This is a genomic window from Novosphingobium sp. DS6-6 (genome assembly GCF_057784975.1).
Window position 1 is genome coordinate 1 of record NZ_JBYNTS010000008.1, and the last position, 57,671, is coordinate 57,671.

The window sequence follows — 57,671 nt, forward strand, 5'->3', positions numbered from 1 at the left end:
GACTGTCCCCGAACTCTGGGATGCCATTCGCGATGCGCTGCCACGCTTCACACCCCACGAATGCACAAATTACTTTATCGCAGCAGGTTATGAGCCAGAGTGATCGGAATCTGCTCTAGTTGCTCGGTTACGGAGCCAACGCACGTCGACCAGTGCCGATCTGCCCTTAAGAACAGGGCAAACGACCCGGGGGTACGACGCTCCGCATGCTGCGCATTCATATTGCCATAGCGACTGTGGGCCGGGCGACAATGGCCCGCCAGATGGTCGATCTGCTATTGGGGCAATCCCGTCGTCCCGATGGAATCCTTGTCGTAGGTGCGGCCGAGGATGACGTTGCCAATGTGGCCGACAGCCCTTTGCGGCCGGAGATCGTCCTGGCGGAACGTGGCTTGTGTCGACAGCGCAATCGCGCGCTCGAACTGCTGGCGGGGCGCGCCGACGTGGTGGTCTTTTTCGACGATGATTTCATCCCGGCGCCCGATTATCTTGCGGCCGTGGAACGCCTTTTCATGGCCCATCCCGATGTCGCCGGCATCACGGGCAATCTGGTCGGGGATGGCGTGCGGCATGGCGGCTTTGACATTGCCCAGGCCCAGGCGCTTATCGCCGCGCGGACGCTGCTGCTCGATCCGGCGATCATCCCGCGCGAGGCGCTTTATGGCTGCAACATGGCGGTGCGCATGCGCGATGTGGGCACTCTGCGCTTTGACGAAGCGCTGCCGCTATATGGCTGGCAGGAAGACATCGATTTCACGATGCGTCTGGCCCGCCGCGGCCGGCTGATTTCCACGGGCCTGGTCTCGGGCGTTCACCTGGGTGTGAAAGGCGGGCGTACGTCGGGGCGTCGGCTCGGTTATTCGCAAATCGCCAACATCGTCTATCTGCGGCGCAAGGGTACGATGCCCAAGGCCCTGGCGCGCAAGCTCCTGTGGCGCAATGTGAGCGCCAACATGCTGCGCGCCGCTTTCCCCGAGCCGCACGTGGACAGGATCGGCCGCCTGGGCGGCAATGCTCTGGCCGTTGTCGATCTGCTGCGCGGCCGGATCGATCCGCGCAAGATCGAAAGCATGTGAGGGCCGTGCGCAGCATTGCTTTCAATGGCAAGTTCCGTGCTGGCAAGCGCAACGGGGTGTGGCGGGTTTCCGACCGGTTGATCCGCGAAGTGGACGGCCTGCTGGCGGCCATGCCCGCCCAGGACAGGCCTGATGTGCGCGTGATCGTACCGGCGGGATGCCCGGCTGGCGAACCTTATCGTGTCATCGGCGTACAGGAGGATGCGCATGGCCCCAGCCAGCGGTGGGAACAACGCCGCCTGCCGGTGCTGGCCCGGGGCAGCCTGCTCGTCAACCTCGCCAATCTGGCGCCCGTCCTGCATCGCCCCAAGATCACCATGCTGCACGATGCGCAGTTCTGCCGGCCCGATTGCTCCTACCCCTGGCGCCAGCGCATGGGCTATCGGTTGCTGGCCCCGCTGATGGCGCGAACGAGCAAGCTGGTGCTTACCGTGTCGGACTATTCGCGCCAGCATCTGGGCCGTCATGGCGTGATCGGTGGCGGACGGGCGGAAATCCTGCACAACGGCGCGGACCATATTCTCGACGGCGCGGCCGATGCCGCTGCCCTGTCGCGCCTCGGCCTGGCGAAGGGCAGCTACCTGATGCTGTTTGGCAGCGTCAAGGACTACAAGAACAACAAGGTGGTGTTCGATGCGCTGGCATTGGCCGCACAGGGCGGGGCTGCCCGGCCGGGCCTGGTGCCGCGCCGCCTGGTTATCGTCGGGCCCGACCGGGCGGCGTTGGAATGCGCCGGGTTGCGGCCGCCGGCCAATGCCGTGTTTGCCGGCACGTGTGACGACGGCGCGCTGCGCGCGCTTTACGAAGGGGCACAGGCGCTGTTGTTTCCGTCCCGAACCGAAGGCTTCGGCCTGCCTCCGGTCGAAGCGATGCTGTGCCGTTGCCCGGTGATCGCCGCGCCCCGCGGCGCCATTCCGGAAGTCTGCGGCGCCGCGGCGCTGATGGCCGATCCCGACGATCCCGCGGCCTGGCTGAAGCAGATCGCCGCGCTCGACGATCCGGCCATCCGCAACACCATGATCGCCGCCGGCCTGGCCCGCGCCCGCCGCTATACCTGGGCCGGGGCCGGGCGCGTGCTATTCGATCTCTTGATGGAATGCGCGGCGTGAAAGCACCCTGCGGCGGCACCATGCCGGCGGCGCCCGGCGGGGGCATGCCGGCGCGTGGGCGCGGCTGGTGGCGCGGCGGCAGCTTCACCGCAGTGATCGCCATGGCCGCGCGCGCCAGCAGCCAGCTTGCGCTGCTGGTCGTGACCCTGGTGGCTACGCGCACGTTGGCGCCGGCTGATTTCGGCATCTTTGCCATTGCCGCCGCCTTGCTCACGCTTGCGCGCACCATGCTTTACGTCGGCCCTTTCGAATATGTGCTCAAAGCGCCTCAGGCCGATGAAGCGACCGCGGCGGGCGCCGGTCTCGTGGCCAATCTATTGGTCGCGCTGGGCTGGATCGTGCTGTTGTGCATTGCCGGGCTGATTGCGCCTTTCGTGTTCCGCGGCAGTGGCGTGGCGCTTCTTCTGTTCTGCCTCGCTCCGTCCAATCTTCTTGCCGCTTTTGCCGGGTGGGAAGAAGCGATGGTGCTGCGCGGCCAGCAGGTCCGCCGCTATTATGCCATCACCGTCGCAACCGAAATGGCCGCCGCACTTGGCGCGGCGCTACTCCTCGTGCTGGGCTGGGGCCTGTGGGCGCTGGTGGCGCAGATCTATGTCCGCCTGGCGATTTTCGTCGTGGCATACCGTGCGGTGCTGGTGCTGCCGCGGCTGCAACGCCCGTCCCTGCGCGAAACGTACAGGATACTTGCCTGGTCGTGGAGCCGCTATGGCTCGGTGTTCGTGGGATTTCTGGCCAACTACAGTGGCGATCTGCTGCTGGGTGCAGCGTTTTCGCCGTCGGCTTCGGGCCTTTATCGCGCCGGCAACCGCATCGTTTCCGCGCTGGCAGACATGTTCGTGCAGCCAGCTGGCCTTTTCGTTACCACCGGGCTTGCGGCCGAGCGCGCGCACGGGGCGGTGGGCCAAGGCACATGGCTGCGGCTGTCGGGGCTGTTCGGTGCTTTGTGCTGGCCGGCCCTTGCCGGCTTGGCAGTCGTTTCGGACGAGATCGCGCCCCTGCTGCTGGGGCCGGCCTGGGCAGCCGCCGGTCCGATCATCGCGGTGTTCTGTCTGGCACGCATGGCGGCGCTGCCCATTGCTGTCGCATCGGCCGTGCTCGTGATCGAAAACCGGCAAAGCCGCGTCCTGTGGGTCCAGACTCTGGCCGCCATCGCCACGGCGGCCCTGACCCTGCTCCTTGCCCGCCACGGCGCGGTCGCCGCGGCGCTCGCCACTACGGTGGTGGCAGCGGTTTGGGCTATTGCTCTGGCCATTGCCGCCTGGCGGACGAGCGGCGCCGACAGGTCCGCGCCCGGGGCGACCGCGGCGCTTGTCCTGTGGCCGACGGCCGTCACGTTCGGCCTGGCTGCGGGCGGGCGCCTGCTAGCGGTGGAATGGCACATGGCGCCAGGATCGACGCTCGCGCTGGTGATGCCGCTGGGCCTGGCTGGCTGGGGGCTTTCGCTTCTTGCCCTGCGCGGTCCGTTGCGGGCGGGGCTGGCGGCGCTGGGGCGATAGGCGGACGTCAGCTTTCGACCCGTTCGCTTAAGGCCAGCCACTGCGCCTCCGCCACGTCGAGTTGCGCGCCGAGGTCGTCGCGCAGCTTGCCCAGCGCGCCAAGGTTCATGCCCTGATAGGGGCTGCCCGCCCGGGCCGGATCCACCAGCGCTGCCTCCACCTCCGCAATGCGGGCCTGCAGCCGGGCCATGTCCTTTTCAGCCTTCGCGATCTGTTTGCCGAGTTCGCGGCGGGCCTGCCAGGCGGCCTGGTTCGCGGCATGGTTTGCCCCCGGGTTGGCGGACCTGTCCGCCGCTCCCATAGCGACAGCCGGGGCCGTGCGGGCCGGGGCGTCGGCCTTTGGCTGGTTCCGGCCCAGCACGAAGTCGATATAGTCCTCCATGCTGCCGTCATAGGGAACGGCGGCGCCTTCATCGACGAGCACCAGCCGGTCTGCGGTCAGTTCCACCATGTGGCGATCGTGGCTGATCAGAATGACCGCACCCTGATAGGCGTTCAGCGCCTGGACCAGCGCTTCGCGCGCATCCACGTCAAGATGGTTCGTCGGCTCGTCGAGGATCAGCAGATGCGGGGCATCGCGTGTAACCAGCGCCAGCGCGAGCCGCGCACGCTCGCCGCCCGAAAGGCGCGAAACCTCGGTCATGGCCTTGTCACCGGAAAATCCGAACCGCCCAAGCTGCGCGCGCACGGCGGCAGGGGTCTTTCCGTTCATCGCGCGGGTCATGTGCAGCAGCGGCGTATCGCCGCCAGCCAGTTCTTCGACCTGGTACTGCGTAAAATAGCCGATGGAAAGCTTGCCCGCAGTGGTCATGCCGCCTTCCATCGCCGGCAACTGCCCGGCCAGGAGGCGTGCCAGCGTGGTCTTGCCATTGCCGTTGCGGCCCAGCAGGGCAATGCGATCGTCGGGATCGATGCGCAGGTTCAGCCGCCGCAGGATCGGCTGCCCCGGCGCATAGCCCACGGCAGCCTGGTCCAGCGTGATAAGCGGCGGCCGCAATTCGCCGGGGCTGGGGAAATCGAACGTCAGGCTGGGGTCTTCCAGCATGGCCACCACCGGCTGCATCCGGGCCAGCATCTTGGCGCGCGATTGCGCCTGTTTGGCGGTTGACGCGCGCGCGCTGTTGCGGCGGACATAGTCCTGCAGCTTGGCCCGCTGCGCGTCCTGCGAAGCCTTGGCCGCGGCGGCCTGTGCCGCGCGCTCGGCGCGCTGGCGCTCGAAGCTGTCATAGCCGCCGGGATAGAGAGTGACTTTCCCGCCCTGCAGGTGAAGGATATTGTCCACCACGTTGTTGAGCAGATCCCGCTCGTGGCTGATCACGATCAGCGTGCCGGGATAGCTGCGCAGGAAATTCTCCAGCCATAGCGTCGCTTCGAGATCGAGGTGATTCGATGGTTCGTCGAGCAGCAGCACGTCGGGTTGGGAGAACAGCAGCGCGGCCAGCGCCACGCGCATTTTCCAGCCGCCCGAAAAACTGTCGAGCGGCTGCGCCTGCATCGCCTCGTCAAAGCCCAGGCCGATCAGGATCCGCGCGGCGCGCGCCGGGGCCGTATAGGCATCGATGGCGATCAGCCGCTCGTGCACGTCGGCCAGGCGATCGGGATCGGTGCAGGTATCCGCCTCGATCAGCAGCGCCGCGCGCTCCGTATCGGCGGCCAGCACTGTTTCGAACGGGCTTGCCGTGCCGGTGGGCGCGTCCTGTGCGATATAGCCCAGGCGCGCGCGACGGGGCATGTCCACGCTGCCGTCGTCGGGCTCGATCTGCCCGATCAGCACTTTCATCAGAGTCGATTTGCCCGCCCCGTTGCGCCCGATCAGCCCCACACGCGCGCCAGTCGGTACCGTGGCCGAGGCGCGATCAATGATGGTGCGGCCACCCAGCCGCACAGTGATGCCGGAAATCGTGAGCATGCCCGTGCGCCTAGCCGCCCCGCTGCGCCAGAACAAGCGCGTGGTTTTCCGGCCTCATTTTCGCAGCAGGGTTTTCGCGGCAGGATTGTCGCAGCAGGATTGTGGCAGCAAGATTGTGGCCTGGCGTCCATCCGTTGCCTTTTGCCACCTGTGCGGGGAACAAGCCGCCCCCATGGCGCGTTCGCCTGGTGCCAAAACGCCCCGTCGATGCGTCGAACCGCAAGGCAAAGCGTCCAGGCCGCCCGCCTCTCGATTGCCACACGGTGATATTTTGCTAATCGCCAGCCCGTGCTCCGCGTAACCCCCTCCAAGCTTGCGGGCAGGGTGACAGCCATCGTGCTGGCACTCTGCTGTGCCGCCTGCGCCGTGCCCGCCGCCCGCGTGGCCGAGCCGGACATCGCCCCGGTGGAAGGCATGGAGCCTAGCGCCGCGCCCTGGTGGCAGAATGCCGGCGATCCGGTGCTGGCGCAGATCATTGCCAGGGGGCTCGCGCACGACCCGGTACTGGCGTGCAGTGCCTGGCAATTGCGGGAGGCTGCGGCAAAGGCGGCTGCCCGTCGCCGCCGCCTGGTCGGCCGGCTGGCCGGGCTGGTCAGCAAGGATCGCGTGGCGCAAGGGCCGGAGGCGGCGGCCTATGTTCACGCCGCGCTGGTAAACCGCCGCGCCGCCGTGATGACCGAAGCCTATCTGGCCGTGCGCCTCGCTCTAGCGCGCCTGGCGGCCCGCCGTGCCGCTATCGTTCCGTGGCAGGACAATGCCGAAATCGCCCGCTTTCGGCGCGACGCAGGACTGGTATCGGCAATCGATGGTGCGCTGGGCGGCGTCATGGTCGATCTCGATACCGATGCCGTGGTCGAGGCGGAAAGCGAGGTGATGCAGGCCACGGCCCGCCTTGCCGAGGAAACCGGCCTGACACCCGATGCGCTGCCGGCCATCGCGGAAGAGCCTGCCGCATCGCCGGTCCTCGCCGATTCACCCGGCGCCGCGCCGCGCCGTGCCGCGCTGATGGCCGTACGCCAGCAGCAGGTGCGGGCGGTGGTCAATGGCGAGACCACGCTCGACCAGGCGCAGGCCGCGCTGGCCAGCGCGACAGCCGCCAGCGCGGCGGAGATCGAGAGCGCCACCAAAGCGCTGGCCGCGGCCCATGCCCTGGCCCGCGCCAGTGCGGAAACGCTGGGCCAGGCTGATCGCACCGTGCGGGACGCGCGGGCGGGCTATCGCGCCGGGGCAGAACTCTTCGCCACGCTGTACGTGGCCGAAGCATCGGCCCTCGCCGCGGCAGAGGCCGCCGCCGCCGCGCGCATGGCCGTTGCTCGCGCGCAGGTGCGATTGTGGACGGCGCAAGGGCTCGGCTGGACGCAGGCCGATCTGGCGCCAGCGGCTCCGCAGGCGCCGCCCGCGCGCTGCGCGGCGCAGCTATGACCGATGGCGATCTCGATGCCTTTCTGGGCGCCCGTCCACGCCGCGGCCTGGCGTTCTGGGGCATGGTTGCCGCGCTGCTGCTGGCGGTGGCGGCCGCGTTCTGGTTGCTGCTGCGCTTTGTCGACGGGCCGGATCTGCCCTATTACAGCGTGCCGCTCGAACGCGGCAGCCTGACCCCGGTGTTGAGCGGGCAGGGCACCCTGCATGCGGAGGACGAGGTTATCCTGCGCGCGCCACAGATCGGCGTGCTGCATAGCCTGCTGGGCCCGGGCGACGGGGCCGTACGGGCCGGCCAACCGATCGCCATGCTCGATGCGACCCCGTTCGAGGTGGAACTGGCCAGCGCCGAAGCAGTCCGCGCGGCTGCCGAAGGCGTGCTAGCCGCCACGCAGGCACAGGTCGACGGCGCCCGCGCCCGCATGGATCGCTATGACGGCGTCTGGCGCCGATCGGGCGGGCGCGTGCCCTCGCTTAACGAAATGGACGGTGCGCGGGCGGAATTGGCACGGGCCGCGGCGGCGCTTGGCGGTGCCACGGCCGCGCTGGCAAAAGCGCGCAACGATGAATTGCTGGCACGCCGCCGCCTGGCGGATGCAACGATCCGCGCGCCGTTCGACGGTTTTGTCGTTTCGCACGTGGCCACGCAGGGCCAGATGGTTCAGCCCGGCGCGCCGCTGCTCGTGCTCGCCACTATGCTCGATCGGCTGGTGGTCACCGTTCCGCTGGCCGCCGCCGATGCGCAGCGCCTTGCCCCCAGCGCGCGGGCGCGCGTTCTTTTGACGGGCATGGCCGATCGGGTACGCAATGCCCGCCTGGTGCGGATCGACTCTGCCGACGATCCGCGCGGCCGCGATCGTGTGGGCGTCTTTGCGCTCGATCCCCTCCCGGCCGGCGATGGCCCCGCGGTGCAATTGCGTCCCGGCATGGCCGCCTCGGTGGAAATCGATCTGCCCGCGCGCCAGAATGTGTTGCTGGTGCCCAACGCCGCGCTCGGCTTCACGCCCGAAGGCGTGCCCGCGCGTGCGGGAACGATCTATGTCCTGTCCGACGATAACGAGCCGCGGCAGGTGTCCGTGGGCGTGGGTGCCAGCGATGGCAAGCGCACCGAAGTGCTGGCCAGCGGCCTGGAGCCGGGCATTCAGGTGATCATCGGGCGTCGCGCATCGGGCACCGGGGGTAACACGGCGGCGTCGCTCCGGCTCGTGACGCCGGGATCGGGGCGATGAACGCGAAACCATCCCCCCCGCACGGCGTTAGGGCAAGCATGACCGATCCCGCCGATTTTCCCTTGCAGCACGCGTTTGGCGGGGGCGTGTCCCGCCGCGCGCTGGGCACTCTGGCGTTGGCGTTGGCATTGGCCGGATGGGCGGCGGCGCCGAGCGACCTGTTCGCGCAGGAAGTCAGCAATCTTGGCCCGCCCAGGCCTTTTTCCTGGAACGGTCTGGTGTCGCGGGCGCAGGAATCGGCGCGGCGCCCGTTCGCCCCGCGCCCCGTATCCAGGCATGCCGCCCCCACGTTCGATGATGCCGCCCGGCTCACCTATGGCCCTGCGCAAAGCCTGCCCGGCCATGTCAGGCTGTTTCCCACGCGGCTGGAAACCGCGCCTTTCGCCGTGGCGATCAACGTGGTCGTTCAGGGGCAGGCCCGCGCCGTGGTGAACGCCAAAGGCCTGTTCGGCGCGGCTCAGAATGTCGATCCGGCCGGTTTCCGCGTCATGCATGCCGATGGCCATGCCGATTGGCTGGCGTTTCTGGGCGCATCCTATTTTCGCGCGGCAGGCGAAAAGGATCAGTTCGGCCTGTCTGCGCGCGGGATCGCCGTGGATACCGGCACGATGCCCGGTGCCGAGGAATTTCCCGAGTTCACCGAATTCTGGATCGAGAACCTAGGCGGGGCATCGGGTCAGCAGCGCGTGATCATCCATGCCCTGCTCGAAGGCCCCTCGCTTACCGGCGCTTATGCGTTCGATACCCGGCAGACCGAAATCGGCCCGGTGCAGGAGGTCAGGCTCGCCCTGTTCCTGCGCAAGGACGTGGCGCGACTGGGCATCGCGCCGATGACCAGCATGTTCTGCTTTGACGAGGCGACCACGATCGATCGGCGCGACTGGCGGCCCGAAGTGCACGATTCCGACGGGCTCGCGATTCTGATGGCCGATGGCGAGCGCATCTGGCGTCCGCTGGAAAATCCGCCGGAGCCGCGCACCAACACGTTCCGGGCAGACGGCGTGCGTGGTTTCGGGCTGATGCAGCGTGACCAGGTTTTCGATCACTATCAGGACGATCTCAATTTCTACGATCGCCGGCCTTCGCTGTGGGTGGAGCCGCAGGGGGATTGGGGGCCTGGCGCCGTGGTGCTCTATGCCTTTCCCACGATTTCCGAAACGGTGGACAATGTCGCCGCCTTCTGGCTGAGCGATCGGCCAGCCAGGGCAGGGCAGCGGCTGGATTATGCCTATCGCCTGACCTGGACCAGCCGCGACCCGGCGGCCAACGCCAACGCCCGCTGCGTCAAGGTATTCGTCGGGCCTGGCGGTGTTCCGGGCGGAGATCCGATTGCCGGCGCGACGCGTTATGTTCTCGATTTCGAAGGCAGTTCCCTGGCCGGCCTCAATCGTGGCAGCGGGGTGAGCGCCGAGGTGGATCTGCCCCAGGCAGCCGTGCTGCACAAGGCCGTGGGGCCGATTGCCGGCCGTGATCGCCAGTGGCGCGTGACGCTGGACGTGAGGACGCAAGGGCTTGGCCCCCGCGAGTTCCGCCTGTTCCTCAAGCGCGGTGGTGGAGCGCTTAGCGAAACGGTGATCAAGGCCATTCAGCCATGATCGGCACGCTGCCGCCGCTGCTGCCGCCCGAAGCGCCGCTTGCCATGCCGGAGCAGCGCCTGTTCGGCAATGCGCCCGCCCGGCGCGAGGTCGAGACCCGCCCTGACGGGCTGTTGGTGAAGCGCTGGCTGCTGATCACGCTGACCGCCGTATTGGGGCTGGCCGCGTCTAGCGAAGTGCGCGTGGCGTTTTCGCGTGACGGTCTCGATCTTATCGAGGGCGTGCTGCTGTTGTTCTTCGTGCCCTTGTTCAGCTGGGTGGCCTTCGGCTTCGTCAGTTCGGCCATCGGTTTCGTCCAGTTGATCAGCGGCTCGCATCCCGGCTTCGTGCCCGTGCCTTCGCCGGGCGCCAGCCTTGCCCATCGCACAGCCGTGCTGATGCCGGTCTACAACGAAGATGTCGATGCGGTGTTCGCCCGGGTGGAAGCCATGGTCCATGCCATCGATCGGGCCGGCGGAGCCGCGTGGATAGATTTCTTCGTGCTCAGCGATTCCAGCGCACTACATGGCAAGCGCGAGGAAGCGGCCTGGGCGGCGCTTGCCGCGCGCGCGCCGATCAGGATCTATTACCGGCGGCGGGAGCAGAACATCGCGCGCAAGCCCGGCAACATTGCCGAATGGGTCCGCCGCTTTGGCGGCGCATACGAAAACATGCTCGTACTCGATGCCGACAGCGTGATGACCGGCACGGCGATCGTCGGCCTGGCGTCGATCATGGAAGCGCGCCCTTCGATCGGCCTGCTTCAGACCGTGCCGATGATCACCAATGCCCGCACTCTCTTTCAACGCTGGATGCAGTTCGCGAGCGAGGCCTATGGCCCGATCGCATCGGCCGGGCTGCTGTGGTGGAGCGGCACGGAAGCGAATTTCTGGGGCCACAATGCCATCGTGCGCACCCGCGCGTTTGCCGAAAGCTGCGGCTTGCCCGATCTGCCCGGCAAGCCGCCGTTCGGTGGCCATATCCTGAGCCACGACATGATCGAATCCGCGTTGCTGCGGCGGCGTGGCTGGGCCGTGCACATGGTGATGATCGGCGGCAGCTACGAAGAGTATCCACCGACGATCATCGACCACGCGTTGCGCGATCGGCGCTGGATGCAGGGCAATCTCCAGCATCTTCGCCTGCTCGGCGCGTCGGGCCTGGCTGCCACGAGCCGCCTGCACCTGCTGATCGGCGCATCGGCTTATCTCACTTCGCCCGGCTGGTTGCTGCTCTTGCTGGCGACGATCGCCCAGGCCGCCATGGCCAAGGCGGGCGGCGGCGTGGAAGGGAGCGTGGTGATGACCATGCCGGCGGGCGTCCTTGCGCTCACCGTGCTGTTGCTGTTCGGGCCAAAGCTGATGGGGCTGGTCTGGATACTGGCGGATCGGCGCCGCTGCGCCGCGTTCGGCGGGCCGTGGCGGGCGCTCCGGTCCGTGCTGGCCGAAATGGTGCTGTCGATGCTGTTCGCGCCGGTTGCGATGGTCCTGCAGGTCAAGGCGCTGCTCGGCCTGCTGCTGGGCATTCCGTCGCATTGGAGCGCGCAGAACCGGGATGCGCAGACGATCGCGCTGCGTGCCATCTTGCCGGCCATGCGCGACCATATCCTGTTGGGGCTGGGCTTTGCCGCCACGTTCTGGATCGACACGGTCACCGCGTTGTGGCTCTTGCCGATCACGGCAGGGCTGTTTACCGCGCCCTGGCTGGTCAGCCTGACCTCGCGCGAGGATCTGGGGGAAAGCGCAGCGCGGCGCGGACTGTTCCGCGTGCCGGCGCGCACCATGCGCGTTGGGCGGGCCGAAGTGCCCGATCCCGACGCGGAGAACGAGGCCATCGCCGCCTTGCCGCATCGCGAAGCGGCCATGGCGCGAACGCACGGCTAGGGCACGGCATTCCCCACGGTTGGGGAGGTAGCGGCGGTCATGGCCCCACGGCGCCCGCTTGTGGAACAAGCGGGCGCTGCCGCCACGGCCGCTCCGGCCCCCATCGCGCGCGAACGCGGGGCGCGACCGGGCGCAACGCCAGGGCAGCGCCGGTCAGAATGGCGAAGTCAATTCCCGGGTCGCACGAGGGCGATGACAGCGACGCGACAAGGGCATCGACCAAGGCCGCCCAGGCACAGGCCGCCCCGGTGGAAAGTGCCATATCGGTAGACGGAACATAGGTGGAAAGCCGTGTCGGCTTGAACGCGCTGGCCATATGCGCGATCATCGCCATCGCGCCGATCAGCCCGGAGCTGCCCAGAATTGCGGTTGCAAGACTCGACGAACGGAAGCTGCCCGGGCCGATGCCGATGCCGTAGGTCGCCACGAAGGCGTGCCAGCCCTGCCACGCCCAGAACCCGCGCTGCTCGCCCGAGACGGATTGCCCCTTGTCCACCGTCATATGGCGCAAAAGACCCGCCGCATCGTTCACCAGTGCCGGATCGACGATCATCAGCGCCGCCACCAGCACGATCATGCCAAGTCCCGCGCTGGCGACAATCAGCCCGCGACCGGCCGGCATCGCCCCGGGGACAAGCAGGCTGCGGCCCAGCACCAGCGCAGCATAAAGCCCCAGGCCGACATAGGCGGTGGTGGCCGTGCTGCATAGCAATGCCGCCGCCAGTACCAGGGCGGCAGGCCCGGTCAGCCGCGGCTCAACCCGGCGCAGCCAGCATTCGAACAGGAATACGAACCAGTTCAGGCCGAACCAGGCAAAGCTCGACGCCTCGGGCCAGATCCCGGCCATTCGCACAAAGCCATGATAGCTGTGATCCAACTGGGCATAGGATCCGTTGCGGAACAGGCCCAGCAGGCTGTCCACCGGCGTGCCCTTTGCAACCACGCTGATCAGCCCGATCAAGGCATGCATCATCCCCACCATGGCCATGGTCCGCACCAGCATGCGGCGGCCACGCTCCCGACTGCATACCGCGTGCGCGCCGATCGCGGTGAGCAAAGTGCCCGTCAGATAGACCGCAGTGGTAATGTTCTGGGCGGAAAAGTGCAGCGGACGCGTGGCATAGATATAGGCCCGCATCGAAACATAGCGGGCGGCGACTTTGGCGTGCATCGGCGTCACGTCGATCTGTCCCTGGAACAGGCGTGGCCCCACGAACGCCAGCACTGCGCCATAGAGAACGAACGTGGCCAGCCAGATATTGGCCCGGGCCGCGCGCCCCACGGCGGCACCATGGCCCGAACCCGGCACCAGCAGGCGCATCGTCATGAATACCAGTGCAAACTGCGCCGGCGGGATGGAAGAACCCCCCAGCGCCGGCAGAACGACCGCCGCCGAACCACCGAACAGCGCCGAAACCAGTAGAAACACGAACATCGCTTCGATCGAGCCGGCCAAGAACAGGCCGAGGCCGAGCACCACCTGGATCGCGCCGATAAATGTCAATATCATGTGGCGCTCCGCAGCAAGAGCAGGGCGCCAGGGTGGCGGAAACCCGGCCTTGCGATCATGGCCTGATGAAATCCGCCGCGCAGCGCACATCCTTGACGAAAGCCGCCGGATTGCCCCGCCACACCTGCCGCGCCGGAATATCTGCGGCCACCACCGAACCGGCAGCGACCACGGCGTGATCGCCGATGGTGACGCCCGGCAGCACGATCACCCCGCGCCCCAGCCAGACATTGCGCCCCAGCCTGATCGGGGCAACCCGCACGCGATCGTCCTGGTGTACGGGGTGATGGTTGGTGTCGGCCAGCACGCAGGCGGGGCCGATGCGACAGTTCGGGCCAATGACGATCGCGCCATGGCAGACGAGATGAACCCCGGCATTGAGAAAGACGCGATCGCCTAGCGTGACGGCCGCACCCTTCTCCACTTCGATCCGAACCGGGGCTACGTCGCAACGCATGTTGACGGCGGCGCCGATCACGATCCGCCCGCCGCCGAAGAAACGGGGGCGGCGGCCATGAATGAAGAAGTGCCTGCCGGGCGCGGTGCCTCGCAGGCGAAGCGCCAGCCGGGTTACCAGCGTTGTCAGCCTGTTGCGGGGTTGCAAGGCTCGCAACAGGCTGGCCAGGCGCGTTTGCCTGCCTGCTGCATGGGATGATACCGGCATCGCCGCTGTCATGCGAGAGCGGCCAGTAGCCCGCGATCGAAACGGCCGGGCGCAAAACGGCGGGCATCGGCCATGGCCGCTGCCGGGTCGAAGTGAGGCAGCCAGGCTTCCATTGCCTCCACCCCGGCGATCAGCGATTCCACGCTTTGGCTGGCAAAGAACTGGCCGGAAAGGTCCTGCGTCACGCTGTCAAGCGCGCCGCCGCCGGCATAGGCCAGAACCGGACGGCCCGATGCGATGACTTCCACCGGGACGATGCCGAAATCCTCCTCGGCCGGAAACACCAGCGCGCGGCATCGGGCATAGGCCTGGCGCAAGGCGGCAAAATCCAGGCGGGGCAGGATCGCGATGTTCGGCCCGGCGCGGCGGCGCATGGCAGCGGCCAGCGGCCCGTCGCCCACCATCACCAGCGGCAGGCCCAGCACGTTGAACGCATCGATGGCCAGATCCGGCCGCTTGTAGGGCACCATCTGCCCCACCCAGAGATAGGCTGGCCCTACCGCGTCCGAAGGGCGGAACAGGTCCACCTCTACCGGCGGATGCACCACCTGCGCTTCGCGGCGCCAGGCCTTGGCGATCCGGCGCTGAATGAAACGGGAGTTTGCCACGATCCGGTCGACCCGCGCGGCAGAGCTTGCATCCCACGCGCGCAGGCGATGGCACAACAGCGGCATTGCCGCCCGGCCGAGCAGGCCGGCGCCCTGCCGGTAATCGTGATAATGATCCCATAGATAGCGCATGGGCGAATGCACATAGCTGAGATGCAGGGCATCGGGCGCAGTGATCACGCCTTTGGCCGGGCCGCTTTCGCTGCTGATCACCAGATCGTATCCGCGCAGGTCAAGCTGTTCCAGCGCCATGGGCATCAGCGGCAGATAGCTTTGATAATGGCGGCGGGCGCCCGGCAGGCGCTGAATGAAGCTGGTGGTCACTTTGCGGCTGCGGATCACGCCGGATACCGCCGCCGGATCATAGACATGCGTGAAGATGTCGGCCTGGGGGAACAGGTGCAGCAGTCGCTCCAGCACGCGCTCCCCCCCGCGCATGGTGACCAGCCAGTAATGCACGATGGCGACACGGGCAAAATGCCGGCGCGGGTCCGGCATGTCCAAGGCCGGATCAGCCGCCAGATGAGGGAGCCTGTCCGGCCTTGCCGCCATGGCGTCTCGTGCCCTGTCCGGCAAAGCCGCGTCGCGCGCCAATGCCGCGGCCGCGAACGGGGCCGAACCCGGCAAGGCCGAGTGGATATCGCCATCGGCGCCATAAGTCGGCGGAAACTGCGGGAAAGCCGGTGCCGGGTCGGTGTCGGCGCGCGGGGCCTGGCCCGGGAAAGGTGCGTGCGGCGCGGCGGTCGGCGCCAGCGCGGGCAACGGCGCCCGTGGCGCGAACGCAGCATCAGCCGATGCGCTTGGCGTGCCTGCCCCTGACGCGAGCGTCGAGGCCTCGGGTTGCGCGCTGGTGTCGTCCGTGTTCGTGTCCGTGCCTTTGCTGCCAGGCGCGTCGGCCCGCAGGGCCGCTGCGCGGCACGACGGCGCGTTCGGCCGTTCAGGCATAATAGTTCTCGTACCTGCGGTAGAACGCGCTCTCGCCATAGTCGAAGCGCGACTGCTTGCGCATGTCCACCCGGGTGAGCACCACGCCGGCCAGTTGCACCCGGTCGGTCGGCAAAAGGCGCAGCGCGGAACGCAAGGCCTGTTCGGGCGTCTTGCGCCACCGGACGACGAACACCGAAGCATCGGCCTTGCCCAGCAGCAGTCGCGCGTCGGCAATCGGCAGGATCGGCGCGGTATCGATGATGATGGCGTCGAACCGTTCGCGCGCGGTGGCGAGCAGGCGGTCCATCTCCACCCCGGTCATCAATTCTGCGCGGTCTCCGGCCTCGGCGCAAAGCGGCAGGATCGAAAGACCTGTCGCCGGATCGACGATCAGCGCATCCTCCAGGCTGGCCGTGCCTAGCAGCACTTCCACCAGACCGGGCCGCCCTTCGCCGCCGCGCAGGAACCGGCTTACCCCCTGGCGCCGCAAATCGCCGTCGATCAGCAGGATGCGGTCACCCGTTGCCGCCATCGAGCGGGCCAGGCAGATCGACGTGGTCGTCTTGCCTTCGTCAGGCAGGGCCGAAGTGATCGCGATGATCCGCGCCTTCGTCGTGCTCATCGCGATCGACGCGCGCAGCGCGCGGAAGCTTTCGGCGAACGCCGATCGCGGATCTTCCAGCAAGGCGCTGGCGGGAGCCCGCTCGCCGCGCCGGGCAACCGATTGCAGCATGGGAATGGCACATAGATAGCGGACGCCCAGACGATCCTCGATCTCATCGCCGGTGGTCAGCCCCGTGAACGTCAATTCCGCAAGAAACGCTGCGGCGATGCCAAGCCCGGTGCCCAGCGCCATGGCGAGGATCGCGTTGATCATCACGTGCGGGCTGCTGGGGCTGCGCGGCACATCGGCGCGGTGAAGCATATCGGCATCGGCCTGCTCGGTGCCCTCGCGCGCCGTCAATTCCTTGTAGCGGTTGAGATAGCTTTCATAGAGCGCGTTGGACGTTTCCGCGCGCTTTTGCAGATCGTCCAGGCCCACTTGCGCCGCATTGTTCTGGGCGAGCGCCCCGCGCGAGGCGTTGAGCGATCCGGTCAGCGAGGCAAGGCGCTGCTGCGAGACCCGCGCCCTGGCTTCCAGGCTGGCCAGTACATGCTGGATTTCGGCGGCGATCTGGCGGCCCATGCTGTCGAGTTGCGCCCTGGCACGCAGGACTTCGGGATGCTGCGGGCCATAGCGCGAGGACAGCGCGGCAAGTTCGCCTGCCACCGTGGCCTGCTGGGCGCGCATCTGGCCGATGACGGGCGAAAGCGAAGCCTCGCCCACGCCGCCGCTGCCACCGGCAACCAATTGTCGCTGTGCCGCCTCAAGGCGCGCGCTGTCTTCGCTGGCCTGCGCGCGCGCCGCGGTGACCGCCTGGCTGTAGGACGAGATTTCCTGTTCGGTCAGCGTGCCTTGCGTGGTGCTGAGCAGGTTGTGGGCGATGCGATAGCGTTGCACGGCGGCGCTGTCAGCCAGGGCCTGCTGGCGCAGTTGTTCCAGCCGGCGGGCAATCGCGGCCGTGGTCTCGTGCGCGCCGGTGCGCTTGGCGTCGAGCGCGCCGCGGGTGTACTGCGTGGCAAAGGCATTGGCGATCCGCGCCGCTTCTGCCGGGTCGCGGCTTTCGAACGTGATGGCGATCCCATAGGTGGTGCCGATCCGTTGCGCGGCAACGTTTCTGTTGAGATAGGCGATGGCTGCGGCCCGCGCGGCCCCGGGCGCGCCGGCTGCCTGGTTTTCCGCCGCCGCAAAGCGTGGGTCGCGCGCCAGGTTCAAGGCATCGGCAACAGCGGCCGTATTGGCTTCCGAGGTGATGACCGCAACCTGCGTGTCCACGAAACTTTCGCTGGGAATGGCGGGCTGATCCGCGCGGTCGTTGCTGCTGGTGGGGGCAACGAGTTGCAGCTTGCTGTTCAGCGTGATCTCTGCCCGGGCCTGATACCTGCGCGGCTGCAAGGCCGTGACAATCACCGCCAGGGCCAGAACGCCCAGCAAAACCGCCAGGAACACGCCCAGGCGCCGGCGGAAGATGCCGACCAGTCGCCTTAGATCAACCCGGTCGTTGGCAGCGGGGCCGCTGGTCCGTGGTTCGGCCGGCGGCACTGCCGCAATGCCGCCCGGCGCGCGGTAAAAGTCGATTGCGGTGTTCACCATTGTTCCCTCTGGCCATCAGGTTTGCACCCCGGACTGGTTTCAGCCTGTGGTCGTTCGCCCGCGCAAGGAAGGCCAAGCATATCCGCAGCGGAGCAATAGCGCACAGCCGTTGCCCGGCCATCGCGGACGGGCGACAGGCCGCGGCGAAAGCCTTGGCCGGGCCGCGACGGATGCGCGGCCGGAACTGGTCAACCTTACTGATAATTTACCCGATGACCTCGGAAAACTGCGTAGGCGCTGTCCGCATGGCTGGCCCGGCGACTCCGGAAGCGGAACCGCGCGGGCCGTGCCATTGCCCGGCGCGGCGCGCGGCACGGCGGCGGATTCCGATCCCGGCGGAATGCCTCCATGTCGGAGCCTTCGTCATGGCGCGCTCCATTGTCATCGCGCGGCCTGGGCATAGAACAGCAGCGAAACGAGCGGACATGGAGGGTATGACGTGATTCCCCAGAACGAACGCGGCGGTTTACGTGCCCGGTGCCGGGGGCAGCGCGCGCGCCACCCGTTCGTGCTCATGGCGGCGCTCAGCCTCGCGGCCGTGCTGCCTGGTTGCGCGGGGCAATCGGCCCAGCCGCTTTCCATGGCCGATCGGGCCGCGGGCCTTGCCGGCTATCGCGTGGGCGCGGGTGACAAGCTGCGGATCACGGTGTTCAACGAACCGACGCTGACGGGCGAATACAACGTCAGCGCAACGGGTGCGGTGGCCTTTCCGCTGATCGGCGCGGTGGAGGCTGCAAACCGCACGATCGAAGAGGTGACGCGCGAGATTACCGGCCGGCTTGCCGGCGCCTATGTCAACGATCCGCGCGTGAGTGTCGAAGTGCTCAACTACCGGCCGTTCTATATTCTGGGAGAGGTCAACAAGCCTGGCGAATATCCCTATGCATCAGGGATCACGCTCGACCAGGCCATCGCCAAGGCCGGCGGCTTTACCTATCGCGCCAATGAAAGGACCGTGTTCCTGCGCCGGCAGACGTCTTCGGTCGAGCGCAGCGTATCCTTGCGCAGCGGCGCGCCGGTGGCCGTGCTGCCGGGTGACACGATCCGCATCGGCCAACGCTACTTCTGACACCGCAGAGGGCCTGGCCCGCGCGGTGGGCAGCGGCCCCGCGAAACGATCATGTCTAGAATGCCGACCAATCCTGGCCGACGGCCTGCAAGGCCTGCCGCTGCTGCAGAACGGCCGGCGGCGGTGCGCGGTCGGGCAATTGGGCCGACACGGGAGCGCTCCGCGTGCGGCCTGCGCCGGGAACGGTAAAGCTTTCGACAAGGTCGTTGAGCCGCTTCGCTTCGCTGGCCAGGCCGCGCGCCGCCGCAGTGCTTTCCTCGGTCATCGCCGCATTCTGCTGCGTCAGCCGGTCCATGTCCGAAACACGTGCATTGATCTCTTCAAGATTCAGCGCCTGATCCTTGGCCTGGGTCGCCACGCGGCTGACGAAGGCGTTGATGTCGCTGATTTCCTGCAGCAAGCCAGACAGGACCTTGCCTGTTTCTGCTACAAGCTGCGCGCCGCGTTCCACTTCGACGGCGCTGGTATCGATCAGCGCCCTGATCTCCTTGGCGGCATCGCCCGAACGCTGGGCAAGAATGCGGACTTCGCTGGCGACCACCGCGAAACCGCGCCCTGCTTCGCCCGCGCGCGCTGCTTCCACCCCGGCGTTGAGCGCCAGAAGATTGGTCTGGAACGCGATCCCGTCGATCAGGCCGGTAATCGTCGAAATCTGGTCGGCCGAGGCCTTGATCGCTTCCATCGCGGTAACCGCGTCGGTAACGACACGGCTGCCGGTCTTGGCCGTTTCAAGGCTGGAGGCCACGGATTGCCCGGCCTTGCCCGCCTGCTGAGACGTTTCGAGGATGCTGCGCGTGGCTTCGCTCATCGCATGGGCCGCCGATTGCAATCCGGCCGCCTGCTGTTCGTTGCGCACCGAAAGATCGTCGGTGGCGGTGCGGATTTCCGATGCGCCGCTCGAAACCGACTCCGCCCCGGTCCTCACCTGCCCGATCGCTTCGGCCAGCGACACCAGCGCGGCGTTGAAATTGACCCGCATGTCTTCATAGGCAGCAGGAAAAGGTTCGGTGATTGTTGCGCAAAGGTCGTTTGCGGCCAGGCGCTTGAGCGAGGCGTTGAGTGTCGAGACGACGCGTTCCTGATCGGCGGCATTGGTCATTGCCAGGATATTGTCCCGAAACTGCGACATCGCCGCGGTCATCCGGCCCACGCAATCCCGGTGATCGGTATACTGGATCACGCTGTCGGTATCGCCAGCGGCAAGCGCCTCCATCCGCACGACAGTGTTGACATAGGGGTCGCAGATCAGCCGGCCTGCCACCACGTTCACGATCAGAACGGCGCTCTGTGCAAAGGCAGTTGCGGCGATAGCGGCCCAGAACGGGGCGAGTCCCGCAGCCACCAGCGACAACGCCAGCAAGGCGATGATGCCAAGAACGGTGTAAGTTGCCGTCAAGGCTTTGAACTTCGCGCGAATGGGCGCCGACTTTTCGAACCAATCGAGCATGAGCATTGACCTGTGACTTTGGATCGGCGTCTTTTGCCCTAAATGACAGGTTGTGTGCAGTCCGGTTGATGCGCGCGCAATTGATCGGGATCCATTAATCTCTTGCCGAATCGCGATCAGACCGTGCCTTTCAAGCGCAAGCATTAACATATTGATGGTGGCGCACTTTGCCGGCGTGGGCCATGATCCTGCCGCCGGAGCATATGCGCCAGCACATCGATGGCGTGAGCCGCAAGAACTGAATAAGGGGATGTCGGCAGCAACGGGGCCGGAGAAATGGCTCCCTGAGTAGGATTCGAACCTACGGCCGCTCGATTAACAGTCGAGTGCTCTACCGCTGAGCTATCAGGGAGCAGTTCCGGTTGCCCGGAACAGGTGGGTGCTAATAGCAGGCATTTCGTCCATGGCAAGCGGGCGCAGCGGGAATTTTGCACAATCGGCTCCGGCCTGCAGTTCCTCAATTCCAGCCCGGATTCGCGGGTCAGCCCATGAATTGTTCAGCAAAGATCCGCTCGTCCAGGCTGCGCCCGCGATCGAACAGCAGAGTCAGTTGATGGTCGCGCCAGGCACGCACACGCACTTCGCTTACGTCGCGCGCTTCCTTCTGGTCCGCCACCACCAGGACGGGGCGCTTGGCCGATTCGAGCACGCGGAACACGATTTCGGCCGTATCGGGCAGGATCGCCCCGCGCCAGCGGCGAGGGCGGAACGGGCTGATCGGCGTGAGCGCCAGGATATTGGCGCCCAGCGGCAGGATCGGGCCATTGGCCGACAGGTTGTAGGCCGTCGATCCGGCTGGCGTTGCCACGAGGACGCCATCGCACGACAATTCGGGAATGCGGGTCCGGCCGTTCACTACCACTTCCAGCTTGGCGGTCTGCCGGGTTTCGCGCAGCAGCGACACTTCGTTGATGGCATAGCAGCATTGCGTTTCGCCGGTTGCGGTCACCACTTCCATGCGCAGCGGGCTGATCGCCACGGGCCGCGAACGGGCGATCCGCTCTTCCAGCGGGCGGCTGCTCTTCTGCTTGTTCATCAGAAAGCCCACCGTGCCCAGATTCAGACCATAGGCCGGCAGCACCCGATCGGCATCGAGCATGTGATGCAGGACTTGCAGCATGAACCCGTCGCCGCCCAGCACGACGACGGCGGCGGCTTCCTCGAACGGCACCCAGCGATGGGTTTTCATCAGCGCGGCAGCCGCATCCTGCGCGCGATCCGTGGGCGAGGCCAGTAGTGCCAGCCGATCGTGCGTGGCGGCATTCGTCGATCCAGTCAGTGCCATGTCCGTCCATTCCCGCTCTGCGCCGCCAGCGTGCGAACCGGAGGCGTGATATGGGGCGCCCCAATATGGCGCAATGTGAAAATGCCAGGCCATGGCGAAGCGGCGCCGATCGCGATAGGGCCGCCATGTCATGACCCAGGTTTTCCGCCCCGATCCGCCCGCGACCTCGTCAGGCGGGGATGCTCCGCGCGGGGGGCGGGACGAACTGACGGGCCTGGCCGATGTCGGCGCGGCACGGGCCTGGCTCGATCGCGCGGCGATGGACGGCCTGGTGCAGGCGATGCTGGTTGGGCTTGGCCGCTTTCAGGCGGTCAATCTGGCGTTCGGCCAGGGCGGGGGCGATCATGTCTTGGCCCAGGTGGCGCGGCGCATTGCCGATTTTGCCGCGCGCGACATCCGAGAATCCGGCGGCGGCACGAACGATATGCTGGTGGCGCGGGTTTCGGGCGGGGAATTCCTGATCGCGTCGGTCTGTCCGATGAGCCGGCAGAGGTGGCAGACGCTGGCACAGGGCCTGGGCCGTGCCATTGCCCGGCCCCTGGCTGTCAGCAACGAGAGCGCGCGGCTTGTACCCCGCATTGCCCTGCTGCGCGGACAGAGCGGCGATGGCAGCGCTATTCTGCTCGACCGGCTGGACCAGGCGTTGGCGCATCTTCAACGGAGCGGCGCGCGGCGCCTGGCCTGGGCCGACGGTAGCCATCCAGCGCGCGGGCGCAGCGTGGCGCGGCTCGAGGCCGATCTGATCGGGGCCCTGCATCGCCGGGAAATCACGGTGCTTTATCAGCCGCAATTCCGCGTCGGCGACGGCGGCCTGGCCGGGGCCGAAGCGCTCGCGCGGTGGGAGCATCCGCAGATGGGACGGATCGGGGCGGAAACGCTGTTCGCCGTGGCGGAGCGGGCCGATCAGATCGTTCCGCTTTCGCAAGCCATTGCCACCGCCGCACTGGCCGGCGCGCGCGATTGGCCCGTGCCTTTGCGCCTGTCGCTCAACGTCACGGCCGAGGATTTCGCATTGCCCGATTTCGCGCCCGGTCTGCTGGCGCGCATCGCTGCCGCGGGCCTTGCACCCGAACGCCTGACGATCGAGATCACCGAACAGACGCTGATCGCCGATTTCGAGGCTTGCGCGGCCGCCCTGCGCCATTTGGCCGGGTATGGCGTGGCGGTGGCACTCGATGATTTCGGCACCGGCTTTTCCAACTTCCGCACGCTCAAGGCCTTGCCGCTCGACATGCTGAAGCTCGATCGGTCGCTGGTGCGCGACGTGGCGCGCGACGGGCGCGACCGGGCGATCCTTTCGGCGATCGTGGCCATGGCCCGCGCGCTGTCGCTGCGCGTGGTGGCCGAAGGGGTGGAAAACACCGAGCAACTCGCCGTTCTGGCGCAAGAGGGTGTCGATCTGTTCCAGGGCTTCCTGCGCGCAGGGCCGCTGGACAAGGCGGCCATGGCGCGCCTGGCAGCAGATGCGCTCTGACTCGTCGCTCAGGCTGCTTTCTTCACGGCGCGCCGGGCAATGGTGGAAAGACCCTTGGTCAACTGGACCAGCCCGTTGAGGCGTGCCTGCGCGTCGCCCCAGGCACGCTGGATCACCAGCTTGTTGTCCGGTCGCAGCTTGGCCGTGCCCTTGAGCCGTTCGACATAGGCCACAAGGCCCATGGGATCGGGAAAATCGTCGTTGTGGAACGAGACGAGGACCCCTTTCTGCCCCACGTCGATTTTGGAAATGCGCGCCTCGATCGCCTGGCGCTTCACCTCGATCAGTTTCAGCAGGTTCTGTGTCGGCGGTGGCAGGGGGCCGAAGCGGTCGATCATCTCGGCCGCCAGCGCTTCCACCGCTTCGGCGCCTTCGGCATCGTTCATGCGGCGATAGAGCGCCATGCGCACGGCAAGATCGGGGACGTAATCTTCGGGGATCATGATCGGCGCATCGAGCGTGATCTGCGGCGACAGCGCTTCACGCTCGCGTGCCAGGCCGATGTCGCCGGCCTTGGCCGCCAGGATCGCCTCTTCCAACATGGACTGGTAAAGCTCGAAGCCCACTTCCTTGATGTGGCCCGATTGCTCGTCTCCCAGCAGGTTGCCCGCGCCGCGCAGGTCGAGATCGTGGCTGGCCAATTGGAACCCGGCCCCCAGCGAATCGAGATCGCCCAGCACTTTCAGCCGCTTTTCCGCCACTTCGGAAAGGGCCTGGCCTTCGGGATAGGTAAGATAGGCATAGGCGCGCAGCTTGCCGCGACCCACGCGGCCGCGCAGCTGGTATAGCTGCGCCAGGCCAAAGCGATCGGCCCGGTGCAGCACGATCGTGTTGGCGCTGGGTATATCGATGCCGCTTTCCACGATCGTGGTGGACAGCAGCACTTCGTATTTCCGTTCGTAGAAAGCACTCATGCGGTCTTCCACTTCGGTCGGGCTCATCTGTCCGTGCGCGGTCACGAAGCGGATTTCGGGCACGTTCAGGCGCAGCCACTCCTCCACGTCGGCCATGTCGGCAATGCGCGGCACGACGATGAAGCTCTGGCCGCCGCGCTGGTGCTCGCGCATCAGGGCATCGCGCATGGTCACGTCGTCCCACGGCATCACATAGGTACGCACGGCCAGGCGGTCTACCGGCGGGGTCTGGATCGTGGAAAGTTCGCGCAGCCCCGACATCGCCATCTGCAAGGTGCGCGGGATCGGCGTTGCCGTGAGAGTCAGCACGTGGACATCGGTTTTCAGCTCTTTGAGCTTTTCCTTGTGCGTCACGCCAAAGCGCTGTTCCTCGTCGACGATGACAAGGCCCAGTCGCTTGAATTCCACCGACTTGGCCAGGAGCGCATGGGTGCCGATGACGATGTCCACCGTGCCCGCGGCAAGGCCGGCGCGGGTTTCGCCGGCTTCCTTGGCGGGCACCAGGCGGGACAAGCGCCCGATCTGCAGGGGAAAGCCCGAAAACCGCTCGACGAAATTGGCATAGTGCTGGCGTGCCAGCAGCGTGGTGGGGGCAATCACCGCCACCTGGTGCCCGGCCATGGCCGCCACGAAAGCCGCGCGCAGGGCCACTTCGGTCTTGCCGAAGCCGACGTCGCCGCAAACCAGGCGGTCCATCGGCTTGCCATCGGCCATATCGGCCAGCACGTCTTCGATCGCGCGTTCCTGGTCTTCGGTCTCGTCCCAGGGAAAACGATCGACGAAAGGCCCGTAGCTGGCCGGATCGACCGCCAGGACATCGGCCTGGCGCAGCGCGCGCAGGGCCGCGGTCGACATGAGTTGCCCGGCCATTTCCAGAATGCGCTCGCGCATGCGCGCTTTGCGCCGCTGCCATCCTTCGCCGCCAAGCTTGTCGAGCGAGACGGCCTCGCTCTCGTTGCCATAGCGGGACAGCACGTCGAGATTTTCGACCGGGATGTAGAGTTTGTCACCCCCGGCATAGGTCAACTGCACGCAATCGTGCGGGCTTTCGCCCACGGCGATGGCTTCCAGCCCTTCATAGCGGCCGATGCCGTGGTCCATGTGGACGACGAGATCGCCGGGCGTCAGCGCGGAAAGCTCGGCCAGAAAGGCATCGGCATCCTTGCGCTTCTTCTTGCGCCGCACGAGGCGATCGCCGAGAATGTCCTGCTCGGTCAGAAGTTCGACAGCGTCGTTGGCAAAGCCCTGTTCCAGCGGCAGGACGACCGCAGCCGCGCGCCCGCTGGCCGCAAGGCCAAGCGCTTCCTGCCAGCTGTCGGCCATCGTGGGGGCCTGTTTGCCCGCTTCGCCCAGCAGCGCGGCGAGCCGGGCGCGCGAGCCGGGAGTGTAGGCAGCGACGATCGGCTTCACCCCGCGCGTGCCCAGGGCGGCGAGATGCCTGGCCGCAGCCTGATAGATGTTGGCCCCCTGGGCGCGGTCCGGCGCAAAATCGCGCGCGCTGGCAAAGCCGAAGTCGAGCACGGCGGCGCTTTCCGGTTCGGCGAAGATCGTCGCGCGGTGTGCCGGCCACCCCGCCAGCGCACGATCGAGCTCGTCGCGCGTCAGGTACAGCGCGTCGGGCTTGAGCGGGCGGTAGCTGCCAGACTGCCGCGCCGCCGCCTCGGTGCGCGCCTGATGGTAATCGGCAATATCGGCCAGCCGTGCTTCGGCTGCCTTGGCGGCCGCGGCATCGATCACCACCAGATCGCCATCCTGCAGATGATCGAACAGTGTGGCCATGCGCTCTTCGAACAGGGGCAGCCAGTGCTCCATCCCGGCCAGGCGCCGCCCGTCGCTGACTGCCTGATAGAGCGCGTCACCCGTGGCATTGGCGCCGAACGTCGCGCGATAGCGGCTGCGGAAGCGCTTGATCGAGGCATCGTCGAGCAGCGCTTCGCTGGCGGGCAGCAGGAGGTGGCTGTCCACCGGTTGCACCGAACGCTGTGTGCCGGGATCGAACAGACGCAGCGTTTCCAGCTCGTCGCCAAAGAAATCGAGACGCAATCCGTGATCGAGGCCCGTGGGATAGACATCGAAGACCGAGCCACGCACGGCATATTCGCCGGCATCGACAACGGTGTCGGTGCGCGAATAGCCCTGGCGCTGCAGCAGGGCGATCAGGCTTTCGCGGCCGATTTCCGCGCCCGGGGTCAGCAGGCGGGTGGATTCGCGGATGCGGAACGGGGTTAGCGTGCGTTGCAGCAGGGCGTTGATCGTGGTCACCAGCAACTGCGGCTGCCCGTCGCGCCGCCGCTGAAGCTGTTGCAAGGCGGCAAGGCGTCGCGCGCTGATCGACAAGGCAGGCGAGGCGCGGTCGAACGGCAGGCAGTCCCACGCCGGAAAATCGATCACCTCCAGCTCTGGCGCGAAAAAGCCCGCGCTTTCCGCCACCGCGCGCAGCGCCGCATCGTCGGGCGTCACGAACACGCAGCGCCCTTGCGCGGTGGCCGCCGCCGCGGCGCGGGCAAGATCGGCCATGACCAGCGGCTGCGCGCCGCGTGCCACGCTGGCAAGCGTCAGCGGCGTGCGGGCGGAAAGGATGCGGGAAAGATCAGGCATGGCGTGGGTTCTTTGGCAGGCTTCTGGGGCAGGCTTTTGGGCGATCTGTTCCGGCCGCGCGGGGGCCGTGCCGACGGGCCGGGCCGTGCGGTGCCTCAGCGGGGAATATCGACGTAATCGAGCCGCCGCATGCGGTCCATCAAGGCACCCTGGTATTCGTCCGGCACGGCCAGCGTGCCCAGAGCCCAGCCCATGATGTCGACATCCTCTTCGTCCAGCAGCTTCTCGAACCAGGCGGCCTCCGCCTCGCCCCAGGTGCCGTGATAATGATCGAAAAAGCAGCCGATCATGTAATCGGCCTCGCGCGTGCCACGATGCCAGGCGCGGAATTTCATCCGGCGCAGGCGCGCTTCGTCCAGCGGTGCGGGCTCTTGAGTCGCGGTCGTGTCGGTCGTGTCGCTCATGGCGGTTGCGGGTAAGCCAGCTTGCCCCATGGCGCAACGGCTGCTTGACGATTATGGCGGCGCCATGCGCCCTGAATTGCTCAATGCCCTGTTTGCCGAGGCCACCAGCCTGAAAGGCGTGGGTGCGGGTCTTGCCCGCCCGCTCGACAAGCTGGGGCTGACGCGGGTGCGCGACTTCCTCTATCATCTGCCCGATCGTTTCGTGCAGCGGCGCGCCGTGGCCAATCTGGACGAGGCCACGCTGGGGGAACAGGTCGTGGTGCCCATCACCGTGCGCGAACACCGCCCGCAGGCCGGCCGGGGGCCGTTCCGGGTCATGGCCGAAGACGCCGTGGGCAACCACGTGGCGATCGTCTATTTCGGCCGCGCCGCCTATAGCGCGAAAAAGGCGCTCCCCGTGGGCGAGCGGCGCTGGATCGCCGGGCGGCTCGACCAGTTCGGCCAGGGCTGGCAGATCGTCCATCCCGATCATGTCAGCGAGGACAGCGCGGGCCTGCAGGGACGCCTGACCGAGGCGGTCTATCCGCTGTCCGAGGGATTGACGCAGGGGCGCGTGGCAGCGCTGGTCCACCAGGCGCTGGCCCAGGCGCCGACGCTGCCCGAATGGATCGAACCGGGCCTCCTCGCGCGCGAGGAATGGCCCGGTTGGCGGCAAGCCCTGGCCGCCGCGCACCAAGCGCCGGACAAGCGCGCCAGGGATCGCCTGGCCTATGACGAGCTGTTCGCCAATGCGCTGGCCCTGATGCTGGTGCGGGCGGCCAACCGCACCCGCAACGGCCAGCCCCTGCATGGCGACGGGCGCCTGCGTGCCAAGCTCGATCTGCCATTCGCGCTGACCGGGGCGCAAAAGCGCGCGATCGCCGAGATCGAAGGCGATATGGCGCAGGGCTCACCCATGCTCCGCCTGCTGCAGGGCGATGTCGGATCGGGCAAGACGGCCGTGGCGCTGCACGCGATGCTGGTGGCGGTCGAAGCCGGCGGGCAGGCGGCGCTTCTTGCCCCCACCGAGATTCTGGCGCGCCAGCATGCCGATACCCTGGCCCGGATGGCGCAGGGCACGGGGGTGAACATCGCCCTGCTCACCGGGCGCGACAAGGGCCGCGTGCGCGAGGCGCTGCTGATGAACCTGCTCGATGGCGGGATCGACATTCTGGTGGGCACGCACGCGATCTTTCAGGACAGCGTCGCCTATCGCAACCTGGCACTGGTAGTGATCGACGAACAGCACCGCTTTGGCGTGGGCCAGCGCCTGATGCTGACGCAGAAGGCGCGCCGCCCCCCGCATTGCCTGGCCATGACCGCAACGCCGATCCCGCGGACGCTGACTCTGGCGCAATATGGCGAAATGGACGTTTCGCGGCTGGACGAGATGCCGCCCGGCCGCCAGGCGATCGATACCCGCGTGGTGGCGCAGGAGCGACTGGCCGACGTGATCGACGGGATCGGTCGTCACATCGCGGCCGGGCATCAGGCCTATTGGGTCTGCCCGATGGTGCGCGAGGCGGAGAACGAAGATATCGCCGCCGCCGAAGCGCGCCATGCCATGCTGGCCGCGCGGTTCGGCAACGGGGTCGTCATGGTTCACGGGCAGATGCGGCCCGAGGCCAAGGACGCCGCGATGGAACGGTTTGCCCGTGGCGAGGCCAGCCTGCTGGTGGCGACGACCGTGATCGAAGTGGGTGTGGACGTGCCCAACGCCACCCTGATGGTGATCGAGCAGGCCGAACGCTTTGGCCTGGCGCAATTGCACCAGCTGCGCGGGCGCGTGGGGCGGGGCAGCCAGAAATCCACCTGCCTGCTGCTGCGCGGCGACATGGTCAGCAAGGTCGCCCGCGAAAGGCTGGCCCTGATGCGCGAAACGCAGGATGGGTTCCGCCTGGCCGAGGAGGACTTGCGCCTGCGCGGCGGCGGGGAACTGCTGGGTACGCGCCAATCGGGCGATACGCCGTTTCGCGTCGCCGATTTCGAGCAGATCGCCAATCTCCTGCCGATCGCGCACGATGATGCGCGTCTGCTGATGGAGCGGGATGGCGGTCTTTCCTCTCCGCGTGGAGAAGCGGCGCGGGTTCTGCTCTATCTGTTCGAGCGGGACTGGGGCGTGCAACTGCTGCGCGGCGGCTGACGCCGCATCCTTTTCCTTGGCGTTTGCCTTGTCCAATGCCAGAAACGGGGCATGATCCTTCGTGCCGTGCGCATTCTGCTTGGCCTGCTCTATCTGGCGGCAGGTGTGCTGCATCTGGCGCTGCCGGGGCCGTTCCTGAAAATCACGCCGGCCTGGGTGCCCGATGCGCCGCTGGTGATCATGCTCACGGGCCTGGCCGAACTGGCGGGCGGCATGGCGCTGGTGCAACGCTATAGCCCGGCGTTGCGCCGGGCGGCGGGGTGGGGGCTTGCGACCTATGCCCTGTGCGTGTGGCCGGCCAATGCGAACCATATGGTGATGGACCTGGCCCGGCCCGATCACGGCCTGGGCCTCGCTTATCACATCCCTCGCATGCTGGCCCAGCCGTTGCTGATCTGGGCGGCGCTATGGGCGGGCGATTGCCTCGGGCGTTCCCGGTCGTCCGCTTCGCCGGGCTGAACGGCTGCATCAAGGAAAAAAGACGGCAGCGCGGGAATGCCCGCGCTGCCGGCAAGGTGGAAGCGGCAACTTAGAACTTGTAGCCGACAGTGCCGAAAACCTGGCGCGGCGGGATGTATTCCGCGCTGGTGGTGCCCGAACCATAAGGATCGGCAAACTTGTTGCTGATCCCGGCTTTGTCTGTGATGTTGGTGCCCGTGACCGAGAAGGTGAACGGCGAAGCATTGGGCCGGTATTGGATCATCAGATTGCCGATCGTATAGGCCGGCACCGTGTCGAACTGCGGCACATTGAAAATGCGCGAGTTGAACTTGCCGCGATAGATCACTTCGCCGCGCAGCATCAGTTCGCCCGGGCCGACCGGGGCGGTATAGGTGGCGGCAAAGCTGCCCTGCACGCCCGGCAGCTTGGGGATCTTTCGGCCATTGGTGTTGATAGCGGCGCCCTGCACGGCCGAAATCACGCGCGGATCGTAGTACCAGCCGGCAGGAAAGCCCAGCGCGGCATAGGTCCGGCCGCGGACGTCCTGCGCGCTTTGCTTGTCGATCGTGAAATAGTCGCCATGGAACTTGCCTTCGGCCAGTGCCAGGTTGCCGTCGAACCGCAGCTGCTTGGTCGGCGCCCACGTGGTTTCGAACTCGATGCCATAGGTTTCGGCACGCGGGATGTTGGCGGTGCCGCCGGCAAAAGGCACCGGGTCTTCGGCGGTGAACTGGAAATCCTTGTACCAGTAATAATAACCGGCGACGTTGAGGCGCAGGGTCTGATCGAAGAATTCGTTCTTCGATCCCACTTCGGCCGCCCAGACCGTTTCCTTACGGTATGTGCTCTTGACGAAGATGGAATCGCCGCTGAACGTCACCCCGCTGGGCTTGTAGCCTTTCGAGCCGGTTACGTAGACCATGTTGGTGGGCGTCACCTGGTATTGCACGCTGACTTTCCCGGTCAAAGCGTCGCTGGTGGCGGTGCGCGGGGTCAGCACGGTGAAATACTGCACGGGCTGGGCCGAAATCCTGTCCCAGTTATAGCGCAGGCCGCCGATCAGATCGAGCTTGTCGGTGGCGTGAACGATGGCCTGGGCATAGCCGGCCCATGTCGTATGCTGATAGGGGCTGTCGGTCTGGAACGACACGGCCTCTCCGGTGGCGGGATCGACGGAAAAACCCCCGGTCGTGTGTTCCAGGATGTTCTGCAACGCGCGCTGGCGCAGATAGAACCCGCCGATGACCCATTCGACCGATCTGTTAGGCGTGGACGAGGCCGAGATTTCCTGCGTCCAGGTGCTGCTCATGTCCTGCCACTTGACCAGATTGTCCTTGTAGTTGGCATAGATGAAGCGGTCGTTGTCGACCGACTGGTCCTTGTTGAGATATTGATAGGCCGTGACGGACTTGAGCACGACCTTGTCATCGAGCGTCTGCGCGATGGAAAGATAGGCCATGCGCGTCTTGGTCAGGTACTTGCCGCCGAAATCCTGGCTGACCACGCGCGGATTGGCGTTGGGATCGGCGACATAGGTTGTGCTGCCGGCGAGTGGATCGGTGCTGCAGAGCAGGCATTTTTGCAGCGCGGCGTTATGATCGGCATCGAACGACTGCGCCGAAAGTGTCACGCTGGTATCGACCGAAGGCTGCCACAGCAATGAAACGTGGGCACCCAGATTGTTGGCATTGTCGAGCGGATAGCGATCGTAGCCGGGCACGCCTATGGCATAGCCGTATCCGTCGTGCCGCAGATATTGCACCGTGCCGCGCAGGGCCAGGGTTTCGGCGATCGGTACGTTGAGCGTGCCCATTGCGCGCACGAAATTGTAGTTGCCGTAGCTGAGCTGCGCTTCGCCGGTGTAGCTGCCCAGCACCGGCTTGCGCGTGATCACGTTGATCGCACCCCCGGTCGACGTCTGGCCGAACACGGTGCCCTGCGGCCCGCGCAGCACTTCCACATGATCGACATCGAGCAGGTCCTGGTTCAGCGCCACGACATGGGCGATATAGACTCCGTCGATATGGAACGCGACACCGGGCTGCGAATTGGGGTTCTGCGCGGTTTCATAGCCCACGCCGCGAATGGCGATGACACGCTCGTTCCCTTCGCTCTTGGTCACCGTCAGGCCGGGGATGAAGCCATTGAGATCGGCTAGCTCGACAACGTTGCGCTGGCGCAGCCCTTCTTCCGAGATCACGCTGATCGCGATCGGCGCGGTTTGCAGGTTCACCTCCCGCTTTTCGCCGTTGACCACGATCGTGCCGATCGTGCCGCCGTCGGCCTCGGCCGCCGGATCGGCGACAGGGGCGGCGACCATGTCTGCCCCGGACTGGGCATCGGCGGCATGGGCATCGGCAGCATGGGCATCGGCAGCATGGGCAGACGTCGCGGCAAGCGCCACGAGCGACGCGGCGGCAGTAAGCAGGACAGATGACGGGCGCATGGGATTCCCCCCTCGAAGAATGCTTTTCATCGCTTTTCAGACAGCCCCCCGGCTGCGTATTCTCCCCGAACCTGGCCTAATGCGTGGCAGGCATTTTTTCACCATGCCAGCATCGTTGGATATGGCGCCCGCGGTCTTGCGCGGCAACGCACGAATAGTTGACCGATCGATGCTGCGGCAAGGCGGATGTTGCAATGCGGCGCTTCGTGACCGTACATCGGGCCGGCGCGTATCGGGCCGTCCATTTCTCTTGCGCCCGGGGTCAAGACATGGCGCATTGCCGCGTGCACAACCGGCCCGGCACAGACCGTCAGGATACAAAAGCAGACCGTCACGATGCACAACACGATGCACAAGGAGCATGATCTTGTCCGCAACGTCGCCTTCCGCCCCCGCGCTTTTGCCGGTCGCCAGCCGCGCCGCGTGGCGGGGCGATCAGCTGAGCCAGGGCCAGGACTGGGTCTATGAACTTTCGGACGCGCAACGGGCCGAGCTCGAGGCGCTGGGTGCCCGTTTCATGGCAGACGATCCCGATCTGCGTACCGTGCAGGCGTACGAATATCCGCTGGTGGAAACGGCGTCCGCCTGCGAGGACTGGCGCCAGGAAGTCGAATTCGGTCGTGGTTTCGTGCTGGTGCGCGGGTTGCGGGCAGAGCTTTATTCCGACGCGCTTTCGGCCGCGATCTATTATATCCTGGGCCTGCACATGGGCGATCCCATCCGCCAGAACGAAATGGGCGATCTGATCGACCACGTCTATGCGACGTCGGACAAGACGATGGACGACCCCACCGCCCTGTCATCGAAAGTGCGCGACAAGCTGGTCTATCATTCCGACAGTTCCGACATCGTCGCGCTGATGTGCCTGCGCGGCGCAAGGAAGGGCGGCACCTCGTGCCTGGTATCCGGTGCCGAGATCTATAACGAGATCCTGCGCCGCCGGCCCGATCTGGCGCCCCTGCTGTTCGAGCCGTTTCACTGGGACTGGCGCCGCCAGGATCACGAGGCTCCGGCCGATACCTATACCTCGCCCATCGTCAGCCTGAAGGACGGCGTGTTCAGCATGTATGCCGGCTCGCTCTACATCCTGACGGCGCAGGAATATGAAGGCGTGCCGAAGCTGACCGACGACCAGATCGAGGTGCTGCGCCTGTTCGACGCGATAACCTATGAGCCCGGCATGGCGATCGAGATGGATTTTCGCCCCGGCGACATCCAGTGGCTGTCGAACTATGCCGCGCTGCACGCCCGCACCACGTTCTGGGATTGGCCCGAACCCCAGCGCAAGCGTCATCTTCTGCGGCTCTGGCTGTCGAGCAAGGGCGCGCAGCCGGTGGTCGATGGCTTTGGCAAGAACGGCGTGGTGCAACACCGCGCCGCTCCGCGCAACGGCGCATCCGAACACCCGGACGCGCACTTCGACGTGCGCGGCATGGCGGTGCCGCGGCTTATCGCCTGAACCGGCGTCGTCGTTACACCGGTTTTTCGCCCAGGATCTGCACGCGATAGCCCGAGCGGCGCTGCGGGAAATAGTCCCAGATCGCCGAATGCTGCGCACAGCGGTTGTCCCAGAAGGCAATCGAGTGCGGCTGCCAGCGGAACCGGCACTGGAACATCGGGTGCTGCACGTGTTCATAGAGATAATTGAGGATCGCCCGGCTTTCGAGGGCTGGCACGCCCTCGATATGCGTGGTGAAGCCGCGGTTGACGTAGATGCATTTCCTGCGCGTGACCGGATGAGTGCGGATCACCGGGTGGCTGTGGCGCGGCAGCTTCATGCCTTCGGGGGTTATCCCGCCAAAGCCGACGACGGCATCGTGAACTGCGGTCAACCCTTCCAGATAGGCCTTCATCCGCTCCGACAGCGCGTCATAGGCGGCATACATGCTGGAAAACACGGTATCGCCGCCGACCGGGGGAATGGTGTGGAGATAGAGGATCGAGCCCATCGGCGGCGCTTCATCGCAGCTCATGTCGGAATGCCAGTCTTCCCCGGCCACGTAAGTGCTGTTTTCATCGGCGTGGATGATCGTCACTTCCGGGTGGCCGGGGACCTGCCACGGCGCCGTGCTGGGGGCGATATGCACCCCGCCGAAATAGCGGGCCAAACGGATGTGGTCTTCGTGGGAAAGCGGCTGGTCGCGGAAGAACAGCACCAGGCGGTCGGCCATGGCGGCCTGCAGTTCGGCCACCTGCGCCTCGCTCAACGGCTGCGTCAGGTCCAGGCCCGATACTTCCCCGCCGATCGTCGGGGTCAGTTCCGTTACCGTGATCGTTGCATAGGGCATTGGCGTGCTTGCCTTTTCAGATTAGCGGCCAGGCCATGCGCAGCGGCAGGCCCGAGCGGGAGACGATGGCCTGGGCGGCATCCTGCGCCTGGGCCAGCAACTGGTCTTCGTCGATGGTCGTGCAGCGGCCGGCCTCGATCACGCGCCGGCCCTCGACCCACACGCTGTGCACGCCGCGCCCGTCTGCCGACCACACGAGTTGCTGCACGGGATTGTGCAGCGGCACCCATTCGGTGCGCCGTGCATCGTGCAGCACCAGGTCTGCCCGCGCGCCAACCGCCAGCGTGCCCACCTGGCCTTCCAGGCCCATGGCCCGCGCGCCGTTGACCGTCAGCATTTCCAGCGCGCTTTCGGCCGGAAACAGCGCGGTGTCGCCGCGTGCATCCTTCCACAGCCCGGCCATGAGGCGGGCCGAGGGCATAAGATCGTGCCGGTCCCCGCCATCGGTCCCAAGCGCGATCGTGATGCCGGCCGCCGCCATTTCGGGAAAGAGGCCACGCGTCGTCGCCTGATAACCGCCTTTCAGCGCGGCTTCCGGGCAATGCACCACGTGCGTGCCGCTTTGCGCCAGAAGCGCCACTTCGCTCTCGTCCACATGCACCATGTGCACCAGTGACAGATGATCGCCCAGCACGCCAAGGTCTGCCAGCCATTGCACCGGGCGCCTGCCGGTCTGCGCCAGATACCATTCCGGATCGCCGGCCGCCGGGGACATGTGGGCGGCAATGCGCAGGCCTCTGTCGCGCGCGATCGCGGTGGCGGCCTGCCACAGTTCAGCCGTGTTGGTCATGTGCCCGACCAGCAGGGGCCAGGCGGCGATCAGGCGCTTGCCGTCGTCGGGCCAGGCGGCGAGGTCTGCCTCGAACGCGGCAAGCGCCTGCGCGGTCAGGGCGGCCTGGTTCTGATCGGGGGAAAAGGCGCGGTCCATGCACCAGCGGCCGATGCGGCCACGGATGCCGGTGCCCTGCACGGCCTGCGCCACGGCGTCGAACGCGATCAGCGTGCCCGCTTCCAGAAAAGTGGTCGTCCCGGTCTTGAGCATCGCCAGCACGGCCAGGCGCGCGGCCAAGGCCTGCTCCTGCGCGCTGTGGCCCTGGTAAAGCGGAATGACCCACTGGTTGAGCCCTTCGTCGAACGGCAGCGCTTCCGGCAGGAAATTGCGGATCAGCGTTTCCGTCAGGTGCACGTGGGCGTTGACGAAGCCCGGCGTCGCCACAAAGCCGCGCGCATGGATTGCCGTGCGCGGCGCAACCGCAGCCGCTACGTCTGCGCTGTGTCCCACGGCCACGATGCGCCCGTCGGCCATGGCCACGGCACCATCGCGGATGACGCGACGCTGCGCGTCCATCGTCACCAGCAGGGCGCCGGTCACCAGCGTATCGACCGGGCGCATTTCAGCCAAAGCGGAACGCCGAGATATCGGCCATCATGACATTGTCGGAAAAATCGCGCCGCCCCGCTGCGTCCGCTCCGGCGCCGGCTGCCACCATCAGCGGGATAAGGTGCTCTTCGCGCGGGTGGCTGGCCCGCGCGGCGGGCGCCGCGGCCCACTGGCCCAGCGCCTGCCAGCGCGCCGGAGGCGGACTTTCCACCGCTTGCGTCAGCCAGGCGTCGAACTGGGCCGAGGGTTGCCGCGCCGCCGGCGAGAAGAACGCGCGCATGTTGTGGAAGCTCATGCCCGAACCCACGATCAGCACGCCTTCGTGGCGCAGCGTGGCAAGGGCACGGCCGCAGCGCAGGTGCTCCTCGGGATCGAGATCGCGCTTGAGCGAAAGTGGCACCACGGGGATGTCGGCCTCTGGCGTGATCAGCAGGAAGGGCACGAAAACGCCATGATCGAACCCGCGCGTGGCATCGGTGCGCGCGGGCAGGCCTTCGGCTTCGATCAGGGTGACGATCCGCCGGGCGAGCGCCGGGGCGCCGGGTGCGGGGAATTGCAACGCGTAGGTGTGGGGCGGAAAGCCGTGATAGTCGTAGATCATGCCCGGGGCAGGCGCGGTGGACGCGGTAAAGGCGTCTTCTTCCCAGTGTCCGGAAACGACCACGATGCCTTTGGGACGCGCCGGCAGGCTGGCGATCAGCCCCTTGAGATAGGCAGCGGTCTTGTCCCAGGCGTCGGCCGGTCCGCCCATCGTCCGCCAGTCCATGAAAAAGCAGGGCCCGCCGCCGTGGGGGATGAACAGGCTGGGCATCGGGGGCGGCGTGACGGGATCGGGCATGGGGCGGCAAGGCTCCTTCTTCGACGGCCATCGCCTAGGCGGCGGGGGTGGCCCGTGTCTTGACCGGGGGCGCAAGCAATTTTGCACCGCGCGCGCGCCGGGGCGGCGAATGCCCGCGAACGCGGCGCGCGGGCCAAAGAGAAGTTGACGGCCGGCGCCCTCGTTCTTGCCCTCTGGCCCACCCACTTGGCAAGCCGTTGCGCCTTGGGTTTGATAGCCAGGCCACTTACCAGGAGTACGCCGCCGATGACGCCCTCCATGCCCGCCAGCCATGCGCGCCAGGCCGCGCAAGTGGTGATTGCCGCGACCATGGCCAATACCTTGTGCATGACGGCCGCCGTTTCCGCCACGATGGGCGTTTTCCTGGTGCCGATCGCGCAGGATTTCGGCTGGCCCCGTGCCGCGGTTTCGGGTGTGCTGGGCCTGATTTCGGTGATCAGCGCGGTCAGTTATCCGCCCATCGGCCGGGCGATGGACCGGCTGGGCGCGCGCTGGCTGATCCTGGCGGGCAATCTCGGGCTGGCGGGCGGCATCCTGCTGGTATCGCGCGCCAGTGGCACCATGGCCGATTTCTACTGGCGCTTTGCGGTGGTCGGCCTGTTCGGCACGATGGCCGCGACGGGCCTGGTCAGCAAGACGGTGTCGAACTGGTTCGACGCCCGGCGCGGGTTGATGCTGGGCATCACGGCCGGGGTGGGCAACGGCCTTGGCGCCACGCTCATGCCGATCGTGGCGAGCGTGGTTCTCGCCGCGCAGGGCTGGCGCGCGGCCTATGCGGCGATCGGCGCGATCGTCTTGCTGGCCGCGCCGTTCATCGCGCTGTGGATGCGCGATGCGCCCGACGGGGCCAGGTCGTTTCGGCCATCCGCGTCGCTGGCGCAGGGGATGCGCCTGGCCGAGGCCGTGCGCACGGGCACGTTCTGGCTGATGCTTTTGGCGGTGGCAGCGGGGGCGGGTGGCATGACGGCGGTATTCACCCATGTCGTGCCGATCCTGACCGGCCACGGGGTCAGCCTGGGCGAGGCGACTGGCGTGGTTGCCGTGTTCGCCCTGGTCACGGCGGGGTGGCAGGTCGTGACGGGCGGCCTGCTCGATCGGTTCCGCACGCCGCGCCTGATTCTGCCGATGTATGCCGGCGCGATGATCGGCATGGCGCTTTTGCAGTTCCAGACCGGCAGTTTGGCGATCGTTGTGGCCGGCGCGCTACTTGGCATCGGCATGGGGGCAGAGTATGCGGCGCTCTCGTACTTCGTCTCGCGCTATTTCGGCCTGCGCCATTTTGGCACGATCGTGGGCGCGTTCTATGCCGTCGTGGCTTTCGTTCAAGGTGTTGCGCCGATGTTGATGGACATGAGTTTTGACCGCACCGGCTCCTATGCCGGCGCCACGCTGACGATCATCGGCGCGCTGGCGCTGGGCATGGTGCTGCTGGCGCTGCTGCCGCATCCCGATCGCTTTGCCGCGGGGCAAGCGGTACGGGGCGGTGGCGATGCGGCTCGTGGCGAAATGGTGCCGGCGCAATGATGGTCGTCGTTTTCGGCTCGATCAACCGCGATCTGGTGATGCGCGTGCCGCATCTGCCGCTTGCCGGGGAAACCGTGGCCGCTACCGGCTATGCCTTGATGCCCGGCGGCAAGGGCGCCAATCAGGCGGTGGCCGCCGCGCGCCAGGATGTGCCCACGATCATGCTGGGCGCCGTGGGCGATGACGATCATGGCGAAGCGATGATCGCCGCCCTGACCGAGGCGGGCGTGGGCACCAGGGCCGTGACGCGCCTGCCCGGGCCGACCGGACTGGCCCATGTCTTCGTTGCCGATGACGGCGAAAACCAGATCGTCATCGTGCCCGGGGCCAATGCCGCGTTGCCGCCGCCAACAGATTTGCCGGTGGGAACGGCAATGGCCGTCGCCCAGGCCGAAGTGCCCGCCGCCGCGGTCGCCAGGTTCCTGTCCCTGGCGCGCGAGGCCGGCGCCCGCACGCTTTACAATGCCGCGCCGGCCTTGGCCGAAGGACGCGGGATTCTGCCGCTTGCCGATATCGTCGTGGTCAACGAAACCGAACTGGCGTTCTTTCTGGGAGAGGCCCAGGCCCCGCAGGGCGATGCCGCGCTGATCGAGGCGGCACGCCGCCTGATGGCGCGCGAGGGGCAATGGGTAATCGTCACGCTGGGCGGTGAAGGTGTCCTGGCCGAAGGACCGGGCGGCACGATCCGCCTGCCGGCGCAGGCCGTGCCGGTGGTGGATACGACCGGCGCCGGCGATACCTTCTGCGGCGTGCTTGCCGCGCGCCTGGCAGAGGGCGAAGACATGGCCCGCGCGCTTGCCGTGGCGGTAACGGCGGCGGGCATTGCCGTCCAGCGCCTGGGCGCCGCCGCCTCGATGCCTACCCGCGCCGAAGTCGAGGCTGCCCTCGCCGCACAGCAGCCCTGACCGTCAGACAGAAAAGCGCCGGAGAGCACAGGCTCCCCGGCGCTTCCTTGCGACCCTCGAAGGGCTTATTCCAGATCTTTGACCACCCCCCTGGCCGGGAACAGGCCGCGGTCGATGCGCGCATGCACGCCAAGCGTGCCGTCCACCACCTGCGTCACGCCGAAATCGGCCGCGACGCTCATCAGCGAATAGGCATCGTTCCGGCTCAGGCCCACCTGATCGTTCAGCAGATGCAGCATGTCCATCGAGGCGTTCTTCATCGCCGCGTCCAGATCCTCGCCAAAACCGTGGACGATCCAGTGTTTGGGCGTTTCGAGCAGCGGTGAAGGAAAATCGAAGTCCTTGCGCAGGATGATCTGGAACAGGCAGTTCAGCGAGCTTTCGATCGCGGTGCCCGAAATTTCCCCGTCGCCCTGGCTCACGTGGGGGTCGCCGATGGAAAAGAGGCCGCCTTTGACCTGGCATTTGTAATACATCGTCGCTCCGGCGCCGATCCGCCAGTTGTCGATGTTGCCGCCGTGCAGGCCGGGGGGAATCGTGCTGACCGGTGCGTTCACCGCAGGGGCCACGCCGGCGGTGCCCAGGTGCGGGCGGGCCGGAATGGCAATGCCGGGCAGCGCGGGCTGCCGGTCGCACGCCGGGCAATGCGTGATCGTGCCAGGCACGAGATACTTGCCCGGAAAGTCATAGGCATAGAGCGCGCTGGCGGTTTGCGTGCGGGGATCGAGGCGATAGATCGTCACTCGCTCCTTCTCATCGAATTCCTGATAGAGGTGCCCCCAGTTGGCCGCCAGGTTCGATCCATATTCGTTGCGCGGCGTCATCTGCAGATAGCGCACTTCCAGCATGTCGCCCGGCTCTGCGCCCGCGACGTAGATCGGCCCGGTCATGATGTGTACGCCCGGCGCGCGGGTGGTCGGGTCGATCTCGGTGAATATGCGCTCGACGCCTTCGTCGAACATCAGATCGGGCGCGTCACCGGCATGGTGGGTGATCGCTTCGGCATGCACCAGATCGCCGCTGTTCACGGTCAGCGCCGGCTTGAGCGCGGGCGAGAAATAGCCCCAGTGCACGGTCTCGGGCGTGGCCTTGAGATAATGCAGCGCCCCCGGCGCCGTCTCGGTCTGCCGATGGCCGCGGGTGCAAACCAGACTCATGCATGTGCCTCGTTTCGATGAACAACAGAACGGATCCCGTTTTCGCGCCATTGCCGCGGCGCGGTCTTGTTTGCGCGCGCCCTATGACTTGGCCTTTGAATGAGCCTTTGAATGGACCGGTAACGGGCCGTTTCGGTTAAGGCGCTCGCCGGTAACGCCGGCCTGCCGCAGCGGTCGCCGTGTCAACAATCGGTGCGCGCAGGCCCAAGCCGCGCGGCCACGCTCCGCGCCACAAGGCGGCACGGATCACTTGCGCAATGAAAAGGCCATGCCATGCCCAACACCCTGATCTTCGTCGACATGCCCAGCGACGATCCGGCCGCGGCCGGGCGGTTCTATGCCGAAGTGTTCGGCTGGCAGAACGATGAAAGGCCCGCCGGGGTCTATCATCGCATGGTGCCCGGCGGGCAGTTCAAAAACCCCGACGGCAGCGACAGCGCGATCGGCAACCTGCATCTTGGCATTTTCCACGCCGCCAATGCGCGGCCCCATCCCGAGGTTGCGGGCGTTGCCCCGCGCGGCCTGGGCACCGCCGTGCGCAAGCCGCGCATCTGGATCCTGATCGCGGATGACGACAGCGCCGATCGCATCCTGGCTGCCGCCGAGCAGCGCGGCGCGGTGATCCTGTGGCGCGACCATTACTGGTCCACGTTCAACGGCTATAACCATGCCTTCCAGGACCCCTGGGGGAACGAGATCATCCTGTGGGGCAAGGCCGGGACCGATCCCCAGGTGCCGGCCGATTTCACCCGGGAGTGAACGGGGCAGCGCTTCGACACAGTCTCAACAATTCGTGCTAGTCTGCTCAAGACGGCGCGGTGGCCGGGATGCCATGATCCGCGCCGCCGCCGTCCGACGTCCGATGCATCAAGGAGTTTGCGCCTGTGCCCGTGGTTACCGACAGCTTCATCCGCTCGCTCGACAGCTCTGCCGTGGACCTGGCCGAGGCGGAGACGCTGCCGCCTGCATGCTATACCAGCGCGGAATTCTATGAATTCGAGAAAGAGGCGCTTTACAGCCACGAGTGGCTTTGCGTCGGCCGGGCCGACTGGGTGGCAAACCCCGGCGACTATTTCTCCACGCGGCTGATCGGCGAACCGATCCTGGTGGCGCGCACGCTGGAGGGCGATATCCGGGCAATGTCGGCGGTGTGCCGGCACCGCGCGATGCTGGTGGCCGAAGGCCACGGCAATGCGCGGGGATTCCTGTGCCCCTATCACCACTGGAGCTATAATCTCGACGGCAAGCTGGTGGCCGCACCGGCCATGGGCAAGACCTGCAATTTCGACAAGGCGCAGTACGGCCTGCCCAATTTCAAAGTGGAAGTGTGGAACGGCTTCGTATTCGTCAGTTTCGATAACGAGGCCGTCCCCCTGGCGCCGCGTCTTGCCGCCGTTGCCGAGGCGATCGCCGGATACGATCTGGCGAGCGCCGAAGGGCCGCGTCCCGATCCGGCGCCCAGGCTGCCATGGAACTGGAAAGTGATGTTCGAGAACAACAACGATGGCTATCACGCCAGCCGGCTGCACCACGGGCCGCTGCATGATTTCGTGCCGTCGGGGCTTGCAATCTTTCCCGAAAGCGATCCGGCCGATGCTGGTTTTCTGCGTTTCAACGGCACGTTGCATGCCGATGCCAGTTTCAATGCCACGCAAAAGGCCGTGTTGCCCGTGTTTCCCGGTCTTTCCGACGAAGCGCGCAGGCGCATGACCTTTGCCAATATCCCGCCAACGCTTTCCCTCGTCATGATGAGCGACATGGTGATCTACCTGATACTGCGGCCCGACGGGCCTGAGTCGCTGGAGATGGATACCGGCTTCCTGTTTGCGCCCGGCGCGATGGCCGATCCTGCTTTCGATCACAAGCTGGACATGAATATCCGTGCTTCGGGCCATATCATCGCGCAGGACCTGCATGTCGACGAACGGGTGCAGCAGGGCCTGCGCTCCCGCTTTGCCCCGCGCGGCCGCTATTCGTGGCAGGAGGGGGCCCAGGGCCAGTTCAACAAGTGGCTGGTGCACCGCTATCGCGCCGCGCACCGGCGGCTTGCCGGAACGGTGACGGCTGCTGGCTGAGCCGGCCGGCACGGTCTTTGGTGCAGTGCAACATTGCGTATCACGATGGATTGCGTAAGGTGCGGTCGAACCCGGCAACCATAGGGCCGGCACGGATCGGGTCGCTCAGCCAAGGGGGCAAAGCCTTTGCGCTTCACCACCAATGCCTATCCGCGCGAGCAGCGCCAGGATGCCTGGCGCTTTGCCTTGCAGCGCGTTTCGCTCGATGTGCTGGCCACGCCCGACGATCTCTATGGCGAGCTTGTCAGCTTCACCAGCGGCCAGGGCATCCAGTTCGTGCGCGTGACAGGCAATGGCCAGCGCCTGGCGATCGACATGACCCAGGATGTTCCCAGCTTCTGGCTGGTGCTGCTGCTGGAGGGGCATCTTGGCGCCATGCAAGGCACCAAGACGATCGCGCTTGCCGAAGGTGACATTCTTTACGGCGGCGGGGCCGCCCGCACCGAAGTGGACCTTGCCGGGCAGCACCGTTTCCTGCTCGTCAAAGTGCCGCATGCCCTGCCTGCATTGCGCTCGCGCTCGGCGCTTCCTTCGCAGATCAGCAACCTCATCGCCGATGAGGCGATCGGGCGCATGCTCTCGGCCCTGCTGCGCTCGGTGGCCGATACGATCGTCGACGTGTCCGACGACCAGATCCGCCCGGTGGAACTGGCACTGCCGGAATTCATCGCCGCCACGCTGCTCGACAAGGCGCCGGTCAAGGAGCTGGGAGGCGCGGCCGGGGCGCGTGCGGCAACGCTGGAGCGGGTGTTCCAGTCCATCGAGATGCGCTTGTCCGATCCCGATCTTTCGATCCACCAGATCGCCGCCGAACACCGCATTTCACCCCGCTATCTGCAAAAGCTGTTCGAAAGCGCGGGTGAAAGTTTCAGCCAGTTCGTCAAGTTCCGCCGGCTCGAACGCTGCCGGCTGGATCTGGGCAGCCCGTTGCATGCCCAGCGTTCGATTTCCGAAATTCTCTATCAGTGGGGCTTCAACGACAGCGCCAGCTTCAGCCGCGCGTTCCGCGAACGTTATGGCATGAGCCCACGCGAATATCGCAAGACCGGCGCGTTGCCGGAAGAAATGGCCGAGTTGCCCCGGCGCGGACGGCCCAGCGTGCAGAAGGATGTCCGCCCGGAAGAGCGCGACGAGACCCAGCCCGCGATCGCGCCCGATCCGCCGGTGGAAGCCGATGGCCTGGTCGACGACGTGCAGGTCGATGGGGCGGCCGGCGTGCGCCACCACGTTCTGCCGGTGCGGCCCGATACAATCCACTGGGGCTATTTCAGCCGCAATCTGAAGCCCGTGCTGGAAGTATGCTCGGGCGATTATGTCACGGTCGAAACGCTCACTCATCACGCCAACGACGATGCCGAGCGGATGATCCATGGCGATCCGGCCGCCGAGGCGATCTATCGCTGGACGGCGGAAGGCAAGACGGTGGATCGGCGCGGCGCCGGGCCGCTCGATGCCTCGGTAGTCGGGCGCGGGCCGGGCGAAGGGTTCGGCGTGCATATCTGCACCGGACCCATCGCCATTGCCGGGGCCGAGCCGGGCGACGTGGTCCAGGTGCGCATTCTCGATATCGATTCGCGCCCCAGTCGCAACCCGCGCTTTGCCGGGCGCGCCTTTGGCAGCAACGTTGCCGCCTATTGGGGTTTTCACTATGCCGAACTGATCACGGAGCCCAAACCGCGCGAGGTGATCACCATCTACGAGATCGAGAAAGGCGCGGGCCTGCCGGTGGCCCATGCGGTCTACAACTATCGCTGGACCCCGCAGAAAGACCCTTCCGGCGTCATCCATCCGATGTACGATTATCCTGGCGTGCCGGTGGACCCGGAAACGATCGAAAAGAACTTCAACGTCTTGCGCGATATCGAAATTCCCGTGCGGCCGCATTTCGGAGTGGTGGCCCTGGCGCCGGCGCATTCCGAGCTCGTCGATTCGGTGCCGCCCGCCAATTTCGGCGGCAATATCGACAACTGGCGGCTGGGGCCGGGCGCCAGCGTATTCCTGCCCGTGGCCGTGCCGGGCGGCCTTCTGTCGCTCGGCGATCCCCATGCCAGCCAGGGTGACGGGGAACTGTGCGGCACGGCGATCGAATGTTCGATGACGGCGGTGATCCAGGTTATCCTGCACAAGGCCAAGGGCGCGCCGGCCCATGTGCGCGAACTCGATTACCCGATGATCGAAACGCCGAGCGAATATGTGATCGTGGGCTTTTCCAATCCCGATTACCTGCGCGATCTTGGCGCCAAGGCGCAAAGCGAGGTCTACAAGCGGTCTTCGATCGACGCGGCCATGCGCGATGCCTTCTACAAGGCGCGCCGCTTTCTGATGACCATCCGCGATCTGACCGAGGACGAGGCGATCTCGCTGTTGTCGGTAGGTGTCGATTTCGGTGTGAGCCAGGTCGCCAACGGCAACTGGGGCGTGCATGCGGTGATTCGCAAAGCCCTGTTCACCAGTTGAACCGGCCTGTTGCGGCCTGACGCACGCTGCACGTCACGCGGCCTCGATCGGCTGATCGGCCGCGATTGCCAGGGTATAGCCTTGCCAGCGATCGAACTGCCCGGCAAGCGTGCCCAGCTCCCGTTCGGCATAGTGCAGCGCGTCCTCGCCCAGCAGCAGCACGAGCGGCGGTTCCGGCTCGTCCAGCGCGGCAAGAATCGCTCTGGCCGCAAGATCGGGGCAGCCGGGCTCGGTGCCGTGCTGCTCCTGCAATATCCGGCGCGCCAGGTGGGCGGTGCCGGCGTAATCGGCAATCACCGGCTCAGCCCCCGGCAGGCGTTCGGCCGCGAAAGCGGTGCGCAGGCTGCCGGGCGCCACATTGGTCACTTTGATGCCCAGCGGCGCGACTTCCTGCGCCAGGGTGCGGCCCAGGCATTCGAGCGCGAACTTGCTGGCGCCATAGATCGCCGTGCCGGCCCAGGGCGCCAGCCCGGAAACCGACGTGATGTTGACGATGTGCCCGCTGCGGCGCGCGCGCATCGCGGGCAGGGCGGCCTTGATCACCGCCAGCGGACCCAGCAGGTTGACTTCGAGCAGCGCTCGCGCGTCCCCGAGCGCGGTTTCCTCGATGGCCCCGGTAAACCCGCGCCCGGCGTTGTTGACCACATAGTCGAGCGGGCCGACCAGGCCTTGCGCGGTGCGCACCACCACCTGCACCGCGGCTTCGTCGGTAACGTCAAGCTTCATCGCATGGGCGCGGCCCGGGGCAAGGGTGGCAAAGGCTGCCGCATCGGCCTGCGCGCGCACCGTGCCCACCACGACATCGCCGCGCGCGAGGGCGCCACGCGCCAGCGCAAGCCCGAGGCCGGAACTGACCCCGGTGATGAACCAGTTTGCCATGCGCAATCCTTTCGTCGATCCTGTGCAGGCTAGGCGCCGGGTGGCAGGCCGTCTTGGCCAGGCGCGCATGCTTTTGTGCAGATTGGCCCTTGCGCAAACCTTGGTGCGCGTGGCGACAAGAAGCGACCGCCCCGCAGCCCTAGCATGCCGGTGCTCCGCACGCTCGCCAGACGTTTGCTTTATGCCAATGTTGCTTCATTATCGTCAGATCACGGACCAGCCATGACCGACATCGAACCCACCGTTGCGCAATTCGGCCTTCCGTCAGACAGCGGCGGGCGCGACATCGGCATTTTCATGCCGATGGCCAATGGCGGCTGGATCATTTCCCGTAATTCCCCCCGTCTTGACGGTTCTTACGATTACAATCTCGAGGTGGCCAAGCTGGCCGACGACATGGGGCTGGATTTCATCATGGCCATGGCCAAGTTCCGGGGATACGGCGGCGACATCCGGCATTGGGAATCTTCGCTCGACAGCCCGCTGATGATGGCGGGCCTGGCGCAGGCGACCAGCCGGGTCAAAGTCTGGGCCACGATCCACACCTTGCTGCAGAACCCGGCGGTGGCGGCCAAGATGATCGCCACGCTCGATCAGATCAGCCATGGCCGCGCCGGCCTCAACGTGGTGACGGGTGCCTATCGTGGCGAATTCGCCCAGATGGGCGCCTGGCCCGAAGGCTTCGATCATGACGAGCGCTATGTTCTTGCCGCCGAGTGGATCGACAACATCAAGCGGCTCTGGCGCGAGGACCGGGTTACGGCCAAGGGCAAGTATTTCACGCTCGATGATTGCACGTCCTGGCCCAAGCCTGAAAAGCGCCCGTTCCTGGTTTGCGCGGGCACTTCGAAAGCAGGAGTGCGTTTTACGGCCGAGCACATGGATGCGCTGTTCCTGGCGGGCAACGATCTGGACGAACTGACTGCCAACACGCGCAAGGCCAAGGCCGGCGCCCTGGCGCTGGGCCATGCCATCCGCACCTATTCGATGATGATCCTGGTCATCGGGGAAACCGATGCGGCGGCCGAGGCGATGGTGCAGTCCTATCGCGACGGGCTGGACGAGGAAACGCTGCGGGGCATGCTGCGTGCCTATGGTTTTCTCGACAGCGAGATCGGCAAGGAAAACGACTTCACCCGCAAGGCGCGCTCGGCCCTGATGGCGCCGCACGTGGCCGGCTCGGCGGAAACGGTGCTCGCCAGGTTGACCGAGATTTTCGAAAAGACCGCGCTTGACGGGCTGATGCTGATCTTCCCCGATTATCTGGCCATGCTCCCGGTTTTCGCGGACCGGGTCCTGCCTGCGCTACGCGCCCGCTTTCCCGGCAGAATCAAGGAGGCCGTCGATGTCTGACACGGTAACGAAGCTGCCCCACGTGGCCGACCTGGCAGACATGGTCGCGCCTGCGCGCACGGCGCTGGCGGTGGTGGATATCCAGGTCGATTTCGCGGCGCCCCACGGGCTGATCGGGCGCCACGGCACCGACATGCGCGGCGCAGAGCGCGCGGTGGACCGCATCGAGGATCTCATCGCCGCCGCGCGCCGGGCCGGCGTGACAGTGGCGTTCATGCGGGTGATGACCCGGCCCGAAAGCGACAGCCAGGCCCTGAAAACCTGGATGGCGCGGCGCGGCACGCCGGGATCCGAGGCGATCTGCCGCATCGGCAGCAGCGGGGAAGACTATTATCGCGTGGCGCCCCGCCCCGGCGATATCGAAATCGCCAAGCTGGCCTATTCCAGCTTCCATGGCACCGATCTCGATCAGCAATTGCGGGCGCGCGGAATCGACACGCTGGTGATCGCCGGCATCAGCACCGATTGCTGCGTCGATTCCACCACGCGCGACGCGTTCCATCACAACTACCACACGTTCGTGGTCTCCGATGCCTGTGCCGCGTTCGAGGATGACTTGCACGTCCATTCGTTGAAAGCGCTGATGATGCACTGTTCATTGCTGACCACCACCGATGCGGTGGTCAAGGCCTGGGCAAAATGAGCGCAACGCCGGTCCGGGCCGATTTTGCCATCCGCAACGCATGGATCGTCATTATGGACGCCCGCCGGCAGATCTGGCGCGACGGGGCGCTGGCTGTTGCCGGCGATCGCATCGTGGCGGTCGGCCCGACGCAGGACGTGCTCGGCGCGGTCGATGCGCGCGAGGTGATCGACGGCAGCCGCTTCGTGCTGACGCCAGGTCTCGTCAATTGTCACGTCCACATCACCGGAGAGCCGATCACGCGCGGGCTCGTGCCCGACGATACCGACTGGCGCGCCAACGTGTTCGACTGGCTCATCCCGACCTACCTGGCCCAGACCCCGGCCGACGAGCAAGTGGCGGCCACGCTGTGCAGCGTGGAAATGCTGAAGAACGGCGTGACCACTTTTGTCGAGGCGGGCACGATCCTCGATCTGCCCGCCGTCATGGAGGCGGTGGATGCGGTCGGCATCCGCGGGCGCTTGGGGGGGTGGATCCAGGACCGCGCCTTTGCCCCCGGCGAGGATCAGGCCGCGCTGACCCGCGAGGCGATCGCCAGGCTGGAAGCGCAACTGGCGCGCTGGCCGGCCTCGCCCGACGCGCGCCTCGCCGCCTGGGGCTGCCTGGTCGGCCACAACACCGCGACGGACGATCTGTGGCGCGCGGCCACCGATCTGGCGCGCGACCGGGGCCTTGGCATCACCGCGCATATGAGCGCGGACCCGGCCGATCCCGATTACTACCAGGCCACTACCGGCAAGCGCGCGCTGCTGCATCTGGCCGATCTCGGCGTGCTTGGCGATCATCTCTCGCTGACTCACATGATCCATCTCGACGATGCCGAAGTGGCAGCCGTCGCGCAAAGCGGCACCCGTGTGACGCACTGCCCGCTTACCGCGTTCAAAGGCGGCTATGGCGCGGGCAGTCTGGGCAAGTTTCCCGAAATGCACGCCGCCGGGGTGCCTATCCAGCTCGGCACCGATGGCAACAACAACGGCAACATCGCCGATCTGATGCGGGCGATGTATCTGCTGGCCGGCCTGTTCAAGGACGCGCGGCGCCAGTCCGATCTGTTTTCGGCCTATGACGTGCTGGAATGCGCCACGCTCAACGGCGCCGCCGCGGCCGGCCTTGCCGGCACGGTTGGCGCGCTGGTGCCGGGGATGAAGGCCGATTTCGTGGCGCATGACCGGCAACGGCCGGAATGGACCCCGCTGCTCAACGTGGTCAACCAGCTCGTCTGGTCGGCCGATGGGCGCGGGGTTCACAGCGTGTGGGTTGACGGGGTGCGGGTGGTGGATGGTTATCGCATGACGCGCGTGGACGAAGAGGCGCTCTATGCCCAGGTAGAGGCCGTGGCGCCCCAGGTGATCGCGCGTGCGGGCATGGCCGTCCCTTGCGCCTGGCCGGTGGCTTGACCATGTCGGGGCAGGCAACCCAGCCGGGCAAGGGTACCAAGCCGATGCGTATCGTCATTCTGGGCGCATTTTCCGCGCTCTATTTCCTGCTCATGGCCTCGACGTTCAATTCGCTGGGCCAGGTCCTGCCGATGATCGTTGCCGATCTGCATTTCAGCTGGGGCCAGGCGGGCTTCGGTTTTACCGTGCTGGGCGTTGCCTGCGGCGCGGCCTCGATGCTGCCGGCAGCCACGATCCGCCGGTTCGGCGTTGCCGTGACACTGCTGATGGGCATGGCGCAGCTTATCGCCGGTTTCGCCGCACTGGCCTGGATGCACAGCGTGACGATGTATCTGGTGGGCACGCTGCTCCTCGGCCTGGGCTTCTGCTTCTGCGGATCGATCGCCGCGGTCGATGCCATCGGCAATGCATTCGAGCAGCGCCGCGCCACCGCGATCGGGCTCTATTTCACCGCCGGGAATCTCGGCGCCGTGGCCGGCCCGCTGACATTCTTCGCCGTTCATTCGGCCACCGGCAGCTGGCGCCTCTACTGGCTGGTCTGCGCGGGCGCTGCGCTGATACTGGGCCTGTTCGCGGCAGCGGTCTGTGGCCTTTACGAACGCCGCGTGGGCGCGGTGCATGGTCCGGCGGACGAAGCCCCGCCCGCGCCCGAGGGGTGGACGGCGCGGGCTGCATTTGCATCGTGGCAGTTCTGGATCGTGGTCATGGCCTACACCGCGTGCCTGCTGATCAATACCACCGTGCACAGCTTCGCCTATCAGCACATGCTGGAACGGCAGGTGGCACCGGGGGTTGCCACCGGTTTCATATCAACCGCCGCCTTCGTGGCCGCGGTCGCCGCGGGGCTGGCCGGCATTGCCGGGCAGAAAGTAGATGCCCGCGCGCTGACGGTGGTGGCGCTGGTGGGATCGGCGCTTTCGTCGCTGGCGCTGGTGGTGCCGCCGGGCACGGCGGCGCTGGGCTTTTTTGCGGCGACCTTCGGCATCGGCATCGGTGTCTCTACCGTCGGGACCGCGCTGCTGCTGCGCAGCTGGTTCGGCGGCCGCGCCGCGCTCGAACTCTATTCGGTGATGACGGTGGTTTCCACTTCGGCCGCGATCGGCCCCAGCATCGGCGGGCATCTTCACGATACCACGGGCAGCTTCGTGCCCAATTTCGCCGGCCAGGCGGCGATCGGCGTGATCGTGGCGCTGCTGGTGATGCTCGCCCGGCGGCCGGTTCAGCGCCTGGGTGGCCAAGCTTTGGCGTAAAGGCGCGGCGCCTGAGGCAGCGCGCCTGATGTCTTGCGACTAAGGCCGGGTCGATCCGCGCACCACCAGCCGCACCGGCACGCGCCGCGCGGTCGCCGGGTCTCCGGCAATCATCGCCAGCAGACGGTCCACCAAGAGCGAGCCCGCCACTTCGAAATCCGATTCCACCGTGGTCAGCGGCGGCGTTGACCAGGCGCCGGCACGCACCCCGTCGAAACCCACCACGCCGATCTCGTCGGGCACACGGCGTCCGCGTGCCACCAGTTCCTTCAGCGCGCCCAGTGCGATTTCGTCGCTTACGCCGAAAATCCCGTCGAACGGATGGCCGCTTTCGATCAGCGCGGCGGCGGCGCGGCGGCCCTGCTCCTCGCGCGGCAGCCCACGTTCGATGCGCTGAAGCACGGGTTCCAGCCCGGCGCTGCGCATCGCCGCGGCATAGCCGTCATAACGTTCCTTGAACTGGCGCTGGGGCGAGGTTTCCGATCCCAGGCAGACGATATGGCGATAGCCGCGCACCAGCATGTGGCGGGTGGCAAGCGTCGCCCCGGCGTGGTTGTCGCTGCGCACCCAGGGAAAATCGTCCTGCGTCGCGCCCCAGCAGACCCAGTGGCTGCCTTCGGGCAGGGCGCCGAAATAGTCCCACGCAGCGGTGTTTTCGCTCGTGCCGATCACGATCATGCCATCGGCCTTGCGGCGTTCCTGATAATGCCCCCAGAAGTTGTCCGGGCTGTCCTGAAAAGCGACCAGCACTTCATAGCCGCGCGCCGCCGCCGCCGCGCAGGTGCTGCCGAGCAGGGCGTAATAGAACGGGTTGAGGTCCTTGCGATCCTGCCCTGGCCGGCAGACCATTACCACGGCGAGCGTGCCGGTCTTGCCCCGGCGCAGGCGCGCGGCGTTCTCGTCGACCTGGTAGTTCAGCTTGCGTGCGGCTTCCATCACCCGCTGCCGGGTGGGCGCACTGATCGAAGGATCGCCGGCCAGCGCCCGGCTGACGGTCGACTGGCTAACGCCTGCCGTTTCGGCGACGTCGAAGCTGGTAACGCGGGTCAGGCGCTTTTCGGTCATGGCTCCAGTCTCTTTCGCGGGCGGTCAGCGGAAGCTGTCCTTGGCAGCGCGCAAGGCGGCAAACGTGGCAATGGCATCGCCGCCGCCCCAGCGGGATTTCAGTACCGGATCATCGGCCCGCAGGAACGGATTGGTGGCAAGCTCGCGCGCCAGCGCCGTGGGCACGGTCGGCAGGCCTTGCGCGCGCCGGGTGTTCACTTCGCTGGCATAGGCCGCAAGCGCCGCGTTGTCGGGATCGGCGTGCAGGGCAAAGCTGGCATTGCCGGCGGTATATTCGTGCGCGCAATGGATGAGGGTCTGCGGCGGCAAGGCCTTGAGCCGCACCAGGCTGGCCCAGAACTGGTCAGGCGTGCCTTCGAACATGCGCCCGCAGCCCAGCGCGAACAGCGCATCGCCCACGAATGCCAGGCCGGCGTCGGGCAGATGATAGGCGATATGGCCCCGCGTATGCCCGCCGACGGCCAGGACATCGGCCCGATATGCGCCCAGCAGCACGGTATCGCCGCCATCGACAGCGCGATCGACGCCGTCGATCCGGTCGGCCTCGCCGGCAGGCGCGGTGATCGTGCAGCCGGTCGCGGCCTTGATCGCGGCATTGCCGCCGGCATGATCGGGATGCCAGTGGGTGTTCCAGATCTGCGTGATGCGCCAGCCGCGCGCCGCGGCCTCGGCCAGATAGCGCTCGGCATCGGGGGTATCGACACACACCGTCTCGCCGCTTGCACCATCGTGCACCAGGAAGCCGTAATTGTCCGAAAGGCACGGAAACTGGTGAACTTCGATCATGCTTGCTCGCTCGCCCCTGATGCTCGCCCTCTCATAGCGCAAATGCTGCAAAGCAAAAGACGGCAAACGGGCGTTAACCGATACGGCCGATCGCACCCGTGAAAAAACCCGCCAGGCGCATGGCCTGACGGGTCCTTTCGATCTGCCAGCGCGGCCGGGCGGCGCCCGGCCAGGGCCGGGTCAGCCGCGCGCCTTGAGAGCTTCGCCCAGGATGTCGCCCAGCGAAGCGCCCGAGTCCGACGAACCGTACTGTTCCACGGCTTCCTTTTCCTCGGCCAACTGGCGCGCCTTGACCGAGAAGTTGGGCTTCTTGGAGCGATCGAAACCGGTGACCATGGCATCGATCTTCTGGCCCACCTGGAAACGGTCGGGGCGCTGCTCGTCGCGATCGCGGCCCAGGTCCGAACGCTTGATGAAGCCGGTCGCGCCCTCTTCGCCGGCCTGTACTTCCAGGCCGCCGTCGCGCACTTCGAGCACGGTGACGGTCACCACTTCGCCACGGCGCAGCGAGCCCGAGTTGGTGACGCCGCCAGCGGCCGGCGCACCCTTTTCAAGCTGCTTCATGCCCAGGCTGATGCGCTCCTTGTCGACATCGACGTCGAGCACCACGGCCTTGACCTGTTCGCCCTTGCGATGAAGCGCCAGCGCGTCTTCGCCCGAAATGCCCCAGGCGATGTCCGACATGTGGACCATGCCGTCCACGTCGCCGTCCAGGCCGATGAACAGGCCGAATTCGGTGGCATTCTTGACTTCGCCTTCCACGATCGAGCCGACCGGGTGCTTTTCGGCAAAGCCTTCCCACGGGTTCTGCTGCGCCTGCTTGAGGCCCAGGCTGATGCGGCGCTTGTCGCTGTCGACTTCCAGCACCATGACATCCACTTCCTGGCTGGTCGAAACGATCTTGCCGGGATGGACGTTCTTCTTGGTCCACGACATTTCCGAAACGTGGACCAGGCCTTCGATGCCCGCTTCCAGTTCCACGAAAGCGCCGTATTCGGTGATGTTGGTAACCGTGCCGCGTAGCTTGGCGCCCACCGGGTACTTGGCGGCGACGCCGTCCCAGGGATCGCTTTCCAGCTGCTTCATGCCCAGCGAGATGCGCTGCGTATCCTGGTTGATGCGGATGATCTGTACGCGCACGGTGTCACCGATGGCGATCACTTCGCTCGGATGGTTGACGCGCTTGTAGCTCATGTCCGTCACGTGGAGCAGGCCGTCGATGCCGCCCAGATCGACGAACGCGCCGTAATCGGTGATATTCTTGACCACGCCGTCGATGATCTGGCTTTCCTTGAGGTTCTGGATAAGGCCCGAACGCTGTTCGGCGCGGGTTTCTTCCAGCACGGCGCGGCGCGAAACCACGATGTTGCCACGGCGGCGATCCATCTTGAGGATCTGGAAGGGCTGCGGCATGTCCATCAGCGGGGTCACGTCGCGCACCGGGCGGATATCGACCTGCGAGCCGGGCAGGAAAGCCACGGCGCCGTCGAGATCGACAGTGAAGCCACCCTTCACGCGGCCGAAGATCACGCCTTCGACGCGCTTGCCTTCGCCGAATTCGGCTTCGAGCTTGTCCCATGCGGCTTCGCGGCGGGCGCGGTCGCGGCTGAGCATGGCTTCGCCGTCGGCGTTTTCGACGCGGTCGACGAAGACTTCGACTTCGTCACCGACCTTGAGGCCGTGCGGCTGGCCGGGGGCGGCGAATTCGCGCAGGGCCACGCGGCCTTCGCTCTTGAGGCCGACATCAATGACGGCCTTGTCGTTTTCGATGGCAGTGACAGTGCCTTTGACGACGCGGCCTTCAAAGCCACCGTTGGCGCTGGCGCCCAGCGATTCGTCAAGCAGCGCGGCAAAATCGTCGCGCGTCGGATTGGTCGACATGAAAAAGTCTTCCTCGGTATCGATGTTTCCGGCCAGGCGGTTGGTTCCGCCGGTCTTTCTCCGCACCACTGCCCCATTGCAGGATGCGGGCCAAAAGGGCCGATCCGCCGGTACGGGCCGGATGCCCGCGCTGGCATTCCTGCCCGGGACGGGAAAGAACCCGGCGCGCTTAGGCCTGCAGGCCTGCAAATGCAAGCAAAACCCCGCTTTCGTCGCAAGCCCGGCGGTCAGCGCAGGGCGGCAAGTCAGCGCAGGGCGGCAAGCAGATCGTGCGCAAAGGCCGAAAGCGTATCGTCGCGCGCACCCATGATCACTACGCGGTCGCCCGGGCGCGCCAGATCCGCCAGCCTGCGCCCGGCGGCCGCGCGCTCGGCCATATGTTCGGCCCGGCCGCCTTGCGCATTGACCAGGGCAACGATGCGTTCGGAACCCTGCGTGCGGTCCACCGTGCCACCGAAATAGACCGGATCGGTCAGGATCACGCGGTCTTCGCTGCCCAGCCGGGTGGCCAGGACCTGCGCCAGCTCGGCGCCCATCTGGCGCAGCGGGCCATAGCCGTGCGGCTGGAACAAGGCCAGCACGCGGCCGGGATGGGCCTTGAGCGTGGCAAGCGTGGCCGCCACCTTTTCGGGGTTGTGGCCGAAATCGTCGATCACCGTCACCCCCGCCGGGCTGGTGCCGACGATGTCGAACCGGCGCGCGAGGCCCGCATAACCGCCCAGTGCCGCGGCTGCATCGGCCAGCGGCACTTCCAGCGCGCGCAATGCCGCCAGCGCGGCAAGGGCATTGGCCAGGTTGTGCCGCCCCGGCACGGCAAGCGCGAGCGGGAACCGGCTCCCGTCACGGCGGTCGATCACCGTGGCTGTCACCGTCGTGGGGTTTTCGGTCACGCTGCCGGGAACCACGCCGATCGTTGCGTGCGCGGCGAATCCGAAGGTCAGCAGTTTGCGCGCCCGCGGCGCCAGGGCCATGCTTTCGGCATCGTCCGCATTGATCACGGCCTGTGGCGCGCCGGCTACGAAATCGCCAAACAACTCGCGCAGTTCCGCCAGGCTCTTGTGATCGAGACTGACGTTGTTGAGCACCGCGATCCGGGGGCGATAAAGCGCGATCGACCCGTCGCTTTCGTCCACTTCGGAAACGAACGCTTCGCCCCGGCCGATGCGGGCCGAGGCGAACGGCGCATCGGGCGTGGCGAAATTCTTCATCACCGCGCCGTTCATGATCGTGGGATCGCGGCCCAGTGCGGTCAGCATCCAGCCGATCATGCCGGTGACGGTGGATTTGCCGCTGGTGCCGCCGACCGCCAGCCCCACGGGCGCGGCGTTGAACAGCCGGGCCAGCAACTGCGCGCGGGTGAAGCGCGGGCAACCCAGCGCCGTGGCGCGCACCACTTCGGGCACGGTGTCTTCCACCGCGGCCGAAGCCACCAGCGCCTGATCGGCAGACGTGATGCCGCTGCCGTCCTGGGGAAACAGCGCGAAACCCAGGCTTTCCAGCCAGGCGAACTTTTCGGGAGTGCGCCCCTGGTCACGGCTGCGATCCGAACCTGCCACCCGCGCGCCGGCGCCTTTCAGTATCAGCGCAAGTGGCAGCATGCCCGAGCCGCCGATACCGCAAAAGAACCATGGGTGCGCAAGAAGCGCATTATCGGGCGCATGATCGATCTGGGCCATGCCCGGCCACTACAGCAAACCGCCGGCAAGGCAAAGTTGCCGGCGTGCACGAACGCCCGCGGGGCAATTGCCGGTCGGCAAAAGGGCGTCGGCTGGCAAAAGGCTGGCCGGAGCCGCACGGGTGCGTGCGGTTCGGCCAGCCTTTTTCAGCCGGGCATAGAGTCGGGAAAGACAGGACCGGAGCCATCGCCGCCTGGCAGGCGGCAGGTTCGGTCAAGTCCATTCCCGCGCCCGATTTGCCAGAGCAAGGGTGACAATACCGGAGCAGCGGCGCGGCAATGCCATCGCATCCGTTCGGCTCTGTCATCCGCTTAACGCGCCAGGGCTGCCGATCCTTCCCGCATTTCGCACCCTAAGTATTCGCGCAAGGTTTCGTTAACCTCGCGCGGTGGACGAAGCGCGCGGCAGGGCCTAACGGATAGGCATGTTGCGCATCGCCGTCTGTGCCCCGTCAACGCCTTTCGATCGTGCCGATGCCGCGCGCGTGGCCGCGCTGGTGGCGGACTATCCCGGGCTGGACATCGCCTTTCACGAACAATGCTTTGCCCAAGAGGGGCATTTCGCCGGTTCCGATGCCGTGCGCCTGGCCGCTTTTCTCGAATGCGCCAACGATCCGGCTTTCGATGCCCTGTGGTTCGCGCGCGGGGGCTATGGCGCGGCGCGGATCGCGCAGGATGCCGTGGCTCTGCTGGGGCCGGCGGCGCACGGCAAACGTTACCTCGGCTATTCCGATGGCGGGGTCTTGCTCGCGGCGCTCTATCGCGCGCGGATCGGGCTGCCGGTGCATGCGCCGATGCCCGTGGATCTGCGGCGGCCAGGCGGCGAAGCGGCGATCCGGCGCGTGCTCGCCTGGCTCGGCGGCGATGCGCAGGGGCTCGAACCGTCGCTCGATAATGCCACGCCCGCCGTGGCGTTCAACCTCATGACGCTCTCGACGATCATGGGCACGCCGGTCATGCCCGATCTGGCCGGCCATGTCGTGATGGTGGAGGAAGTTGGCGAATACGATTATGCCGTCGACCGTCTGCTGTTTCATGTCACGGCCGGGCTGGCGGCCACGGGCGCGGCCGGACTGCGGCTCGGTCGGGTAACGCAGGTACCTGAAAACGATCGGCCTTTTGGCATTCCGGTGGCGGAAATGGCGCGCCACTGGTGTGCCCGGCACGGGCTGCCCTATCTGGGCCGTGCCGGGATCGGCCACGATGCCGCCAATGGTATCGTGCCGTTCGGGCTTGCAGGAACGGCGCCGGGCCAATAGGGCGCCCGCCAGTTTGCAGGAGGCAGCGATCAATGCGGGCATTCGTTTTTCCGGGGCAGGGCAGCCAGAAAGTGGGCATGGGCGCCGAGCTGGCGGCCGCCAGCTCCGCCGCGCGCGAAGTGTTCGAGGAAGTGGATGACGCGCTGGGGCAGAAGCTGTTCCAGATCATGACGCAAGGCCCCGACGACGCCCTGACGCTGACCGAAAATGCCCAGCCGGCGATCATGGCCCATGCCATCGCCGTGCTGCGCGTGCTGGAAAAGGAAGGCGGCCTGCAACTGGCCGGCAAGGCCGATTTCGTGGCCGGGCACAGCCTGGGCGAATATACCGCGCTTTGCGCCGCGGGCGCGTTTTCGCTGCCGGATACGGCCCGCCTGCTCAAGCTGCGCGGGCAATCGATGCAGGCTGCCGTGCCCGTCGGCGAAGGCGCGATGTGCGCGCTGCTGGGTGCCGATATCGATAAGGCGAGCGCCCTTGCCGAAGCGGCAGCGCAGGGCGAGGTCTGCACCGTGGCCAACGACAACGATCCCACCCAGGTGGTGCTTTCCGGCCACAAGGGCGCGATCGAGCGCGCCGTGGCGCTGGTCAAGGACCATGGCATCAAGCGCGGCGTGCTGCTGCCGGTTTCCGCGCCGTTCCACTGCCCGCTGATGCAGCCGGCGGCCGACGCCATGGCGCAGGCGCTGGCCGCCACCCCGCCGCAGCCCTTTCGCGTGCCGCTGCTGGCCAACGTGACGGCCGCGATCGTCACCGATCCGGCCCAGGTGCGGCAATTGCTGGTCGAGCAAGTCACTGGTCGCGTCCGCTGGCGCGAAAGCGCGATCGCGATGAAGGACGCGGGCGTGGAAAGCTTCGTCGAACTCGGCGGCAAAGTCCTCGCCCCGATGATCACCCGCTCCGCCGGCCCGGACCTCGCGGTGACGAGCGTGGTCTCCATGGCGGACATCGAAACGCTGGCGAGGGATTTGTGAAATTCTAGGTAAAATGATCTCGCACAAAGGTGCAGAGAGAGCGCGTATGAAAGCGATGGACACCATTGGCGGCGATGTGATCGAGGCCA

Annotated in this window: 43 protein-coding genes, 1 tRNA gene and 1 pseudogene (1 of these 45 running past the window's edge); 25 read left to right on the forward strand and 20 right to left on the reverse strand. The window is 66.7% G+C overall.

The genetic code is table 11. The annotated features are described in order from the left end of the window. From AC3EDY_RS10935 to AC3EDY_RS10950, 4 genes and pseudogenes are all read left to right on the forward strand, one after another. Positions 1-103: pseudogene (locus AC3EDY_RS10935) on the forward strand (IS630 family transposase); the annotation flags it as partial. Positions 104-251: 148 nt separating this feature from the next. Next, on the forward strand, positions 252-1,076 hold the full coding sequence (locus AC3EDY_RS10940) for a glycosyltransferase family 2 protein (RefSeq protein ID WP_488572530.1): 825 nt from the start codon (positions 252-254) through the stop codon (positions 1,074-1,076). Between the two features lie 5 nt (positions 1,077-1,081). After that, positions 1,082-2,185: a glycosyltransferase family 4 protein gene (locus tag AC3EDY_RS10945; RefSeq protein WP_488572531.1), complete on the forward strand. Its 1,104-nt coding sequence runs from the start codon at positions 1,082-1,084 to the stop codon at positions 2,183-2,185. Further along, a complete protein-coding gene (locus AC3EDY_RS10950) occupies positions 2,182-3,681 on the forward strand; it encodes an oligosaccharide flippase family protein (protein ID WP_488572532.1) in 1,500 nt (499 codons plus the stop codon). The genes AC3EDY_RS10945 and AC3EDY_RS10950 overlap by 4 nt, the downstream gene beginning before the upstream one ends. Before the next feature lie 7 nt (positions 3,682-3,688). Here the strand turns inward: AC3EDY_RS10950 and AC3EDY_RS10955 are convergent, their stop codons facing one another. Next, the gene (locus AC3EDY_RS10955) at positions 3,689-5,590 is read right to left on the reverse strand and encodes an ABC-F family ATP-binding cassette domain-containing protein (RefSeq protein ID WP_488572533.1); all 1,902 of its coding nucleotides are present in this window, start codon (positions 5,588-5,590) and stop codon (positions 3,689-3,691) included. A gap of 288 nt (positions 5,591-5,878) precedes the next feature. Between AC3EDY_RS10955 and AC3EDY_RS10960 the strand changes: the two genes are divergently transcribed. Genes AC3EDY_RS10960 through mdoH form a run of 4 tightly spaced genes read left to right on the forward strand, consistent with a single transcriptional unit; the run spans position 5,879 to position 11,695 of the window. After that, positions 5,879-7,012 (forward strand): hypothetical protein, encoded by a 1,134-nt coding sequence (locus AC3EDY_RS10960; protein ID WP_488572534.1) that lies wholly within the window; start codon positions 5,879-5,881, stop codon positions 7,010-7,012. Next, positions 7,009-8,238, forward strand: coding sequence for an efflux RND transporter periplasmic adaptor subunit (locus tag AC3EDY_RS10965; RefSeq protein ID WP_488572535.1), 1,230 nt, complete (start codon positions 7,009-7,011; stop codon positions 8,236-8,238). Before AC3EDY_RS10960 ends, AC3EDY_RS10965 begins: the two co-directional genes overlap by 4 nt. Positions 8,239-8,276: 38 nt before the next feature. Continuing rightward, positions 8,277-9,833, forward strand: coding sequence for a glucan biosynthesis protein (locus AC3EDY_RS10970; RefSeq protein WP_488572536.1), 1,557 nt, complete (start codon positions 8,277-8,279; stop codon positions 9,831-9,833). Beyond that, on the forward strand, positions 9,830-11,695 hold the full coding sequence (gene mdoH / locus AC3EDY_RS10975; RefSeq protein WP_488572537.1) for a glucans biosynthesis glucosyltransferase MdoH: 1,866 nt from the start codon (positions 9,830-9,832) through the stop codon (positions 11,693-11,695). The genes AC3EDY_RS10970 and mdoH overlap by 4 nt, the downstream gene beginning before the upstream one ends. Positions 11,696-11,732: 37 nt before the next feature. Here the strand turns inward: mdoH and AC3EDY_RS10980 are convergent, their stop codons facing one another. The 4 genes from AC3EDY_RS10980 to AC3EDY_RS10995 form a co-directional block, all read right to left on the reverse strand. Beyond that, entirely contained in the window at positions 11,733-13,205 is a 1,473-nt protein-coding gene (locus tag AC3EDY_RS10980) for a hypothetical protein (protein ID WP_488572538.1), read from the reverse strand. A gap of 55 nt (positions 13,206-13,260) precedes the next feature. Next, on the reverse strand, positions 13,261-13,809 hold the full coding sequence (locus AC3EDY_RS10985; protein WP_488572539.1) for an acyltransferase: 549 nt from the start codon (positions 13,807-13,809) through the stop codon (positions 13,261-13,263). 68 nt (positions 13,810-13,877) lie between these two features. Further along, positions 13,878-15,422 carry a glycosyltransferase gene (locus tag AC3EDY_RS10990; protein WP_488572540.1) on the reverse strand — a complete coding sequence of 515 codons (1,545 nt, stop codon included), beginning with the start codon at positions 15,420-15,422 and terminating at the stop codon, positions 13,878-13,880. Beyond that, positions 15,415-17,598: a GumC family protein gene (locus tag AC3EDY_RS10995; protein ID WP_488572541.1), complete on the reverse strand. Its 2,184-nt coding sequence runs from the start codon at positions 17,596-17,598 to the stop codon at positions 15,415-15,417. The genes AC3EDY_RS10990 and AC3EDY_RS10995 overlap by 8 nt, the downstream gene beginning before the upstream one ends. Before the next feature lie 439 nt (positions 17,599-18,037). Here AC3EDY_RS10995 and AC3EDY_RS11000 point away from each other — a divergent pair, with 439 nt between their 5' ends. After that, positions 18,038-18,667 carry a polysaccharide biosynthesis/export family protein gene (locus AC3EDY_RS11000; protein ID WP_488572542.1) on the forward strand — a complete coding sequence of 210 codons (630 nt, stop codon included), beginning with the start codon at positions 18,038-18,040 and terminating at the stop codon, positions 18,665-18,667. 55 nt (positions 18,668-18,722) lie between these two features. Here the strand turns inward: AC3EDY_RS11000 and AC3EDY_RS11005 are convergent, their stop codons facing one another. The 3 genes from AC3EDY_RS11005 to AC3EDY_RS11015 all read right to left on the reverse strand — a co-directional run bounded on the left by AC3EDY_RS11005 (position 18,723) and on the right by AC3EDY_RS11015 (position 21,399). Then, positions 18,723-20,063: a methyl-accepting chemotaxis protein gene (locus tag AC3EDY_RS11005; protein WP_488572543.1), complete on the reverse strand. Its 1,341-nt coding sequence runs from the start codon at positions 20,061-20,063 to the stop codon at positions 18,723-18,725. Positions 20,064-20,391: 328 nt separating this feature from the next. Next, a tRNA-Asn gene (locus AC3EDY_RS11010) sits at positions 20,392-20,466 on the reverse strand. Positions 20,467-20,595: 129 nt separating this feature from the next. After that, positions 20,596-21,399, reverse strand: a complete 804-nt coding sequence (locus AC3EDY_RS11015) for an NAD kinase (RefSeq protein WP_488572544.1) — start codon at positions 21,397-21,399, stop codon at positions 20,596-20,598. A 130-nt stretch (positions 21,400-21,529) separates the two neighbouring features. Between AC3EDY_RS11015 and AC3EDY_RS11020 the strand changes: the two genes are divergently transcribed. Next, positions 21,530-22,873: an EAL domain-containing protein gene (locus tag AC3EDY_RS11020; protein WP_488572545.1), complete on the forward strand. Its 1,344-nt coding sequence runs from the start codon at positions 21,530-21,532 to the stop codon at positions 22,871-22,873. An 8-nt stretch (positions 22,874-22,881) separates the two neighbouring features. Here AC3EDY_RS11020 and mfd read toward each other — a convergent pair whose 3' ends face one another. Both mfd and AC3EDY_RS11030 read right to left on the reverse strand, forming a co-directional pair. After that, positions 22,882-26,385: a transcription-repair coupling factor gene (mfd, locus tag AC3EDY_RS11025; protein ID WP_488572546.1), complete on the reverse strand. Its 3,504-nt coding sequence runs from the start codon at positions 26,383-26,385 to the stop codon at positions 22,882-22,884. Positions 26,386-26,480: 95 nt separating this feature from the next. Next, positions 26,481-26,789 carry an FAD assembly factor SdhE gene (locus tag AC3EDY_RS11030; protein WP_488572547.1) on the reverse strand — a complete coding sequence of 103 codons (309 nt, stop codon included), beginning with the start codon at positions 26,787-26,789 and terminating at the stop codon, positions 26,481-26,483. 64 nt (positions 26,790-26,853) lie between these two features. On the opposite strand from AC3EDY_RS11030, the gene recG reads away from it, so the two are divergent. Then, positions 26,854-28,911, forward strand: a complete 2,058-nt coding sequence (gene recG, locus AC3EDY_RS11035; protein WP_488572671.1) for an ATP-dependent DNA helicase RecG — start codon at positions 26,854-26,856, stop codon at positions 28,909-28,911. A gap of 51 nt (positions 28,912-28,962) precedes the next feature. Beyond that, positions 28,963-29,370 (forward strand): DoxX family protein, encoded by a 408-nt coding sequence (locus tag AC3EDY_RS11040; protein WP_488572548.1) that lies wholly within the window; start codon positions 28,963-28,965, stop codon positions 29,368-29,370. Positions 29,371-29,440: 70 nt separating this feature from the next. Here AC3EDY_RS11040 and AC3EDY_RS11045 read toward each other — a convergent pair whose 3' ends face one another. Then, positions 29,441-31,798 (reverse strand): TonB-dependent receptor, encoded by a 2,358-nt coding sequence (locus AC3EDY_RS11045; protein WP_488572549.1) that lies wholly within the window; start codon positions 31,796-31,798, stop codon positions 29,441-29,443. 361 nt (positions 31,799-32,159) lie between these two features. Here AC3EDY_RS11045 and AC3EDY_RS11050 point away from each other — a divergent pair, with 361 nt between their 5' ends. Next, entirely contained in the window at positions 32,160-33,257 is a 1,098-nt protein-coding gene (locus AC3EDY_RS11050; RefSeq protein WP_488572550.1) for a TauD/TfdA family dioxygenase, read from the forward strand. A gap of 13 nt (positions 33,258-33,270) precedes the next feature. Here the strand turns inward: AC3EDY_RS11050 and AC3EDY_RS11055 are convergent, their stop codons facing one another. The 3 genes from AC3EDY_RS11055 to AC3EDY_RS11065 are packed head-to-tail and all read right to left on the reverse strand — an operon-like array spanning position 33,271 to position 36,305. Next, the gene (locus AC3EDY_RS11055; RefSeq protein ID WP_488572551.1) at positions 33,271-34,086 is read right to left on the reverse strand and encodes a TauD/TfdA dioxygenase family protein; all 816 of its coding nucleotides are present in this window, start codon (positions 34,084-34,086) and stop codon (positions 33,271-33,273) included. 16 nt (positions 34,087-34,102) lie between these two features. After that, positions 34,103-35,479, reverse strand: coding sequence for an amidohydrolase family protein (locus AC3EDY_RS11060; protein ID WP_488572672.1), 1,377 nt, complete (start codon positions 35,477-35,479; stop codon positions 34,103-34,105). 1 nt (position 35,480) lies between these two features. Continuing rightward, entirely contained in the window at positions 35,481-36,305 is an 825-nt protein-coding gene (locus AC3EDY_RS11065; protein WP_488572552.1) for a DODA-type extradiol aromatic ring-opening family dioxygenase, read from the reverse strand. A gap of 246 nt (positions 36,306-36,551) precedes the next feature. On the opposite strand from AC3EDY_RS11065, the gene AC3EDY_RS11070 reads away from it, so the two are divergent. Together AC3EDY_RS11070 and AC3EDY_RS11075 are read left to right on the forward strand one after the other, a co-directional pair. Continuing rightward, positions 36,552-37,829, forward strand: coding sequence for an MFS transporter (locus AC3EDY_RS11070; RefSeq protein ID WP_488572553.1), 1,278 nt, complete (start codon positions 36,552-36,554; stop codon positions 37,827-37,829). Then, complete coding sequence (locus tag AC3EDY_RS11075) at positions 37,826-38,734, forward strand: ribokinase (protein WP_488572554.1); 909 nt, start codon at positions 37,826-37,828, stop codon at positions 38,732-38,734. The genes AC3EDY_RS11070 and AC3EDY_RS11075 overlap by 4 nt, the downstream gene beginning before the upstream one ends. A gap of 65 nt (positions 38,735-38,799) precedes the next feature. Here the strand turns inward: AC3EDY_RS11075 and AC3EDY_RS11080 are convergent, their stop codons facing one another. Continuing rightward, positions 38,800-39,891: an acetamidase/formamidase family protein gene (locus AC3EDY_RS11080; RefSeq protein WP_488572555.1), complete on the reverse strand. Its 1,092-nt coding sequence runs from the start codon at positions 39,889-39,891 to the stop codon at positions 38,800-38,802. A 273-nt stretch (positions 39,892-40,164) separates the two neighbouring features. On the opposite strand from AC3EDY_RS11080, the gene AC3EDY_RS11085 reads away from it, so the two are divergent. The 3 genes from AC3EDY_RS11085 (at position 40,165) to AC3EDY_RS11095 (ending at position 44,423) form a co-directional block, all read left to right on the forward strand. Continuing rightward, positions 40,165-40,650 (forward strand): VOC family protein, encoded by a 486-nt coding sequence (locus AC3EDY_RS11085; protein ID WP_488572556.1) that lies wholly within the window; start codon positions 40,165-40,167, stop codon positions 40,648-40,650. A 125-nt stretch (positions 40,651-40,775) separates the two neighbouring features. Further along, the gene (locus AC3EDY_RS11090) at positions 40,776-41,966 is read left to right on the forward strand and encodes an aromatic ring-hydroxylating oxygenase subunit alpha (RefSeq protein ID WP_488572557.1); all 1,191 of its coding nucleotides are present in this window, start codon (positions 40,776-40,778) and stop codon (positions 41,964-41,966) included. Positions 41,967-42,092: 126 nt separating this feature from the next. Then, the gene (locus AC3EDY_RS11095) at positions 42,093-44,423 is read left to right on the forward strand and encodes an acetamidase/formamidase family protein (RefSeq protein ID WP_488572558.1); all 2,331 of its coding nucleotides are present in this window, start codon (positions 42,093-42,095) and stop codon (positions 44,421-44,423) included. A 33-nt stretch (positions 44,424-44,456) separates the two neighbouring features. Here AC3EDY_RS11095 and AC3EDY_RS11100 read toward each other — a convergent pair whose 3' ends face one another. Next, the gene (locus AC3EDY_RS11100) at positions 44,457-45,302 is read right to left on the reverse strand and encodes an oxidoreductase (protein ID WP_488572559.1); all 846 of its coding nucleotides are present in this window, start codon (positions 45,300-45,302) and stop codon (positions 44,457-44,459) included. 222 nt (positions 45,303-45,524) lie between these two features. Here AC3EDY_RS11100 and AC3EDY_RS11105 point away from each other — a divergent pair, with 222 nt between their 5' ends. From AC3EDY_RS11105 to AC3EDY_RS11120, 4 genes are read left to right on the forward strand one after another with little or no spacing between them, the layout of a single operon-like run. Continuing rightward, complete coding sequence (locus AC3EDY_RS11105) at positions 45,525-46,655, forward strand: LLM class flavin-dependent oxidoreductase (RefSeq protein WP_488572560.1); 1,131 nt, start codon at positions 45,525-45,527, stop codon at positions 46,653-46,655. Further along, a complete protein-coding gene (locus tag AC3EDY_RS11110; protein WP_488572561.1) occupies positions 46,648-47,298 on the forward strand; it encodes a cysteine hydrolase family protein in 651 nt (216 codons plus the stop codon). The genes AC3EDY_RS11105 and AC3EDY_RS11110 overlap by 8 nt, the downstream gene beginning before the upstream one ends. Then, positions 47,295-48,695 carry an amidohydrolase family protein gene (locus AC3EDY_RS11115; RefSeq protein ID WP_488572562.1) on the forward strand — a complete coding sequence of 467 codons (1,401 nt, stop codon included), beginning with the start codon at positions 47,295-47,297 and terminating at the stop codon, positions 48,693-48,695. Before AC3EDY_RS11110 ends, AC3EDY_RS11115 begins: the two co-directional genes overlap by 4 nt. A gap of 2 nt (positions 48,696-48,697) precedes the next feature. Further along, positions 48,698-49,945 (forward strand): MFS transporter, encoded by a 1,248-nt coding sequence (locus tag AC3EDY_RS11120; protein WP_488572563.1) that lies wholly within the window; start codon positions 48,698-48,700, stop codon positions 49,943-49,945. A gap of 39 nt (positions 49,946-49,984) precedes the next feature. On the opposite strand, the gene AC3EDY_RS11125 is transcribed toward AC3EDY_RS11120, so the two are convergent. The 4 genes from AC3EDY_RS11125 to AC3EDY_RS11140 all read right to left on the reverse strand — a co-directional run bounded on the left by AC3EDY_RS11125 (position 49,985) and on the right by AC3EDY_RS11140 (position 55,353). Continuing rightward, on the reverse strand, positions 49,985-51,010 hold the full coding sequence (locus AC3EDY_RS11125) for a LacI family DNA-binding transcriptional regulator (protein WP_488572564.1): 1,026 nt from the start codon (positions 51,008-51,010) through the stop codon (positions 49,985-49,987). A 24-nt stretch (positions 51,011-51,034) separates the two neighbouring features. Continuing rightward, positions 51,035-51,796 (reverse strand): hydroxyacylglutathione hydrolase, encoded by a 762-nt coding sequence (gene gloB, locus AC3EDY_RS11130; RefSeq protein ID WP_488572565.1) that lies wholly within the window; start codon positions 51,794-51,796, stop codon positions 51,035-51,037. Positions 51,797-51,976: 180 nt separating this feature from the next. Next, entirely contained in the window at positions 51,977-53,677 is a 1,701-nt protein-coding gene (gene rpsA, locus AC3EDY_RS11135; protein WP_488572673.1) for a 30S ribosomal protein S1, read from the reverse strand. A gap of 245 nt (positions 53,678-53,922) precedes the next feature. Further along, entirely contained in the window at positions 53,923-55,353 is a 1,431-nt protein-coding gene (locus tag AC3EDY_RS11140; protein ID WP_488572566.1) for a glutamate ligase domain-containing protein, read from the reverse strand. A gap of 424 nt (positions 55,354-55,777) precedes the next feature. On the opposite strand from AC3EDY_RS11140, the gene AC3EDY_RS11145 reads away from it, so the two are divergent. The 3 genes in view from AC3EDY_RS11145 to AC3EDY_RS11155 are tightly spaced (at most 32 nt apart) and all read left to right on the forward strand, a layout consistent with a single transcriptional unit that may run on beyond the window. Next, positions 55,778-56,611, forward strand: coding sequence for an LD-carboxypeptidase (locus AC3EDY_RS11145; RefSeq protein ID WP_488572567.1), 834 nt, complete (start codon positions 55,778-55,780; stop codon positions 56,609-56,611). Between the two features lie 32 nt (positions 56,612-56,643). Continuing rightward, on the forward strand, positions 56,644-57,582 hold the full coding sequence (gene fabD, locus AC3EDY_RS11150; protein WP_488572568.1) for an ACP S-malonyltransferase: 939 nt from the start codon (positions 56,644-56,646) through the stop codon (positions 57,580-57,582). Positions 57,583-57,595: 13 nt separating this feature from the next. Continuing rightward, positions 57,596-57,671, forward strand: the 5' end (the start) of a protein-coding gene (locus AC3EDY_RS11155) for a GxxExxY protein (protein ID WP_488572569.1). The gene runs 191 nt beyond the window's last position; the window shows 76 of its 267 coding nt (coding positions 1-76); the start codon lies at positions 57,596-57,598; its stop codon lies off the right edge, out of view.

What these genes read in the sequence shown, in the direction of transcription:
- AC3EDY_RS10955 (WP_488572533.1), bottom strand. Translation starts at nt 5,590, where the DNA reads ATGCTCACGATTTCCGGCATCACTGTGCGGCTGGGTGGCCGCACCATC.
- AC3EDY_RS11040 (WP_488572548.1), top strand. Translation starts at nt 28,963, where the DNA reads ATGATCCTTCGTGCCGTGCGCATTCTGCTTGGCCTGCTCTATCTGGCG.
- AC3EDY_RS11070 (WP_488572553.1), top strand. Translation starts at nt 36,552, where the DNA reads ATGACGCCCTCCATGCCCGCCAGCCATGCGCGCCAGGCCGCGCAAGTG.
- AC3EDY_RS11085 (WP_488572556.1), top strand. Translation starts at nt 40,165, where the DNA reads ATGCCCAACACCCTGATCTTCGTCGACATGCCCAGCGACGATCCGGCC.
- AC3EDY_RS11075 (WP_488572554.1), top strand. Translation starts at nt 37,826, where the DNA reads ATGATGGTCGTCGTTTTCGGCTCGATCAACCGCGATCTGGTGATGCGC.
- AC3EDY_RS11145 (WP_488572567.1), top strand. Translation starts at nt 55,778, where the DNA reads ATGTTGCGCATCGCCGTCTGTGCCCCGTCAACGCCTTTCGATCGTGCC.
- AC3EDY_RS10940 (WP_488572530.1), top strand. Translation starts at nt 252, where the DNA reads ATGGCCCGCCAGATGGTCGATCTGCTATTGGGGCAATCCCGTCGTCCC.
- mfd (WP_488572546.1), bottom strand. Translation starts at nt 26,385, where the DNA reads ATGCCTGATCTTTCCCGCATCCTTTCCGCCCGCACGCCGCTGACGCTT.
- gloB (WP_488572565.1), bottom strand. Translation starts at nt 51,796, where the DNA reads ATGATCGAAGTTCACCAGTTTCCGTGCCTTTCGGACAATTACGGCTTC.
- fabD (WP_488572568.1), top strand. Translation starts at nt 56,644, where the DNA reads ATGCGGGCATTCGTTTTTCCGGGGCAGGGCAGCCAGAAAGTGGGCATG.
- AC3EDY_RS10965 (WP_488572535.1), top strand. Translation starts at nt 7,009, where the DNA reads ATGACCGATGGCGATCTCGATGCCTTTCTGGGCGCCCGTCCACGCCGC.
- AC3EDY_RS10980 (WP_488572538.1), bottom strand. Translation starts at nt 13,205, where the DNA reads ATGATATTGACATTTATCGGCGCGATCCAGGTGGTGCTCGGCCTCGGC.
- AC3EDY_RS10995 (WP_488572541.1), bottom strand. Translation starts at nt 17,598, where the DNA reads ATGGTGAACACCGCAATCGACTTTTACCGCGCGCCGGGCGGCATTGCG.
- AC3EDY_RS11115 (WP_488572562.1), top strand. Translation starts at nt 47,295, where the DNA reads ATGAGCGCAACGCCGGTCCGGGCCGATTTTGCCATCCGCAACGCATGG.
- AC3EDY_RS11105 (WP_488572560.1), top strand. Translation starts at nt 45,525, where the DNA reads ATGACCGACATCGAACCCACCGTTGCGCAATTCGGCCTTCCGTCAGAC.
- AC3EDY_RS11045 (WP_488572549.1), bottom strand. Translation starts at nt 31,798, where the DNA reads ATGCGCCCGTCATCTGTCCTGCTTACTGCCGCCGCGTCGCTCGTGGCG.
- AC3EDY_RS11120 (WP_488572563.1), top strand. Translation starts at nt 48,698, where the DNA reads ATGTCGGGGCAGGCAACCCAGCCGGGCAAGGGTACCAAGCCGATGCGT.
- AC3EDY_RS11060 (WP_488572672.1), bottom strand. Translation starts at nt 35,479, where the DNA reads ATGCGCCCGGTCGATACGCTGGTGACCGGCGCCCTGCTGGTGACGATG.
- AC3EDY_RS11050 (WP_488572550.1), top strand. Translation starts at nt 32,160, where the DNA reads ATGATCTTGTCCGCAACGTCGCCTTCCGCCCCCGCGCTTTTGCCGGTC.
- recG (WP_488572671.1), top strand. Translation starts at nt 26,854, where the DNA reads ATGCGCCCTGAATTGCTCAATGCCCTGTTTGCCGAGGCCACCAGCCTG.
- AC3EDY_RS10990 (WP_488572540.1), bottom strand. Translation starts at nt 15,422, where the DNA reads ATGCCTGAACGGCCGAACGCGCCGTCGTGCCGCGCAGCGGCCCTGCGG.
- AC3EDY_RS11140 (WP_488572566.1), bottom strand. Translation starts at nt 55,353, where the DNA reads ATGGCCCAGATCGATCATGCGCCCGATAATGCGCTTCTTGCGCACCCA.
- rpsA (WP_488572673.1), bottom strand. Translation starts at nt 53,677, where the DNA reads ATGTCGACCAATCCGACGCGCGACGATTTTGCCGCGCTGCTTGACGAA.
- AC3EDY_RS11080 (WP_488572555.1), bottom strand. Translation starts at nt 39,891, where the DNA reads ATGAGTCTGGTTTGCACCCGCGGCCATCGGCAGACCGAGACGGCGCCG.
- AC3EDY_RS11100 (WP_488572559.1), bottom strand. Translation starts at nt 45,302, where the DNA reads ATGGCAAACTGGTTCATCACCGGGGTCAGTTCCGGCCTCGGGCTTGCG.
- AC3EDY_RS10970 (WP_488572536.1), top strand. Translation starts at nt 8,277, where the DNA reads ATGACCGATCCCGCCGATTTTCCCTTGCAGCACGCGTTTGGCGGGGGC.
- mdoH (WP_488572537.1), top strand. Translation starts at nt 9,830, where the DNA reads ATGATCGGCACGCTGCCGCCGCTGCTGCCGCCCGAAGCGCCGCTTGCC.
- AC3EDY_RS11055 (WP_488572551.1), bottom strand. Translation starts at nt 34,086, where the DNA reads ATGCCCTATGCAACGATCACGGTAACGGAACTGACCCCGACGATCGGC.
- AC3EDY_RS11065 (WP_488572552.1), bottom strand. Translation starts at nt 36,305, where the DNA reads ATGCCCGATCCCGTCACGCCGCCCCCGATGCCCAGCCTGTTCATCCCC.
- AC3EDY_RS11110 (WP_488572561.1), top strand. Translation starts at nt 46,648, where the DNA reads ATGTCTGACACGGTAACGAAGCTGCCCCACGTGGCCGACCTGGCAGAC.
- AC3EDY_RS11020 (WP_488572545.1), top strand. Translation starts at nt 21,530, where the DNA reads ATGACCCAGGTTTTCCGCCCCGATCCGCCCGCGACCTCGTCAGGCGGG.
- AC3EDY_RS11030 (WP_488572547.1), bottom strand. Translation starts at nt 26,789, where the DNA reads ATGAGCGACACGACCGACACGACCGCGACTCAAGAGCCCGCACCGCTG.
- AC3EDY_RS11015 (WP_488572544.1), bottom strand. Translation starts at nt 21,399, where the DNA reads ATGGCACTGACTGGATCGACGAATGCCGCCACGCACGATCGGCTGGCA.
- AC3EDY_RS11125 (WP_488572564.1), bottom strand. Translation starts at nt 51,010, where the DNA reads ATGACCGAAAAGCGCCTGACCCGCGTTACCAGCTTCGACGTCGCCGAA.